The following is a 57671-nucleotide window of genomic DNA, read 5'->3' as shown; positions in this document are numbered from 1 at the left end:
CCCGCTGCGCGAGCGGCTGGACGCCCTGCCCGCGCTGACGGCGCATTTCATCCGCCTGGCCAACACGCGCCACGGCCGGCGGGTGCGCGGGCTGGACGACGCCGCAGTCCAGTACCTGCGCGGCTATGCCTTTCCGGGGAACGTCCGCGAGCTGGAGGGGATTGTCACGCACGGGGTGATCATGGCGGAGGGCGAACTGATCCGGCCCGGGGACCTGCCCGATGCGGTGCGCCAGGCGCCCCCGGGCCGGCTGGCCCTGGGCTATGAGGCGCCCGCCGCCGCCGGACTCAGTCTGGCGGACATGGAGGCGCGGCACATCCGCGGGACCCTCGTGGAATGCCTGGGCAACCAGACGGTGGCGGCGAGGCGGCTGGGCATCTCCCGCTCCACCCTCTGGCGGAAAATGCGGGAGTACGGCCTCTCGCAAGCTGCGGGGGACGCCTGACCGCCGAGTTTTCGGACAAAGCGACCAACGGGATCAGGCACGCCGTGTCCGCGCGCGATGGATGCGCGCCGTCATGGATGTAACGTCGGCCCCCCTTCGGGGGAGAGGGTCATGCCAAATAAAGAGGGCGCAGCAGGCGGCGCCCCTACCTGCGCTGACCTGGGTCACATGTCCGTAGGGGCGCTGCTTGCCGCGCCCTACCTGCGCTGACCTGGGTCACACGTCCGTAGGGGCGCTGCTCGCCGCGCCCTACCTGCGCTGACTTGGGTCACATGTCCGTAGGGGCGCTGCTTGCCGCGCCCTACCTGCGCGGACCTGCGGCACATGTCCGTAGGGGCGCTGCTTGCCGCGCCCTGGGGCGGATACGGGGGCTTTGTCCATCCGGCTGTTAGAACGCTCCGGGGCTACTTCGTTAGCAGCACGCCCCGCGCTTCCAGACAGGCGATGACTTGGGCCACACTCTCTTCCAGCGACAGTTTCGCGGTGTCCACTGTGAGCTCCGGGTTCTCCGGGGCCTCGTAGGGGGCGCTGATGCCCGTGAACTCCGGGATGACGCCCGCGCGGGCCTTCTGGTACAGGCCCTTCGGGTCGCGGGCCTCGCAGGCCTCCAGCGAGGCATTCACATACACCTCGATGAAGGCGTCGCCGCTGATGGCCCGCGCCCTGTCGCGGTCCGCGCGGTAGGGCGAGATGAACGCTGTCATGGCGATGAACCCCGCCTCCTGGAAAAGCTTGGCCACCTCGCCGATCCGGCGGATGTTCTCCTCCCGGTCCGCGGGCGAGAAACCCAGGTCCTTGTTCAGCCCGTGGCGCACATTGTCGCCGTCGAGGACATAGGCCTGGCAGCCGCGTTCAAAGAGCACGCACTGCACCGCCTGCGCCAGCGTGGACTTGCCCGACGCCGACAGGCCGGTGAACCACAGCACCGCCCCCTTGTGGCCGTTTTTCTTCTCGCGGTCCTCCAGCGTGACCAGGTTGTGGTGCCACGTGATATTCGTTGCTTTCACATTGTCCGCCATGGGATGCCAGGCTCCTTTCAGGTGTTTGGGGGAATCAAAGGCGCAATCATAGCAGGAAACCGGGACACCGTGACGCCTGCGCTGTGGCGGGATGCTCAGGCGCTTTCGTCGGTCTGCGGGGCGGGGACCACGCAGCGGAAGCCGATGGTGCGGGCCTGGGTCTCGGGGAAGACGCCGCGGCGGGCCGCGGTGGTGAGTTCTTCGGGGGGGGACTGGAAGCAGCCGCCGCGGACGGCCCGGCGGGGAATCTGCGCGGCCTCTTCGGGGCGGTTGCGGATCGTGCCGTAGGGGGCGAAGGGGTCAAGGGTCCACTCGAAGACATTCCCCGCCAGGTCGTGGATGCCGTCGGGGGTGCAGCCGTCGTCGTAGAGGGTGACCATGGTGGTGCCGCCGATGTGCTCGCCGAAGTTGCAGCGGGTGGCGTCGGGCGGCAGGGCGCCCCAGGGGTAGGGGCGGTTTTCGCGGCCCCGCGCGGCGAACTCCCACTGGGCCTCCGTGGGCAGGGTCTTGCCCGCCCAGGCGGCGTAGGCCAGGGCCTCCTGCCAGGACACGCCGACGACGGGCTGCTCGTCGCCGCGGCAGTCGGGGTCGTTCCAGTAGCGCGGCGATGGCGCGCCGGTTTCCCCGAGATAGCGGCGGTACTCGGCCACCGTGACGGGGTGCGCGTCCATCCAGAAGGGGGCCACGGCGACCTCGGCCTCGGGGGAGGACTCGCGCAGGGCGTTGGACCCCATGAGGAAGCGTCCGCCGGGAAACCACACCATGCCCTCCGTGGAGGCGGGCCCGGCGGCGCCGGTTGCGGGCACGGCCGCCGCCGGGGGGCGGTAGGAGGTCTCATAGGCGGCCTCAAGGGCGGCGCGGAATGCGCGGGCGTCGGGCCAGCGGTGGTCGCGGTCCTCCTCCAGCGCCTTCTCCAGCACGCGCGCGAGGGAGGGGGACACGTCCCGGCGGACCTGGTCCAGCGGGCGGGGCGGGTCCAGGGGTGTGCGCAGGGTGAGGAGCTCCTGAAGGACCAGCCCGACGGCGTAGAGGTCGGCGCGGGGGTCGAGGGGCTGGAACTTCACCTGTTCCGGGGCGGCGTAGCCCATGGTGCCGACAAGGCGTTTCTTTTTCTTCGGCCCGTCGGTTTCCAGGGCAAGCTCCTCCTCCACGGCGCGGGCGAGGCCGAAGTCCAGCAGCTTGACCCGCTCGTTGGCGAGGAGGATGACGTTTTCGGGCTTGATGTCCCGGTGGATGACGAAGCGGTGGGCGTATTCCAGTCCGGCGAGCATCTGGGACACGACGGAGACGGCGAAGCGGACCTCCACCAGCCGCCGTTCGGCGCGCTGCCGCCGCAGAAAGCCCCGGAGCGGCTCACCGGCGGCCAGCTCCATGCTGATATACAGGATGCCCTCGGGCGTGGCGCTCACATCATGCACGGCCACGATGTTCTCATGCCGCAGCTTGCGGGTCACCTGCGCCTCCTGCAGGAACATGCGCCGGGCTTTCTCCGTGCGCAGCAGCCCGGGCAGCAGGCATTTCAGGGCGACATCCTCGCCCAGCAGGGTGTCGCGGGCGGCGTAGACCGCCCCCATGCCGCCCCGGCCGATGAGGCTGCGGATGACATAGCGGTCCGCCAGCCGGTCCCCGGGCTGAAAAACAAGGTCCTTCCGGCCCCCGTTGGCGGCGGGCGGGGGGGCCGGCGCGGCCTTGTCCGGCGGCGCCGGAACGGTGAGCGCCTGGCCGCAGTTGAAACAAACCCCGGTCCTCCCCTGTACTTTGGTTGGAACAAGGATTTGGAGGCCGCAGGCCGGACAGGTGACGGGAATCATGGGCAAGAGCGTAGCGCGGGCGCGGGCCGGGAAACAACCCGCTTGATTCCCGCGCGGCGCGCCGATATAGTGGCGCGGGGCATTGCGCCCGCAACCCACGGAGGACACGGATGATCACGCAGGGAAAGGGTTGGGCGGCCGCCGCGCTGGCGGTGTTGGCGGCGGTTTTTGGGGCCTTCTCCGCGGAGGCCCAGGTGGTTCTGCGGCTGCCCGCGAACCTGGATGCCAACGTGGGGGACCTCGTCGAGGTTGGCGTGGACCTGGAATACGGCGACACGGCGCCGGCGACCGTGGTGTTTTTTGTCGCTTATGACATGGCCCGGCTGGCGCCGGCGGAGGCGTGCTTCGAGGTAATTCAGCGCGGGGCGGACGGCGAGCCCGTCCGCGACGAGAAGGGGGAGGTCATTGCGGCGTCTTCCAGCGCGCTCCCGGCGGAGGCCGTGCTCGCGGCGGGGAAGGTGGTGGAGGTGGAGCATTTTCCGGAGTTGTCGGACGCCCCCGGCCTGGCCGCCGCGGGCGTTGTCGTCACCGGCCTTAATGACGCGCCGCTCCCGGAGGGGCGGGTGTTCACCCTGGGCTTCCGCGTGCTGGAGGCCAATTTCCTGAACGACACGATTGCCCTGCGCGCCCTGGACGCGGCGGACCCGCTGCCCCACTCGGGGCGCCTGCTCCGGTCCTCCGCCTCCTCGGCCGACGGGACGGCGCTGGACACCGACGCCGCCGGAGGGGTTATTGCCCTGGGCTGTGCGCGGGGCGCCGCCCCGGAGGGCCTGACGGCGAGCAGCGACCGGGAGGACGAGGTTGAGCTTTCCTGGACGGGCGTGTCCGGCATGGAGTACCGCGTGCTGCGGGCCGATCCGGCCGCGCCGGACACGATGACCGCCCTGGGCGGGGGGTGGACGGAGGCCGCGTTGTTTGTGGACATCACCGCCCCCGCCCCGGAGGTGACCCGGGGGCCGATTCTTTTCTGCAACGGGCGGTTTGTCCCCGGAACGAGGGTGTACCGGGTGAAGGCCCGGCCGGTCGGGGGCGGCTGTGAAAGCGAGCTTTCCCCCGGCGTGGAAGGCTACCGCGCCTCCCGGCGTTCCGTGGCGGAGGCCGCCAAGGCGCTGCTCGGACTCTTCGGAGTTCCGACGACGGCGGGGGAGTAACCCCGCATGCGCCCCGTGCTGTTTCATATTGGCGGCATGTCTTTTCACTCCTACACGGTCATGATGTCGCTGGCCTTTCTGGTCGGCACGATTCTGGCGGTGCGGGCGAATCTCCGCCGCGAGCGCCCCTTTCCCATCACGACCCTGGCGGGCGTGTGGGCCTTTGTCGGCGGGATTCTCGGCGCGAAGACATGGTGGTGGGCGCAGTACGGCGAATGGGCCGACCTGAAGTGGGGCTGGTTTCTGGTTGAGGGCGGGCTGGTGTTCTTCGGCGGGCTGGTCGGCGGCGTGGCGGCGGTGGTGCTGTACCTGCGGCGCGCCGGCGCGCCCGTGATCCCCGTGAGCGACCTCGCGCTGCCCTATGTGGCCCTGGCCCACGGCATCGCGCGGATAGGCTGTTTTCTCAACGGCTGCTGCTATGGACGCCACACGACCCTGCCGTGCGCAGTCTATTACCCGAAAAGCCTGCCGGCATCCTCCCTGCCCGTTCATCCGGTGCAGTTGTACGAGACCCTCGGCCTGCTCGTGGTCTTCGCCGTGCTGCGCCTGGTCTATCGCCGCGGCCCCCGCACGGGCACGGTGGTGCTGGGCTATCTGGCGGGATACGGCGCGCTCCGGTTTGTGACGGAGTTCTTCCGGGGCGACAGCGGGCACCCCCTGCTGGGGCTGACTGCCTCGCAGGCTGTGGCGGCCGCGATGCTGGCGGTTGGTCTGGCGGGGCTGCTGCGGCTGCGCGTCGCGCCGCGGCCGGATACCGCGAATACTGCGGAACCCCGCGCGCCGCTGGAAACGGCGGCGCCCGGTGAATCAGGAGCGAAGCAATGAGCGCCAAGCAGCTCAATCCCCGCGTTTTTCAGGGGGTTCTGGCGGCCTCCGCGCCGCGAAAAAGGGCGGGGGAAATGTCTTGACATGGAGGGGGTGGACAGGTATAATGAACCCATACGCCGTACTCTGAAGACGATGTTTTTTCCGGTGGTCGCGGCAGTGGGCGTATCCCAGTGCCGCCGCCGGGAAGTGGACGGTTTGGTTTTTCTGGACAGGAACGGAGAGGCTTTCGGCAGGAAATAAGCCTTGGTGTAAAACACTTGGGCAGAGGCAGTATCTTGTTGCCGAGCAACACACGAAGAAAAGGAGAATGCACATGGGGACCGCGAAAAAACTGACGTTGACGGCTGGCGTCGCCGTGCTGGTCGCGTTCGCGTTCATGGTCGGGTTTGTGCCCGCGCATGACGCGGCCACTTCCCGCGCCGCGGACAGCGAGGGGAGGGTGGACATGGCCGGACTGCTCGACATGATTGTCGGCGGCGAGAAGGCCATCACGACGATCACGCCGCAGTCCGATCTGGATGGGGTTCAAATCGTCACGACCACCACGAATGCGGTGCCCCCGCAGATCCCGGTGGCCAATATTTCCGCCTTGGCTCCCGGCGGTACCGTTGAGGACAACGTCTTCTACGTCCTGGATGGAGCCTTCGGGGAGTGCGATCCAAGCGCCCCTTCGGACGATGTTCCGGACATCACGACAGTCTATCCTTTCTGGACAGGTCCTCTCGCGGATGTCCTGGGGGTAAGGCTGCTTTCGGGCGGTGATCCTGAGATCACGGATCCTGACGGTCCGGCACCGGTGGACGGCTACAACCGTTACCCTCAAGGGGCGTCGGTGCTTGCCCCCCCCGCATACAACGAGTCCCTTGACCTCTACGCGCGGGTTGAGAATCCTGCGGTTGCGGCGACCGCTGTCTACACACTGAACGCCTTGGCGGTGTCCGAGAGCATCTACGGCCTGTACGCTGATGCGGCCCCCCAGTACCCGGTGCAGCCCTTTGATTCCCGCTATCCGGACTTGGTCATCGGCGGCGTGCCGGGTTCTGAGGACGCGCATCTCTTTTTCGACGCACGCAGTGAAGAGGCGGATGCGCTCGAACTGACCATTGACGTCCGCGACGACGCCGACGCCGACTTTAACGCCATCCCCGACGATCTGGGCATCGTTGGCAGCCGCACCCTGTGGCTGGCCAACAACAGCACGGGCATTGGCGGCGGCGTCCGCGACGTGCTGGTTGCCAGCCTGGACCTGGCCGATGCGGCCAAGGGTCTTTCCGACACAGTGGTCCTGAATCCCGGGGGCGGCGTGGTCGTCACCCTGCCGACCACAGACGCCCTGAAGACTGCCGGCGTGGTGGATCCCGGGGCCGTCCAGGTGCTGGCGATGGTGTCGGTGGCCGACAGCCTTGCCGCCGTCGTGGACAGCGTGGACGGTGATGACAGCGAGGCGGCGCGGACGGCGTGGGCCGAGCTTGCGGCCAAGGGCGACCCCGAAGACGCCCCCGTGGTGGACATCGTCCTGCTGGTCGACAACGGCGTCGTGCCGGTTAAGGCCGGCGAGAACTACAGTCTCCTTACGAACATCGCGCCGCTGGCGGCCACCATCTCGGTCATGACGGGCGACATCAGCCCTTCGGCAGTTCCGAATCTTATTGTTGCGGGCGTGCCCACGGTGCTCGCCGGCGGCGTGCTGACCAATGGCGACCCGGCCGACTGGCATGTGGCCGATGCGGCCCCGGTGGTGGACACCGGCGCGGCCATGTATACCGCCACCGTAAACCAGTTCTCCGCGTTTGTTCTGCTGACCCCGCGCTATCAGCTGGCCACCTCGGTGGTGGGGGACGGCTCGATTGCCCCGACTCCGGATCCGCTGGGGTATCTGGCGGGCACGACCGTGGAACTGACCGCCACGCCTGGCGTCGGCAGCAAGTTTGACTTCTGGTCCGGCGCCGCGTCGGGCACGGTCAATCCGGTCAATGTCGTGATGGACGCCGACAAGGCGGTCGTCGCCAACTTCAGCCCGATCTCGGTCGTGAACTACACCGTCACCGTGAATCCGTCCATCGGCGGCACCGTCGCCCTGGACCCGAACCTCGCGCAGTATCCCGAGGGCACCACGGTCACCGTGACGGCCACCCCGGATGCGGACTATGACTTTGTCGGCTGGACCGGCGACCTGGCCGGCGTGACTGACAATCCGGCCTCCCTGCTTGTGGATGCCAACAAGTCCATCGGCGCGGTCTTCGCACCGGTGGTGAGGTATACCGTGGCGGTTGACCCGCTGGTCAACGGCGCGATTGCCCTTGATCCGGTGCAGCCTGCGGGCGGCTACGTTGAGAACACGACCGTCACCGTCACCGCGACGGGGAATGCGGGTTTCCGGTTTGACGAATGGACCGGCGCCCTGGCGGGCCAGCCGAACCCGGCCGCCCTCGTGATGGACGGCAACAAGACCATCGGCGCGGCCTTCCTGCGCAACACGGTCCTGACCGAGAGCGACCCCACAGAGATCCCGTCGAACTCCCCGGTGCCGATGATCCTCAAGGGCGTGTTCCCGACCGGCAAGTCCGGCCTCGTGGGCGCGTACCAAGGTCTGACCAGGGTTGAGGCCGAGGCCCGCTATGAGGTCTACATCAACAACACGCTGGCGAATTTCCGCGAGGTGGCGGTTGACTACGGCTTCGGAACCGGCGACTTCTCCGTGACCGCGATTGACGACAACGATCCTGCGCAGACCAACGAGATGTACATCACCTCGCCGGTCTTCGAAATCGCGGACAAGGCCCCGGTCACGGTTGAGATCAGGGACCTCACCGACCCGAGCAACACACAGACCTTCACCAACATCGTGACGGCGGTTCAGTACGGCGTGGTCACCCTGACCTACTCCGGCTCGGGCACGGGCACGACGACCCTTGTGCCGGCCTCCACCACGCTCATCATCGGCGGTAACCCCTTCGTGCTGCCTGCGGGCACCTTTGCCCCCGGCACGCTGGTGACCGCCCTTGTGGCGCCGGACGCCGGGTCCGTGTTCGCCTCCCTGACCTACGCGGGCAACCCCGTCAGCGGCAGCACCTTCACCGTCCAGGGCGGCCCCGCCGACCTCGACACGAAGTATGACGACGCCAACCAGCAGTACACGCTGACCCTGGTTCCGCCGTCCAACGGCACGCTGGCCGCCGCGCCGGTGCAGGCCACCTACACGGTCAATTCCGTGGTGAGCCTCACCGCCGCGCCGGACGCCGGCTATGCGATCTCCGGCTGGACCGGCAACACGCAGGCCCCGGACTTCGTGGTGGACGCCGCCGCGTTCCTGGCCGCGACCATCAAGATGACGTCGGACAAGACCATCGGCGTCACCTTCCAGGCCGTGGGCGGCGGCGAGATCCGCCACTCTCTGCGCCTGCTGACGGTGGTCGGCGGCACGCTCTCCGTTGACTTGGTCGCCCCGGCCGACGGCTACCTGCCCGGCACGGTGGTGAACGTCACCGCGACGGCCAACACCGGCTACGTGTTCACCGGATGGACCGAGGACCTCGCCGGGACGGCGAACCCCGCCGCCCTCACGATGGACGCCGACAAGGTCGTTGGTGCCGTGTTCACGCCCATCGCGGTGGTGCCGCTGACGCTGTCCGGCATCTCCGCCTCCGAGGCGTGGATTTTCGGCGGCGTGACGGCCAAGCTCACCGGTTCCGGCCTGACGCTGGGCACCCAGGTCACCGTCGGCGGCAAGCCCGCCGTGACCTGGAATGCGGCTGCGGACGGCACCTCGGTGGACGTGCTCATTCCGGCGTCCGATGACAACAGCACCGCCGCCCTCGTGCCGGTGCAGGTTGTGGCCGTGAAGGGCGCCGAGACGGCCGCCCTGCCGTTCACCTACAAGCGCTACGTCACGGACGCCGAGGGCCGTAATCTGACGGCCTTCATCCTGAACAACCCGGCTGCGGGCAACACCGTCGGACTGACCGTCGGTGTGGACAACCTGACGCAGGCCGAGCTGACCATCCCGCCGCTGGACGCCCAGGGCCGGGTGTACGGCATCGTGCTCAACCAGCGCCTGGAGCTGGCGGCGGCCAAGGCCACCACGGCCGCAGTCCCGGCGGGTTCGCTGGCCGGCGCCCTGATTGACGCCCCCGGCGACAGCGAGGGCACGATCGGCGGCGGTTACGACTTCAGCGTCCACCTGTACACCGACCCGGCCGGCAAGGCCACCACGCCGCCGGTGGAGGCGCAGGTCCCCTGGCTGCAGGACGCCAACGCCCTGATCGCCTTCGGCCCGGCCGTGAATCCGGACGGCGTTCCGACGACGTCAGGCATGCTGCTCACGTTCCCGCTGCCGCTGGCGCAGCTCAACTACGGCGATGTCCGCACAGGCCTCAAGTGGTTCGGCGTCGAAAGCCAGTTCAACTACGTCAGCAACGACGAGTCCTACACCGACCCGCTGGTCGTGGCCTATCAGTCCGAGGTCCTCGCCAATGAGGTGGACGCGGCCATGACGCCCGACACCGCCGATGTGGCGCGGCCGGACCAGGTGCTGAAGAACCGCCTGTACAGCCTCAACGGCTTCAGCCTGCGCAAGGGCGCGCTGCTTCCGGACGAGGTTGCCGCGCAGATCCGCCTGGCGAAGGTGGACGGCAAGGCGGTCAACGGCACCGGCAAGGGCACCCGCAAGGGCGGCACCCAGCTCACGCTGGTGTCTCCGGGCGGCGGTCTGGGCTATGTGGACCGCGTCGTGCTGAAGCCGTCGGCCAAGTGCTTCAACAGGACCGTCGGCGGCACCGCCACCGAGGAACTGTTCATCAGCAAGCAGGGCGACAGCGAGTACGTCTTCGACTTCAAGACGCCCAAGAGCAAGAAGACCGGCGTCGTGGACATGGTGATCTACCTGAAGGCGGACCCGACCACGCCGGCGGCCACCCTGGAAGACGTCTTCGAGTACGAGAAGCCGAAGACCAACTGGCTGCTGATCATCCTGATCATCCTCGGCGTTGCCGCGGCGGCCGGCGGGGTCATCGCAGCGACCGCATGATGAGGGCCTGACAGCCCCCCACGAACCAAGTTCGCGGGCGGGAGGCAAACGCCTCCCGCCCGCGTTGTTGTTTGGCACGCTGGGACCGCCCAGTGCCGGGGGGCTCGGTGATGAATAGGGGCGATGCCGCGCCCGCCTAAAGGGCGCACAGGAGTGTCCGCCTCACGCCAGGCGGGGCATGCATACCCGTTTGCTCTCCGTGCCGTTGGCCTCGTCTTTGGGCGGTGGTCCCCGTCCGGCCGCCCCTCGGGGCAGGCGGGGGCTTGGTTTGGCGGCCCAGGACCGGCCGGGCCTGCACCCGGCGCGACCGCCCTGCGGGGCGCGTACGGGCGGCAATATGCTACACTGCCGTGGCACCGTATGAGGCGGCTTGGAACCGTTCCGTCCCCGCACGGTATACATATTGCGGGCCATGGCGGCGGGCGGCTGTCCTTCACAGGCACTTTTTGCAGGAGAGCGGAATGATGAAAAAACCATTTCGGGCGCTGGCCGTTGCTGTGGTCGCCGCGATGATCGTGGCGGTTGCGGCCCTTCCCCCCGCAAAGACACAGGCCGGCCCCGCCGCGGACCAGGCCCCCCCGACGGACCCGTTCGCCGCAGTCCTTGACGCGTTGGTCCCCCGGGACAAGGCCCTGACGGAGGTCTCCCCCGTTTCCCCCATGGCGGAGGGCGTCTTCACGTTGAAAACCCCTGTGGACAGCGTCGCTTCGGCGCTGCCGGTTCCGTTCCGTGCGTCCACTGCCGGGATTCCCCTTAACGACCACCTGTTCCATGTGGCCTATCCCCTCTCCGGCGGGTCTCCCTACCGTTTTGATGAGACCAGCACGCCCTACTGGGAGGGCGCGCTTGAGCGGGTCGCCGGGGTGCTCCTCGACGACGACGGCCTTCCGGTGTACGAGGATCCCGACGGGGCGGGGCCCCGCCAGCCCCAGGGTGTCTCCTTCCTCCTTCCGCCGGACTACTGCGCCTTTCTTGACTTGCGGGGTTTTGTGAACACAGCCGCCGAGGGGGTGACGAATTGGGCGCTGGACACGCTCGCCGTGTCCCGGAGTGTCTACGGACTGGCTGAGACAGCGGGCGGCGTGAACGTGTTCTACGACCTGAAGAACACCCTGGAAACGCAGCTCTTCTTCACCGTGTCCGTGCAGGGCGGAACGGTGGACGCGGATGACAACGCCCTCCCGGATGATCTCTATGACGCGGTCGGCCCGGGGGAACTGTGGCATTCCGGCAGCGAAACCGGCATGCAGGACACAGAGGGGTTCGCCCTGCTGCGGGATGCGGCCGTGGTCCGTTTGGACCTCACGGACCCCGACACCGCAGGCAGCACCTTCCTGGTGGCGCCGCGTCCGGACCTTCTGGTGGAGCTGCCCACCGCGGCGCGGCTGGCTGCCGCGGATGTGGTGGAGGAGGGGGAGGAGGTGCTTGCGGTGGTGGCGGCTTGTGATGATCCCGCCGGCCTGCTGGATGAGGCCGGGGGCGACGCCGGCGCCGACGCCCGCATCGCCTGGGCGGAGGCGCAGCTCGCCGTGCTGGGCGGCGCGCCGCTTTCCTTCCCGGCGGTCGGCATCACCCTTCTGGCCCGGTCCGGCGCGGAGATCCGCGTGCTCGACGACATCTCGCCCCTGGCTGTGACCGTAACCTGGCTCGCCGGGGAGTATCCGGAGGAGTTGGACCTGGACGCGTTGCGCATCGGCGAACTTTCTGTTTCGCTCGCGAACGGGCGTTTTCAGGACGTGGCGGAGTCGGATCCCGCCATGGCGCCCGGCACGCCCACCGTGGACGGTGCCACGGGCGCCCTGCGGGCTGACCTGAGCCGCTTCTCGGTGTTTGTGCCCGTCGAGGCGCCGCGCTATGTGTTGACTGTTTCCCCCGCCTCCGGCGGGCGCGTGTCGGCGCTTCCCGAGGCCCCGGAGGGGGGCCATGTCCACGGCACGGAGGTCACGCTGGCCGCCACGGCCGACACAGGGTTTCAGTTTGCCGGATGGACCGGCGACCTGGACGGCGTGCAGGACAACCCCGCCACGCTCCTGATGGATGGCGACAAGACGGTGGGGGCGCTCTTCGAAGACGTGCGCACGCTGGACATCGTCTCCATCACCCCGTCCGAAGCCTGGCTGTTCGGTGGAGTGACCGCCCGGATTGAGGGCGTCAAGTTCACCCCCACCACCACCTTCAGCATCGGAGGCCAGGCGGTGCGCGCGGTGAACCTTTCCCCCGACGGCACCTCGGTCGAAGTGCTGGTGCCGCCGTCCGCCGACCGTTCGGCCAACGCGGCGGTGACTGCGGCGGTCACGGCGCGGGACGGGGCGGTTTCCGCGCCGACGCCGGTGTCCTTCCTGTACAGGCGCCATGTGACCGACGCGTCGGGGCGCAATCTCACCGCCTTCATCCTCTCGGACCCGGCGGCGGAGAACACGGTGAAACTGACGGCGGGCGGCGGCAGCCTCGAGAAGGTGGTGCTCACGCTGCCCCCCCTTGCGGCGCCGAAAGCCCCCCTCTACGGGCTCGGCCTGACCCGAAAGATTGCGGCCGCCGCCAAAGCGGCCGACCCCTCTATTCCGGCGGGGCAGCTGGCCTCGGCCCTCATCGGCGGGGTTGCCGCGGGCGTGGCGGTCGGGGGGTCCCATGACTTCAGCGTCCATCTCTACGCCGACCCGGACGCCTCGGCCACCATACCCCCGCCCGGCGCGGGCGGCAATTACTACACCGAGGTCACCGGCAGCCTGCTGCGGTTCCCCCGCGCCACCGACGCAGCAGGGGTCCCCGCCGGAACATCGCTCCGTGCGGCCCTGTCCCTTGCCGACACCGGCATCACCTACGCCGACGTGCGGTCCGGGCTGGCCCTCTGGGGGATTTCCAGCACCCTGAACTACGTCACCGGCGCCGAGACCAGCGCCCAGCCCCTCGACGTTGCTTTTCAGTCACAGCTGCTTGCGGCGGAGGTGACTCCTGCGCTCAGCCCGGCCACGGCGGACACGCAGGCCCCCGAAAGCGCCGCGGCGCGGCTCTACGGCGGCAACGCCTTCAGTCTGCGCAGGGGCGCGGCACTGCCCGCGGAGGCCGCCGCCGCCGTCTCCCTGGTCCGTGTGGACGGCGCGTCCGCCGTCACGGGAAAGGGCTCCCGGAAAGGGGGAAACGTCCTGACCCTGCATTCGCCGCAGGGCGGGCTGGGCTATGTGGACCGCGTGGAGCTGCGCGACAGCGGGGCCGACGAAGACGGCGCGGGCGGCACCGCCGACGCCTCCCTGTTCATCGGGGAGCCCGGCGACCGCGAGCACTATTTCGAGTTCCGGACGCCCAAGAGCAAGAAGACGGGCATCGTGGATGTGGTGGTGTACCTCAAGTCCAATCCCACCGTGCCGGCCGCGGTGGTCCCCCGGGCCTTTGAGTACCGCGCCACCACCGTGGACGCCACCTTCGCGGTCCTGGCCCTTCTGGGGATGGCCGTGGCGGTGGTCGGCATCTCGGCGGGCACCGACGCGGGCGGCTGGGGCCTGGGCGGCCCCTGCTTCATCGCCACGGCGGCCTACGGCACCCCCATGGCGGCCCAGGTGGACACCCTGCGCACGGTGCGTGACGTGTACCTGCTTGACAACCCCGTGGGCACCGCTTTCGTGGACCTCTACTACCACACGAGTCCCGCAGTGGCGGACATGGTGGCGGCGCACCCCGCCCTGGCGGCGTGTGTGCGGCTGGCGCTGGCCCCCGTGATTGTCGCGGGACGGCTGCTGCTGGCGTTCCACGTCCCCTCCGCCGCGGTGCTGGGGGCGGTCCTGCTGGCGCTGGCGGTGCTGTGGCGCCGCAGGCGCGCGGGGGTCCGTTCGCGGGCGGCGCGTTCCTGACCTCCGGTCTATAAGAAGAAAGTGGACGGGGTGGACGCTGTGGACTTGGTGGACCCGGCCAACCAGTGCGGGGCTTCGGGGCCTACCGCCACCACTGGATGGCTAGGGGGGCCGTGCCTGAGCGCTCCAGGTCCAGGGAGAACCCGAAGGGGCCCGGGACCTTGGCGCACTTCACCAGCAGGGTGTTCTTGCCCTGGCGCACCCGCACCTCCACCGTCTCGGTGTCCGTCTCTCCGCCGGGAACCTGCCGGTCCGTTTCGAAGACCAGCTCCCCGTTGAGCCACACCTTCATGGCGTTCCGGATGCCCAGCACCATGCGCGCGCCCTGGCGGCGCTCGCCAACGAACTCCGCGAAGGCGTAGCCGACGGCCCGGTCGTCCTTGGGGGACCGGGAGAAGACCGGCGAGAACGCGGTCTGGAAATCCACCAGATGGCCCGCAGTGGCGGAGGAGTGCCACCGCGCCCAGCGGACGGCCCGGTACCAGCCGGGGTAGACAGCGTCGAAGTCCTGCGCCGTTTCGGGGGGATAGGCGGTGTGAAGGCCCGCGTTCCGGTTCCAGTTGGGGAATTCGCCGATGACCATCCAGCGCCGCAGCGTGTTCAGGCGCTCCCGGCGCATCCACTCCACCAGCCGCTGCTCCGGGGGAAGCGGCTGCTGCGGCGGCACGGACCGCCGCGTGAAATGGGCGATCAGGTTCGAGAAGAGGCGGTCCGCCGCCGGGTCCGCCCCCAGATGCTCCAGCACCCGGAGATGGGTGAAAACCAGGCGCCCCGCGCCGTAGCGCCGCACGAGGATGCCGGTGCCCCACCACGCGTCCCCGGCGGGCCGGGTGTTGAAGCTGCCGCAGATGTCCTCCTCCCCGGCCTCGGCGAAGGTCTTCTGGGGGACAAGGTTCCGGTAGGGCTGGCGCAGGAGCCCGCGCGAGGGGAGCTTGTCAAAGGCGGGGTGCACCTTGGCGTAATGGACGGCGGGGAAGGCCCCCCCCGTGGCGTCCCCGGGCGTGGCCGTCAGGTCCGCGCCGCCGGGAATTTGGGCGGCCAGGTCGTTCCAGTCGTCCGGCGGGCCAAAGAAGACGGCCACGGCGCCGCCGCGCACCTGCGCGAGCACCTGGGCCAGGTCGTTGTCCGGGTAGGCCCGGATCGTGTTCGCCAGCGGGGGGACGATGTGGACGGGGGCCAGCAGGTTGCCCTCGGCGGCCAGTCCGGAAAAGCGGCCGGTCCACTCGTCGTGCGGGTCGAGCAGGTGGATGGTCTGTTCGCGCGGCGGGGCGGGTTCCACGACGTAGAGGTCCGCGTCCGCCGACGCGGCGATCTGGCCGTTGCGCAGCAGGCGCACGGTGAACCGGTGCGGGCCGGGGGAGCCCGACGCCGAGATGGCCCCCTCCCAGAGGTCGCGCCCGTGCTTCGGGATTTTCGGCAGGGTGCGCCGCTTCTTCCAGAGCATCTGCCCGGTCGGACCGGTGAGCTGGAGCGAAAGCTCCCCGGGACCCTCGACGCGGTCCTCGTTCGCCAGCAGCACCGTCACCGGCACCTCCTGGCGGGGGGACAGGTTGGTCTCGGGAATCTGGATGATCGGGCGGAGCGGCTGCTGCGCCTCCGCCAGCGCGCGCAGCGCCGGCTTCTCCCGCCGCCAGCGGTCCGCGATGCCCGCGCAGAATCCGTCACCCCCGTCGGCAAGCCGCTCAAAGCAGTAGCCCGCGACCTTCGGGTTGGCGCGCAGGGCGTCCAGCTGCAGCCGCGCCGCATCGCACTGAAGCTCCTGCATCGCCCGGGCGAGGCCGGAGAAATCCCCGAAAAGATGGTCCAGCCCGCGCTCGTTGAACCCCGGGGTGACGGCCTCCAGCACTTCGGTGAGGAGGCGGGCGTCGTGAAAGTACCCGGGGTGCTCCCCATACTGGCGGAGCGTGTCGGGAAGGTCCTCGCACCCGCCAAAGCCGAACTCTGACACGAAAACCGGCAGGGCCGGGTCGCCGATGTGGCGAAAATAGTTCTCAATGTCCAGGTCCACGGGGCCGCGCTGGGAAATGCGGGGGGCGTCCACCTCCTGAAAGTCCCCCGACCGGGGCCGCAGTATCCGCGCCGCGCCCGCTCCCGACAGGATCAGGCGCGTCGGGTCCAGCTCCCGTGCCAGCAGGCACAGGTCGTCCCCGTCCTCCGCGCCGCTGGAAACGCCCCAGACGACGACCGACGGGTGGTTGCGGTCGCGCAGGACCGTTCCGCGCACCGTCTCCGCGCCCAGGGGGATGTCCTCGCAAATAAGGATGCCCATCTCGTCCGCCATCTCCAGCAGCACCGTCGGCGCGGGCCATTGGCGCAGGCGCAGCAGGTTGAACCCCGCCTCCTTCGCCAGGTGGATGTCCCGGCGGGCGCGTTCCCGGCCCTCCGGCCCCGCGGGCAGCCGCAGGGAGTCAGGCTGATGCAGCACGGCCTTGACATGGACCGGGCGGTTGTTCAGGAAGAAGCGGTTTTCCTTCACCGTGAAGTCGCGCATGCCGAAGCGCACGGTTTTCGCATGGACCGGGCCGTCCGGCCCCAGCAGCTCCGCGCGCAGGCGGTGCAGCCGCGGATGCTCCGGCGACCAGGGTTTGAAATCCGGGAAGTCCAGCCGCATCGTGCCGGGCCTGCCCACGGCGGCGCCGGGCGTGCCCTCGATGGACAGCCGCACCTCCATGCCGGGCTCCGCCACGGCCTCCGTCAGCACATGGACACACCCGCGCTGCGGGTCCGGCAGGACGAACACATCGGAGAGACACGCATGCGCGGTGCCCTCCAGCGCCACCCCGCCCCAGAGCCCCCCGGCGCGCCCCGCGCCCGCCGCAACCCGCACCGCCACCCGGTTTTCCCCGGGGAGGACCTGGCCCGTGACGTCCAAGAAGAAGGGGGAGAAAGCGCATTCATGGTCCCCCGCGTGCGCGCTGTTCACCCACACCCCCGCCGCGGCGTCCACCGCCTCAAAACGCAGGGAGACACGCCGCCCCGTCCAGGTGTCGTCAAGGGAAAAGGACGTGAAATACCACGCAACCCCGCCGTAATCCGGCAGCCACCGGTCCCACACCGACGGGACCTCCGCCTCCATCGCGCCGTCCGGCGGCCCTTCCTGAAACCACCGGTCCCGGACGCCCCGGTCATCGGGGTCCGCGGCCAGCATCCATTTGCCGTTAAGCGACAGCGCGATATTCAACTTGTTCATGGGGGAGGGGTTCCCTGGTTGGGCGGGGCCGGCTCCGGCCCCCAAATGCACCGGACAAGAGTGTAATATGCCCCCGGTTCACGATGCAAGAAACGGGGACGCGGAGGCAGGGGCCGGGGGGCGGGCGCGGCCTGTCTGCGCCCCTTTCTTTGTCTTCCCCACCGGTGTTCATCCCCGTTCATCGGTGGTTCCTTCTCCGGAATAGCAACCACCGATGAACGGGGATGAACACCGATAGGGGAGAGGGCGGTTGAATCTTGGCCGCAGGATCGCGTCCTCCGGCGAAACCCTGTGTCGCGGTGGGGGAGTCTGCTACACTGAAAACAGGATCCGCAGCCTCAGTCCCGGAAGGCTCGGGATGGGGCGAGGCCGGTCCCGCCACAGGAGGGAGGCACATGACAAGGCTTCTGGCGATCGTTGGAGTGTGCGTTGCCTGGGGCCTTGCCGTCGTGGCGCAGCCCGTTGTTTCCGATCCCGGAGGGGCGGTGGGGCGCATTGAAGGCACGATCACCCTGGAGGGCCGTCCTTTTGCCGGGGGCAAGATGGGTCTTAACGGGTTTGGAAGGGGATTGTTCGAGCGTGAGGTGGTCACGGACGCCGACGGACGCTTCCTGTTTTCGGACCTTCCCCCGGGCAAGTACCGGCTGGGCCGTGTGCTGCGTCCGCCGCGCCGCGGCGTGGAATGCGGAAAGGTCGGCCCCGTCACGGCTCCGATGGCATTCGTTGAGCTTCGGGAAGGGGAGACCGCCACGGTCACCTTGGGAGGCGGTGCTGTGGTCAGGGGCCGCATCGTGGTTCCTGAGTGTTGTCCTCCGGCCTGGCATGCCGCGGAGTTCGACCTTGATTCCATCGGCGGCGGAGCTCAGCGGGGGTGTTATCTGGTTCCTTTCGAAAAGGACCGAACATTCCGAATACCCGACGTGCTTCCCGGAGAATATTCCGCCCATATTGACCTTTACGTCGGCACCTCAGACTCGAGGTATGGCGCGGGACAGATGTTGTTCAAGGTTTCTGTTCCGGAGGGGGCGTCTGGGGAGACGATTGATTTGGGGGACATCCTGCCCCATCGGGCGACATTCTCCAGGAAGTTTTCCGCAGGCGGTTTTTCCTTTTCAACGCTGGAAGGGGGTGTCTTCCGGCTCTCCCGGCACAGGGGACAATGGGTGGTGCTGCATTTCTGGTCCGCGTCGTGCCCGGCGTCCTTTGGGGAGATGTGCGCCCTCAAGGAGTGGATCACCGGCGCTCCGGAGGGCGGGACGCCTCAAGTCATCTCGGTAAACCTGGGGGATACGGCGGAGGAGATCAGCGCCTTCATGGGGGGGGAGGACTTTCCGTGGCCCGTGGTCCTGGCGGAGAAACCGGACTCCCAGTTTGCGAAAAATCTCTACCACATAAACACGCTTCCCTCCACCACGGTGGTTCGTCCTGATGGAAACATTCAGACACGGAACCTAAGGGGGGCCGGGCTGGTGGATGACTGCCGGGCGGCGATCGCCGAGGGGGATGCGGAGAGCGCCCCGTGGGAGAGCGGCCACACGCCGCCGGGGGAGATCATCTCGCTGCCCATGGACACCTCCATTGGCCTGCTGGAAGCCTGGACACCCGGCCGAAATGCCCTTGACTGGGGACTGCCGTATCGCGAGCCCAGCAGGTTGGGCGTGGCGAAAGGGGAGATTGAAATCCCCCCGGATATCGAACTGGTGCTTCAGCCGGCCCTTCATCCGGTTTATGACCCGGAAGACCCCGGCGTCCGGCGGCTCTTTTCCAGAATAGACAGACTGGAGCACCGCGTGGGAAGCAGCGGCGATCCTGACAGCTGGTCGGCGGAGACGGTGGCCATGGCACAACGAATGCCGAATCTGAGGGCGGTGCACACCGCATTCCTCCGGCAGACCCTGGCGCAGGGGCTCAGCGGCCTGAAGACACTGCGAGAGCTGTATGTTGACTGGCGCGTGTCCGAAGAGGAACTGTCCCTTTGCTCCTGGCCGCCCTCGCTGGAATTCGTTTCCCTCAACTCTCCTCCGAACAACCTTGCTTCCCTGCCCGGCATTCCCGGATTGAAGGAGGTGGAGATTGTCATGAGCGACCGCAGGTATCAAGAGGGGAAGGTGGAGATGCTGGCCCCCTTTCTGGACCGCCCGGACATAACCCTCCGCATCATGTTTCTCCGCGAAAGCTTCACGCGCGACGATGTCGAATATCTCGCGCGGTTTCCCCAGATCGTCTCTTTGGCATTCTCCTTTGCCAGCTTCAATGCCAGCCCCTCTGCAGACTTGGACAGGCTTATTCCGTTGCTGGCCCGCCTCCAGCGCATGCGCCGCCTTTCCTTCGGTTATGGCCGGCTTTCAAATGCGGGAATTGAGGCGCTGGCCAAGTTTCCACAACTGGAGATTCTCAGGATACACAATCTCAGGCCTGTCACGGACGAGGAGTTGAAACTGCTTGCCACGCTTCCAAAGCTGAAGTTCCTGTCCGTGCGCGCCGGGAAACTGACAGACAGCGCCGTGCCCCTCTTTTTTGCCATGCCCGCCCTGGAGAAGCTGTACTTTCTCGAAAGTCCGGCCATCAGCCCGGAAGGGCTCGCGCGCTTGCGGGAGAAAGTGGTGCTTGTTGACAGCCAATTCTAGCGGGTCGGAAACGAAAGGAGTGACGCTTCGAAATAACGGTTTGGCCTGTCGGGGTCCGATCCGCCCCCATCGGTGTTCATCCCCGTTCATCGGTGGTTCCTTTTCCGGAATAGCAACCACCGATGAACAGAAATGAGCACCGATAAGAAGAGGCTATTCCCGTGGGGCGTTGATTTTCGCCTCGGCCGTTGTTTAGTCTCATGGGCGTGGTTCCGTAGTGCGGGGCAAGGTTGTCACGTCCCGCAGCGGCGAAAGGAACTGGATACGGCCATGAGGCGAGAAGAGACATTGGAATTGCTTTCCCGCAGCAAGCCCGCGCTTGCGGCCCGTTTTGGTGTCATCCGGCTGGCCCTGTTCGGCTCCACGGTGCGGGATTCGGCGGGTCCCGGGAGTGATGTGGATGTTCTGGTGGCCTTTGACGGCCCCGCCACGTCCGGCCGGTATTTCGGGGTCCAGTTCTATCTCGAGGATCTGCTGGGGTGTTCGGTGGACCTGGTCACAGAGAAGGCCCTCCGGTCTGAGTTGCGCCCCCACATCGAACGGGAGATGGTTTCCGTTTGAACTCTCTGCGCGGCAGCCGTGCCTGAGCCTTGGAATGGCCTCATGCTATCGGTGTTCATCCCTGTTCATCGGTGGTTCCCATTTCGGAGAGGCAACCACCGATGAACAGGGATGAACACCGATGAGAGAAGGCTTTTTCCGTGGGGGGCGCTTGATGGGTGTCAAGGCGGGGGTCAGTCGTGGCCGCCGGCCTTTCTGGCCTTCAGGATGAGTTCGGCGCGGCAGATGGCGTCCTCGTCGAGGAGTTCGCAGCCGCGCTCTTTGAGGGCCTCGCGGAGGCGCTCGCGGGTGTAGCGGGTGACGTGCTCGTGGGCGTAGGCGCCGGGGGCGGCCTTCCCGTAGAACCACTCGATGAGGGGCCACTGCCATCCGCCGTAGTCGGGGGTGCCGAGGACGAGGATGCCGCCGGGCCGCAGCACGCGCAGGAGCTCGTCAATGTGGCGTCCGCCCTCGTCGGGGATGTGCTCGATGATTTCGGAGGAGATGACGCCGTCGAGGGAGGCACCGGCGAAGGGCAGGCGCATGCCGTCGCCCTGGACCAGGGGGCCGTGGACGCGTCGCATGAAGCGGAGCTTGTCGCGGCGGAGGTCCACGCCTATGGCGTGGGGGAGGTCGGCGAGGATGCGGCTGCTGCCGCAGCCGATGTCGGCGACGCGGCCCTCTTTTGGCGCGAAGCGCAGGATGATTTCGTGGCGTTTGCGCTGCCAGTAGCGCTGGAACCAGATGCGGCTGTCGTGGGCGCGCCAGTCGTAGTCGGGGAAGTCAATGCTGTTGCGGAGCCGCCACATGCGGCGGAAGAGGCGCAGGTACTCCAGGCCGAAGGCGAACACGCGGGCGTGGGACTGCCCCTGCACGCGCGGCTCGTAGTGGAAGGGGATCTCGGCCGCGCTTCCGCCGCCCGCGAGGATTTTGAGCAGGATCTCCATGAGCACGGCGAAGTTCGCGTGCTCCACCGCCATGCCGCGCAGGACGGCCCTGCGGTAGATGCGGAAGCCGCTGGAGAGGTCCCGGGCGGGCAGGGAGAGTCCCCTCCCGAAGAAGGCGTTGATCACGCGGCTGAGGAAGAGGCGGAACGCGGGCTGGTCCGCGCCGCCGCCGGGGACATAGCGCGACGCGATGACCAGGTCGGCGGTGTCGCGGGCGGCCCAGAGGTCCGAGATGAACCGCGCGGGGTGGGAGAGGTCCGCGTCCATGGTGAGCACATGGAGGCCCCCGGCCTCGTGAAAGCCGCGCATGATGGCCGCGCCGTAGCCTTTGGTTTCCTCGCGGACATACCGGACGCCCTCCGCGCGCGCGACTTCGGGTGTGTCGTCGGCGGAGTCGCCGTCCACCACGAGGATTTCCCAGGACACGCCGAGACTGTCGAGCGCGCGGCGCAGGTCCGGCAGGAGGACGCGCAGGTTTTCGGCCTCGTTGAGGCAGGGGAGGACCACGCTCAGGTCCAGCGTTTCGGGGGCGAGCGAGACGATCATGTCCTGTGCGGCTTTCCTGGTGTCCGGCGGGGTCAGGTTGTGCCGGTCCCCAGATTCTGGCATAATGGCGCACTCAGCGCAACTCCGGCGCGCGCGGGGCGTTTTCCGGCCTTTTACAGGGAGAGACGGATGCAATTTGTACACCTCCACTGGATAGACTTCACCATCATCGCCGTGTACATGGTGGGCTGCTTCGTCATCGGCCTGTACACCACCAAGTACATTGACAACGCCGGGGACTTCTTCCTCGCGGGGAAGGCGCTTCCCTTCTGGGCCATCGGCTTCTCCATCGTGGTGAGCGACATCGGGGCGACGGACTTCGTGGGGGTGGCGGGCAACGCGTACACCTACGGCATTTCGGCGGCCAATTTCGACTGGCTGGGCTCCATGCCCGCGATGGTCTTCGCCGCGTTCATCTTCGTGCCCTATTTCTGGCGCTCCGGCGTGTTCACAATCCCGGAGTTCCTGGGGCGGCGCTACAACGCGGGCGTGCAGCTCATCAACGCGGGCATCTGGATCATGGTCATGCTGATCTCGCTGGTCATGATGCTGTGGACCACGGCGGACGACTTGGTGCGGACTGTGCTGGGCTACGACCCGATGGTGACCGTGTGGGCCATGGCCCTCATCACGGGCTTCTACACCTTCTCCGGCGGCCTGTCGGCGGTGGTGATGACCGACGTGGTGCAGCTGGTGGTCATGTATGTGGGCGGCCTGTCGCTGCTGGCCCTGAGCCTGTGGGAGGTCGGCGGCTGGGGCAGCCTGCGCGAGGGCGTCGCGGCCATGGGCGACCAGTTCGCCAACCACTTCACCATCCTGCTTCCCAACGACCACTCGGCCTTCCCCTGGTCCGGCATCGTGTTCGGGCTGGGCGTGGTGATGGCCGTCGCCTACATGAGCGGAAACCAGGCCATCGTCCACCGCACGCTCGGCGCGCGGACCGAGTGGGACGCCAAGGCCGGCATGCTGCTGGGCGGCTTCCTGAAGTCCTTCATCCCCCTGATGGTGGCGCTGCCGGGGCTGTGCGCCCTGATTTACCTGCCCAACGTGATCAAGGCCGACCCGTCGGTGGTGCCCGCCGAGATGGTGGAGCACATTGAGACGGCGGCGGGCGTGATGCCCATGCTGAAGGAGCAGGACAAGGTGGTGCCGACGATGATGCGGCTCATGCTGCCGCCGGGCCTTCAGGGCCTGATGTTCGCGGGGCTCTTCGCGGCGCTCATGTCCAGCATCTCGGGCACCCTGAGCTCCGCGTCCACCATCTTTGTGACGGACATCTTCAACCGGTCCAAGGTGCTGCTGGGCGGCAAGCCGCTCAACGAGCGGCAGGCGCTCAACTGGGGCCGCGGCTTCACCGCGTTCCTCATCATCGCGAGCGCGGTGCTCGCCCCGCAGTTCGCCCGCGTGGGCGGCCTCTACAACTTCATCCAGACCATCCTGTCGCTGTTCCAGGGGCCGACCCTGGCCATCCTGCTGCTCGGCATCCTGTGGAAGCGGGCAAACCGCTGGGGGGCGCTCACGGGCCTCATCACCGGCGTGTTCTTCTGCTTCATTCTCTGGTGCGTTCCGGGGCTCTTCCCCTCGGAGGACCCCTTCCTGTACGTCGCCATGTTCTCCTTCGTTTTTGCCATGGTGGTCACGGTGGTGGTCAGCCTGCTGACGCCTCCGGAGCCTGAGGACAAGATACGCGGGCTGGTGTGGGGTTCCGTCCTGAAGGACACGGAAACCCAGGCCGCGCTGGAAGAAAGGGTGTCGCAATGACCACACTGGACGTGACAGCGGTCCTCTCATCGGTGGCGGCCCAGGCCAAGGGCGACACATCGGTGCTGACGGAGGCGGCGGAGAAGGGCGGATTCTTAGGGACAGTGGTCGCCGTGTCCAACGCCATCGTGGAGGGCTGGCTGGCCTTTCTGGACTGGTTCGGGGGCGTTTTCGAGCCCGTGGTCAAGCCGGTGTTCCTGCCGGTCAACCGGTTTCTCGCCACGGTTTACCAGCCGTGGGCGCAGATTTTCGCCCTGGCGCTGTTTGTCGGCACCATGGTGTGGGTGTGCTTCCTCATCAAGCCGGAGATGCTCAACAGCGGCCGCGAGAACAAGGCCCTCTGGACCGATCTCCGGCTGTGGACCATCGCCTCCATGCTGCCCCACCTGTTCGTGTACATTTACTTCATGTGAAACCGTCCTGACCGCGCATGGCGCGCCCCGCGGACGCCTTCGGGAGTTTTCGAGACATGAGCGACGAAAAACACGGTGACATGCACCGGATTGACAGCACCAAGAACACGGGCGACAACCTCAAGCGCCGGGACGCGGAGCTGTACGTCCTGCTGGGGGCATTCCTGGTGCTCCTCGGCCTGCCGGTCATCTTCGGCACCTGGTATGCCGTCCACGGGGGACTCATGCGCGCGGCGCTGGTGAACATGATCGCGGGGCTGAGCCTAGTCGGCATGGGGGCGGGCTCCATCTTCTACGGGCTGGCCATCCAGAAGGGGCTGCTGAAACGCCCGTGACCGGCTTCCACCTACCGCCGCGGTATTTCCGGGAAGACGCCGTCCGCCATTTCACCCGGCCCCGGTGGTACCGTCTGTTCGGCCTGCTGGGCCGCGCCAAGCCCCCCGCGGCCTCGCCCGTTCCCGGCACCAGAACCCTTCCCCGCCTCGAATGCCTGTGGATGCCCTGCTGGATGGTGGAGTTTGTCACCGAACTGCGCGGGGAAACCGGCATGGTGGGGGTGTGCGTGGACGCGTGGACCGGGTTTCTCGTTCTCAGCGAGCGCAAGGAGGCCCTGCGGGCGGAGGCCCCCCCGGGCGACAGCTTTCCCCCCCTGATTATGGAGGAGCAGGCGGAGGAGCTTGCCCGCAAGGGGCTTTTCCAGATGATCATGCGCCGGCGCGGCCAGCTGGCGAAGCCGCACATCCGCGAAACGTCGCAGGTGCTTCTCTTCCATGCGCCGTACTGGGTCTACTACCACCGGGCTTCCGGCGGCCGGGTGGGCGTCAAACTGATGGACGCCTACACGGGGAACCCCTGCGGGGGCCAGGTCAGGCAGTCGGTGCTGAACGCGCTGGTGGACCGCCGCCGGCGGTTGCAGGAAGGCGCCGGTCCGGGCGGGTAGGGGGGTAGGGGAAAGGAAAACTGGCGGAGAGGGTGGGATTTGAACCCACGGTACCCTTTTGGGGTACAACGCCTTAGCAGGGCGCCACCTTCGGCCACTCGGTCACCTCTCCGCAGTGCGCTGGGCGCGTCAGCATAGTAGCATGGCCGCCCGGCGGCGCGCAAGCGCCGTGCGGGGTTTCGTTGCGCTTGAAGACGGTCTTCCCCCCGCAAAGAGGGGCGGGAACGGTCCCGGGGAACGTTCCCGCCCAAGGCAAGGGGGAAGGAAGACTCAGATGTCGGAATAGAGGTGGAACTCGTAGGGGTGCGGCCTCAGGTTGACCGCCTCGACCTCGTTCACCCGCTTGTAGCTGATCCACGTGTCCAGCGAGTCGGCGGTGAAGACATCGCCCTTGAGGAGGAACTCGTGGTCCTTTTCCAGGGCGATGAGGGCGTCGCCCAGACTGCCGGGCACCTGCGGGATCAGGGCCTTCTCCTCCGGCGGCAGGTCGTAGAGGTCCTTGTCCATCGGCTCGCCCGGGTCAATGCGGTTCTGGATGCCGTCGAGGCCCGCCATGAGGAGGGCGGAGAAGGCCATGTAGGGGTTGCAGGAGGGGTCGGGCACGCGGAACTCGACGCGCTTGGCCTTGGGGCTGGGCGAATACATGGGGATGCGGGCGCAGGCGCTGCGGTTGCGGGCCGAGTAGGCGATGTTCACCGGGGCCTCGTAGCCCGGCACCAGGCGGCGGAAGCTGTTGGTGGTGGGGTTGGTGATGGCCACGAGCGCCTCGCAGTGCTTGAGCAGGCCGCCGATGAACCACAGGGCCTCCTGGCTGAGCCCGGCGTACTTGTTGCCCGCGAAGAGGGGCACGCCCTCCTTCCACAGGGAAAGGTGGCAGTGCATGCCGGAGCCGTTGTCGCCGAACATGGGCTTGGGCATGAAGGTCACGACCTTGTTGTTCCGCCGGGCCACGTTCTTGATGATGTACTTGAAGAGGGTGAGCTGGTCGGCCATGTTGGTGAGGGGGGAGAAGCGCAGGTCAATCTCGGCCTGGCCGGCGGTGGCCACCTCGTGGTGGTGGCACTCGACGCCGAGCCCCGCCTCGAGCATGACGGCGGACATCTCCTGGCGCAGGTTGTGCTGGCTGTCCGACGGGGGCAGGGGGAAGTACCCCTCCTTGTGGCGCAGCTTGTAGCCGAGGTTTGGCTTCTCCTCGCGGCCGCTGTTCCAGATGGCCTCGGCGCTGTCAATGTAGTAGAACCCGCTCTGCGGGCCCTGGCCGTAGCGGAGGTCGTCGAAGATGAAGAACTCGGCCTCGGGGCCGACGAAGCAGGTGTCCGCGATGCCCGTGGAAAGCAGGTAGTTCTCCGCCTTCATGGCGATGTTGCGCGGGTCGCGCGTGTAGCGCTCCTTGGTGATCGGGTCCAGGATGTTGCAGTAGAGGATCAGCGTCGGCAGGGTGGAGAAGGGGTCCATGGTCGCCGTCCGCGGGTCCGGCAGCACCAGCATGTCGCTCTCGTTGATGGCCTGCCATCCGCGGATGCTGGACCCGTCGAAGCCCAGGCCCTCCTCGAAGAGCTCCTCCTTGAACACGGAGACCGGAAAGGTCATGTGCTGCTGCAGGCCGGGGAAGTCCATGAACCGCAGGTCAATGAACTGGATGCCCTTCTGCTTGATCAGGTCCATCACGTCTTTTGGGGTGTAGTCTTTGTGCATGGTCTTTTCCTTTGCTTCCTTGACAGAAAAACGCCCTATCGGTGGGGCGCGGAACTGCCGCGCCGCCCCGCTCTTGCCCTACTTCAGCACAACGTCGCCCGTCTCCCCGGTGCGGATGCGGATGGCGTTCTCCACCGGGGCCACGAAGATTTTCCCGTCGCCGATGCGGCCGGTGGACGCGGATTCCAGGATGGCCTTGACCACCCCCTCCACCTGGTCGTCCGCGGCGACCACCTCCAGCTTCACCTTCGGGAGGAACTCCACCACGTACTCCGCGCCGCGGTAGAGCTCCTTGTGGCCCTTCTGGCGCCCGAAGCCCTTGACTTCGGAAACCGTGAGTCCCTGGATGCCCACGCGGGCCAGAGCCTCCTTGACCTCCTCCAGTTTGAACGGCTTGATGATCGCTTCGACTTTCTTCATGTTGCTGCGCTCCTTTTCATGGATACGGTCATGCACTGGGGACTTTCCCCGGCCCCACTCTACCAAAGACGTGCCGGGGAGGGGCGGCAAGCCGTTCCCCCTCCGGGGAGCAGATTCCGTGCCAGAAGCCGACTGCGGGAGGTGCGCCGCCCGCAGTGCCGCCTCCCCCAAAAGAGGGGCAGCACAACCCCCTGCAAAACATGGGGATGGAGGAGGGTGGGGCGGGGGAGGGAAGAGGGGGCTCCCGAAAAGCCGGAAGAAGTGCCGGATGCCGGTTCCTACAAAATGGTGGGATTCTCAGCGGAACCTTACCGGTTCGCAGGACGTTCCGTGGTGCCCCCCCCCGCCGCCGGGTCAAACTCCCCCCGGTGCAGCCGCCGGAGCAGGTTCTGTGCGGGGCCCTCCCGGCCAGGCCGGGGAAACAGCACCAGACCCGGGGTTTCGGGCAATACGTCCAGAGGCTGGCAGGCGATTCGCGCGCCGTCCCAGTCCACTTTCAGAGCGCCCTCCAGGGTGTTCACAACGCCCTTGGCGCGCAGCAGGGTGGGGCCCGCCGTCTCCAGCGCGGACAGCAGGGCGTGGGCGTCCACCGTTCCCGTCCGCTCCAGGCAGACCACGGAGACCCCCGCATCAGCGGCGGCGGCCCAGGCGCCCGGGGCGCCGCGGCCTCCGCGCACCGGCACCAGGGGGTCCAAGTCCGCGGCGGCGCGCGCGGTGAGATGGACGGGGCGGCCGGGGGCGAGGCGGGCGATCAGCGCGCGGGCGCGCGCAATCTGCTCTTCCGAGGCCGTGTCACATTTGTTCAGCACGATGTGGTCGCTGGCGGCGATCTGCAGGGCGGCGGCCTCAAGCGCCTTGCAGACTTGGGGAAGCGCGGCCGCGTCGGCGATGGTGGTGAGGGAGCTGACGGCCAGCCGGTCCCCCAGGCCGAACTCGTCCAGCATGGTGTCCACGGGGCCGGGGCGGGTGAGCCCGCTGGTCTCCACCACAATGCCATCGAGGGCACCCTCCGCCGCGCGGTCGGCCAGATCGCCCATGACCCGCCGGAAGGTGGAGGCCAGGCAGGCGCAGAAGAGGCTGCCCCCCGGCGCGGGGGTGACCTCCAGCCCCTCGCCCCGCAGCCACGGTCCGTCCACGTCGAGTCGGGAGAACTCGTTCACGACCCAGGCGATGCGGCGGCCGCGGTGGCGGCGCGCGAGGTGCAGGAGGAAGGTTGACTTGCCGGCGCCGAGGAATCCGGTGACGACGGCGACGGGCACGCGCTGGGGACGGGTTTCAGGCATGGACGGCCGCTCCGGTGGACGCCCCCATTATGCCATGCGGCGGGGGCGGGGCGGTTTATCCTCCGGTGCCGGGCCGGGCGCGCAGGGTGATGAGGGTTGCCTCGGGCGGGCAGCGGAAGCGCACGGGCATGTCCGTGGTGCCGAGCCCGGGGCTGGTGTGGCCGCACATGTCCCCCTCGCTCCAGACGCCGAGGGCCTGCCGCCGGCCCTCGCGCACGTTGATGTGGACCCCGCCGAGGAACGGCAGGCGGATCTGCCCGCCGTGGGTGTGGCCGCAGAGGTAGAGGTCCACCCCGGCGCGGGCGGCCCCGGCCACGCATTCCGGCGAATGGGCGAGGAGGATGGTGAACAGGCCCGGGGGCCGCCCCTCCAGCGCTGCGGTCAGATCTGCGGCCCGGTGGAGGTGGGGGTCGTCCACGCCGGCGAGCCAGACGGATTCTCCCCGCATTTCCACACGGGCACCCTCGTTCATCAGGACGCGGATTCCCCGCGCCTCAAGCATTTCCCCAATGATGAGTGTGTCGTGGTTTCCGAGGACGGCATGGAAGCCGGCCGCCGCGCACACGCCGGACAGGACCCGGCAGACGTCCTCCGCCGCGCGGTCCGAAGGCCCGAAGTGCCCGTAGCGGAAATCCCCCGTGAGGAGGCATAGGTCCGTCTCCACGCCGCCCAGCAGGCGCCGGGCGTTTTCGGCGAAACCGGGCAGCGACCGGCCGAGGTGGAGGTCCGACACGTGCAGGACGCGCAGCCCGTCGAGGGCGGTGGGCAGGCGCGGCGGCGCCAGGTCCATTTCGGCGAGCCGCATGTCGAGGGCGTTCCGCCGGCCGCGGTGGTAGAGCCCCGCCGCCCGGAGGGCGGCCTCGAGCCCCCACATCTGCAGGGCGCGGAACCAGGAGCTGTGGCTGAGCTCGTTGTCCGCCCCCGGCATCCGCCAGCGGGCCTCCATCCTGCGGCGGCGGCGGGCGGTTTCCGGCCGTCGCGCCGACAGCGGGGGCAGGGGGACGGGGGAGTTCTTCCCGGGGTCACTCGTACTGCTGGAGCTCATCGTGCATGTATTCGAGCTGGACGCCGGCCACGCGGAACATCTCCTCCGACTCGGCCCCGGCGTGGTACCGGCGCTCGCAGACCACGCGCTTGATCCCGCAGTTGATGATGAGCATGGCGCAGACGCGGCAGGGGGTCATGCGGCAGTAGAGGGTGGCGCCCTCGATGCCGATGCCGAGGCGGGCGGCCTGGCAAATGGCGTTCTGCTCGGCGTGGACCGTGCGCACGCAGTGCTCGGTGACCGCCCCGTCCTCGTGGACCACCTGCTTCATCTGGTGGCCCACGTCGTCGCAGTGGGGGAATCCCTTGGGAGAGCCGACATAGCCCGTGACGAGCAGCGTGCGGTCGCGCGCGATGACGCAGCCACTGCGCCCCCGGTTGCAGGTCGCACGCTTGGCGATGGCGTTCGCGACCTCCATAAAATACTCGTCCCAGGTGGGCCGGCGGTAGGGCTGTTCCATGGGGTCGGTGGGCTCCTTCTAGAACGGCTCGTGCAGCGGTGTCACGGGCCCGCAGGTGAGGAGGACGGCGTTCTGGGGGTGCCTGCGCACCACCAGCTCGTCGTCCGCGTTGAGTGAAACGTATTCCGGGGCGTTGTCAAAGGCGAGCAGGGCGGGCCCCCGCGTGATGACGAAGCGGGCCGTCACGTCCTCGGGCACCACCAGGTGGCTTGTCCGGTGCGACGTCGCCTTGAAGGCGATCCCGATCCCCCGGCTGAAGACGCCCTTGGTGATGGCGTTGAAATAGGCCGTGCTTCCGAAGGGGGTGCAGGCGACGAAGCCGTCGCCGATGATCTCCGCGCCCCCGTCGAAGGGGTGGCCGTCCAGCCACAGCCGGAACCGGACCGCGCTGTTGATGCGGCCCATGTGCGCGTTGACCTCGTTGAGGCAGGTCAGGGTGAAGTCCGATCCGGGCCGCCCCGGCTCCGGCGGGTTGACCTCGCACTCCAGCTTGGTGTACTCGCAGCGGGTGAGGGTGCCCGCGGCGAGCGCGCCGATGACCTCCGGGGCGGGGTGGGGGATGCACCGGTGGCCGAGGCGGCTGTTGAGCACGGGCACCTTGGGCAGCCCCGGCCAGCGCAGCTCCGCGGCCAGCAGCGTGCCGTCGCCGCCGTAGGAGACCACCACGTCGGGCGCGTGGTCCACCAGGCGCAGCTGCGGATGGGGTTCGAAGACGGGGCGCAGTTCCCTGGACTCGGCCCCGAAAAGCACCACCCTCAGCGGACGGTTGTCTGTCTTGCCGGCGTCTTGCGTCATTTCGCGTCCAAATCGTTTGCCGTCGCGCGCCCCTCCCTTTCCGGGGCCCCTGCCGGGCTAGTATACCATGACCCCGCCGGCGCCCCGCCCAGTGCGCGGTGCCCGATTTTTCCCCGGGCGGCGGCGTGTGCTACAGTCTCCCCCGTGTTGCCCAAGCCAACCTGTGAAGGAGCCCTCCCATGAAGAACATGTGGATTCTCGCACTCGCCGCCGCAGTGCTCGCCTTTTCCGCGCGCGCCGACCTGAACGGAAAGAACATTGTGGTCAAGGCTGGCGGCGCGGACCGCGTTGCGGTCCCGGTCTCCCTCGACTGCCCGGACGCGGCAGCCGGGCCGGTCACCGTGCTGGACAGTGACAGCGGCGCGCCCCTGCCCGCGACCCTGGCGGACGGGAAGCTGGCCTTTGTGGTGGACCGGCTGGCGGCGGGGGAGGAGAAGGTGTACACGGTGAAGACGGACGCCGCGGCCGCGGCGCCGCGCGTGGCGGTGGAGAAGGCCGGGGCCGAGGAGATCGTGGACGTGGTGGTGGACGGGAAGCTGTTCACGCGCTACCATTACGGCGCGCAGTGGAAGAAGCCCTTCCTGTGGCCCGTGAACACCGAGGGCGGCGTCACGGTGACGCGCGACTACCCGATGGACCCCGAGGGCGCGCCGAAACTCGCCCAGGACCACCTGCACCACAAGTCCCTGTGGACGGCCTACGGCGAGGTGCGGCTGGTGGACGGGCCGCCCGAAACGACGCATGACCTGTGGGCCGAGGGCGACGGCTCGGGCAACCAGCGCGCGAAAGACGTGACCTGGGGCTCCGGCGACGCCTACGGCTGGATCAAATCGGACAACGTGTGGGAGACCGCCGCGGGCGCCCCGCTCATCCGCGAGACGCGCGAGTACCGCTTCTACGCCGTGCCCGAAAAGGGCCGGCTCATTGACGTGAAGGTGACCTTCACCGCCGAGTTCGGGGACGCGGAGTTCAAGGACACGAAGGAGGGCGGCATTGTGGCGGTGCGCATGCGCCCGGACATCTGCAACGCGAAGGCGGTCATCACCAACGCCGACGGCGACGAGGGGGAGAAGACGGCGTGGGGCAAGCCGTCGCGCTGGTGCGACTTCTCGGGCGACAGCCCGGAGGCCGGCTGGCTCGGCCTGGCGGTCTTCGACCACCCGGGCAACCTGCGCCACCCGTCGAGCTGGCACGTGCGCAACTACGGCCTCATGGGCGCCAACGCCTTCGGCTACAGCCACTTCATCAAGGAGGAGCACAACAAGGGGCTGATTCCGGAGAACGGCGACCTGCTCATCAAGAAGGACGCGCCCGTCACCTTCAACTACCGCGTCTACGTGCACAAAGGGAACGTGAAGGAGGCCGCGGTCGCCGGCCGCTACGCCGACTACGCCACCCCGCCCGAGGCCTCGTGGAAGTGACCGCGGCCGGCCGGAGCGGCGCATGAACACGCGCATCCCCCGGGTGCTCACCGTCGCCGGCAGCGACAGCGGCGGCGGCGCGGGCATTGAGGCGGACATCAAGACCGTCACCGTGCTCGGCGGCTACGCCGCGGCGGCGGTCACCTCCGTCACGGCGCAGAACACGCTGGGCGTCACCGGCATCTACGACATGGCGCCGGAGGCGGTGGCCGCGCAGATGGACGCCGTGCTCGGCGACATCGGCGCCGACGCCGTCAAGACGGGCATGCTCTCCAACGCGGGCATCATCGGGGCCGTGGCGTCCTCCCTGCGGCGCTTTGGGCCGCCGTCCCTGGTGGTGGACCCCGTGATGGTGGCCAAGAGCGGCGACGCGCTCCTGCGCGAGGACGCCCGGCGCGCGCTGACGGAGCTGCTGCTGCCCCTGGCGCTGGTGGTCACGCCGAACATTCCCGAGGCGGAGGCGCTGACAGGGCTCACCGCCGACCCCGCCGACCTCCTGCCCCTGTTGCGGGCGCTGCACGCCCTCGGCCCGCGCTGGGTGCTGCTGAAGGGGGGGCACCTGCCGGGGGACGAGGCCCGCGACTGCCTGTACGACGGGGAGCGTGCCCACCACTACGTGACCCGGCGCATTCCCACGAAGAACACCCACGGCACGGGGTGCACCTATTCGGCGGCCCTGGCCGTGTTTCTCGCCCGGGGGCTTGCGGTTCCCGAGGCGGTCCGCCTGGCCAAAGACTATCTCACCGGCGCCATTCTCCACAGCGACCGCCTGGGCGTCGGCGGGGGCTGCGGCCCCCTGCACCACGGCTGGCAGCTGGAGGAATGCCTCCAGTGGCACGGCGGCGGAAAATAATGTAGACTGACTGCGCCGCGCACAGGACGCGGCGGACTGTTGTACGGGGACGGCCATGTACGACGAAAGCAGGCTAGAGGCCTTTCGGGGCGATTCGGGGCTGGAACGCTACCGGCTGCCGGTGCGGTTCCCCCCGCTTTCCAAGTTCCGCGTGGTCACCAGCGACATGCCCCTGTTCGTGGTGCACAAGGCCGCGATTCAGGCGGAGCAGTGGGGACGGCTGTGGGAGCACCGCAGCGAGCTCAAGCGGCGCCGGCTGGGCCTGGAGATGAACGCCAAGCGCAAGGACCTCAGCGTCAAGCAGAAGCGCAAGATCGCCGAGGGGCGCACCCAGCTCGCCCAGGAGGAGATGGCGGGCGTCACCGGCGTCTTTCCGCAGGCCCTCCAGAACCCCCTGCGGGTGGACTGGGAGGCCCTCAAGAAGTACCCCGACTATATTCTGCCGCCGCCGGAGGCCCCGCAGTGGCCCGAGCGCCCCGTCCTGCCCGCCCTGCCCCGGGAGCCCCAGGTCACCGACGAGGCCTATCTTCCCGCGCTGGAGCCCATGGACAAGCTCGTCAAGGCGCGCCGCGAGGAGAAAGAGCAGTCCGCGCGGGCGCGCTACACCTTTGCCCACACCAAATGGCGCGAAATCAGCGACCGCATCGCCGGCGTGCACCGGGAACAGCTCCGCAGGTGGTCTGCGGCCGTCCAGGAGATGAAAACCGTCTACGAGGCCGCCGTCGCCCGGTGGGAGGAGGCCCGCGACCGCTACCGGGCCGAGCGCCAGCAGTGCCTGCCCCTCATAGACGCCAAATACCAGGCCTACCTTCTGGGCGAGCCCTACGCCGTCCTCGACTACTGCGAGTACGCGCTGTCCATCTCGCCCTATCCCGACTTTTTCCCCCAGGCCTTCGACATGGACTACTACCCCCAGGCCCGGGGGCTGTCGGTGGACTATCTCGTGCCGCCGCTGCGGGTGCTGCCCTGGCTGAAGTCCGTTTCCTACGACGAGCGGAGCGACACCTTCCACGACACCCTGTACACGGAGGAGGAGCGGACCGCCGCCTACGCGGGCCTCCTCTACGCCCTTCCCCTGCGCACGCTTCACGAGCTGTTTTCCACGGACATCGCCGGCGCCCTCGATGTGGTCCGGTTTGTCGGCTACGTCTTTCTGGACGAGCACCCCGCGCCCGGCGTGCCGCCGGTGTGCCTGCTTTCCATCGAGACAACCAAGGCGGCCTTTCAGGCCCTCTCCCTGGAAAAAATGGACCTGGTGGAGTGCTTCGAGAGCCTCGGGGGCGTTTTCCACGGGGCCTAGGAGCGCCGGCGCCGCGCGTCAGAAAAGACGAAGAACCGCTTCCGGAACGCCGCCCTTTGCGGGGAGGGCGTTGCCGGGGCGGGTGTGTCTTGTTTGCCCGAAGCGGGATTTTGCCCCGCAGAGGGGAAAACAGTTGACAAAATAGAGGCTAAATCCAAGTGTGGCATTATCGGTTCGCACTATTTACATTGACAATTCGCGCGCGCTCTGGTACAGTAATGGTATCCTTGGACACGAAGGCGATTTTGGATGCAGACGACCTATAATTTCTTCGGTCAGCGGCTCGTTGAGCGGGGCATCATCACCCAGGAACAGCTGGATGAGGCCATCCGCCGCCAGCAGACGACCATGGGCACGCGCAAGCTGGGAGAGATCCTGGTGCGGCTCGGCTACATCAGCAAGAGCCACATCACGGAGGGGCTTGCGGACCAGCTCGGCATCCCGATCATCAAGCTGTCCGAGCGCGACATTTCGCAGAAGGTGCGCTCGACGGTGCCCGGCGAAATCGCCACGGTGTACCGGGTGGTTCCCATCGAGGAGCGGGGCGCCGTGCTGGTGGTGGCAACGGCGGACCCGACGAACATCAACGCCCTGGACAACCTGGCGCGCCTGCTGGACCGTCCGGTGGAGCCGGCGCTCAGCACGCCGGAGGAGATCACCGAGGCGCTGAACCGCTACTACGGCCACCGCCAGGAGTCGGTGGAAAGCATGCTGTCCTCCGCGAGCAGCGCGAGCAGCATGAGCACCCTCAGCACCATGTCCAACCTGAGCGGCGGCTCGCTGGCCAGCCTGGGGTCCCTCAGCGGCGACTCCATGAGCATGGAAAGCATCAGCATGGACGCCGCCACGGCGGCGCGCGAGGTGAGCAGCGCGGCGGGGGCTTCGGGCTCGGAGGACGAGGGCGACGACAACAGCCCGGTGGTGAAGTACGTCCACCAGATGATCATGGAGGCGTTCCGCCTGCGGGCGAGCGACATCCACGTGGAGCCCGCCAAGACCTCCATCATCATCCGCTACCGCATAGACGGCGAGATGCGGGAGATGCCGCCGCCGCCCAAGCGGGCGCAGGCGGCCATCATCTCCCGCCTGAAGATCATGTCGGGCATGGACATCACCGAGCGGCGGGTGCCGCAGGACGGGCGCATCAAGATCACCCTGGGCGGCAAGATGGTGGACCTGCGCGTGAGCGCGCTGCCCGCCGTCTACGGCGAGAGCGTGGTCATGCGCATCCTGGACAAGAGCGGGCTCATGCTCGGCCTGGGCCAGCTGGGCTTCTGCGCCCAGCACCAGAAGGACTGGGAGACCCTGCTGCACAACGCGACGGGCGTGGTGCTGGTGACGGGCCCCACGGGCTCGGGCAAGACCACGACGCTCTACGCGTCGCTGCACAACCTGAACACGGTGGAGCGCAAGATCATCACGGTGGAGGACCCGGTGGAGTACCAGCTCGCCGGGATCAACCAGGTGCAGATCAACCACGACATCGGGTGGAACTTCGCCCGGGCGCTGCGCGCCATTTTCCGCCAGGACCCGGACATCGTGATGGTGGGCGAGATCCGCGACCAGGAGACCGCCGAGATCGCCATCAAGGCGGCGCTCACGGGCCACCTGGTCTTCTCCACCCTGCACACCAACGACACCTCCAGCACCTTCAGCCGCCTCATAGACATCGGCATCAAGCCCTTCCTGGTCGCCTCGGGCGTGCGCGCCATCCTGGCGCAGCGCCTCGTGCGCACCATCTGCACCTCCTGCAAGGCCCCCCACGACCCGCCGGAGGACGAGAAGGAGCGCCTGGGCCTCCATGTGGACTGGTCGCAGGTGCGCCTGGTGCACGGGGCCGGCTGCGACAACTGCAACAAGACGGGGTACCAGGGCCGCCTCGGGGCCTACGAGCTCCTGCTGAACAACGACGAGATCCGCCGCCTGGTCATGGGCGGCGGCAGCGCCACGGCCATCCGCCGCGCCGCCCGCCTGAGCGGCATGATCACGATGCGCGACGACGCCTGGCAGAAGGCTCTCAAGGGCGTGACCACACTCGAGGAAGTCAACCGCCGGACCCGGGTGGACGAGCCGCTGCGCGCGGACGAGGCCCCCGCGGCCGCGGAAAAATAGCGGACAAGGAGCGTTTTCATGGCGTATGAGATGGTGAGCCTGCTGCGGATGCTGATTGACCGCGACGGGTCGGACCTGCACCTCACGGTGGACAACCCGCCCGTCGGCCGGGTCCACGGCCACCTGCAGTATTTCGGCGACAACCCGCTTACGGCGGAGGACACCGAGCGGCTCATGAAGAGCATCGCGTCGGTGGACAACCAGCAGGAGCTCCAGGAGGTCGGCGGGGCCGACTTCGGGTTCGCCTTCGAGGACGTGGCCCGGTTCCGTGTGTCCATCTTCAAGCAGCGCGGCTATGTGGGGCTGGTGCTCCGCCTGATCCCCCGCAAAATCTTCTCCTTCGACGAGCTGGGCCTGCCCCCCGTGGTGAAGAAGGTGATCCAGCAGCCCCGCGGGCTGGTGCTCGTGACGGGCCCCACGGGCTCCGGCAAGTCCACCTCCCTGGCCACCATGATTGACTGGATCAACGACAACTTAGACCACCACATCATCACCATCGAGGACCCCATCGAGTACTACCACAACCACAAGAAGAGCCTGATCATGCAGCGCGAGGTGGGCGTGGACGTGCCCACCTTCGCCGAGGCCCTGCGCCGCGCCCTGCGGCAGGACCCCGACGTGATCCTCGTCGGCGAGATGCGCGACCTCGAGACCATCGAGGCCGCCGTGACCGCCGCCGAGACCGGCCACCTCGTGTTCGGAACCCTGCACACCACCGGCGCCGTGCGCACGATTGACCGCATCGTGGACGCCTTCCCCACGAACCAGCAGGAGCAGATCCGCACGCAGCTCGCCGGCAACCTCAAGAGCGTGATCTCCCAGGCCCTCGTGCCCCGCAAGAGCGGCTTCGGCCGCATCGCGGCCTACGAGGTCATGATCTGCACCTCGGCCATCCAGAACCTCATCCGCGAGAACAAGTCGTACCGCATCTCCTCCTCCATCCAGACCGGGCACAAGTACGGCATGAACCTCCTTGACGAGCACCTGCTCGCGCTCTACCGCAAGGGCATCTGCTCCTTCAAGGACTGCCTGTCCCGCGCCCAGGTCGGCGACGAGTTCATCGCCGCGGCCAAGGCCCTGGGCATCGAGGAGATCACCACGACCAGCGCGGGCGACTTCTAGCCGGACACACGGGAACAACGGAATGCCATTGGCGACGCACAGAAAGAGGCGGCTCGGCGACATCCTGGTGGAGCAGGGAATCATCACGCCCATCCAGCTCGACGAGGCCCTGCAGCGCCAGCGCCTGACGGGCGAGATGCTGGGCCGCACCCTGGTCTCCCTCGGCTACGGCGAGGAGCAGGACATCATTGACGCCCTCGGCATGCAGCTCGGCATGGAGAAGGTGGACCTCTCCAAGTTCGCCGTCGCCGACGACATCCTGCGCGTGGTCACCGGCGACGTGGCACGGTTCTACAACGTCATCCCCATGCGCGTCACCGACGGCGCCCTCCTCGTCGCCATGGCCGACCCGCTCAACCTCCAGACCCTTGACGACCTCCAGTCCATCACGGGCATGGAGGTGCGCGGCGCCATCAGCAACCCGGAGGACGTGGCCGCCGCGTGGAAGAAGAACTACGCGTTCGAGGCCGAGTCCATCCACAAGATGCTCGAGGAGATCAAGGACCGCGTCGGCGAGCTTGAGCTCTCGCTGGAGGAGCTGGGGGTCCAGGAGGTCGTCGCCGACCCCGACAACCTCATCGAGCTCGCGCAGCAGCCCGAGGTCATCAAGATCGTCAACCTGATCTTCCTCACCGCCGTCCAGCGCCGCGCCTCCGACATCCACTTCGAGGTCTACGAGGACGACTTCCGCGTCCGCATCCGCGTGGACGGCGTCCTCCACGAGATCGTGCAGCCGCCCAAGGCCGCCTGCATCGCCGTCACCTCGCGCATCAAGGTCATCTGCAACATGGACATCGGCGAGCGCCGCCTCCCGCAGGACGCCCGCATCGAGCTCAAGATCGGCGACAGCATCATTGACATCCGCGTGGCCACCCTGCCCACGCTCTACGGCGAGTGCATCGTCATGCGCATCCTCGACCGCACCGCGGTCCGCATAGACCTCAACCTGCTCGGGCTCAGCCCCGCCGTGCTCAAGCAGGTCCACAACGTCATCAAGAAGCCCAACGGCATCATCCTGGTCACCGGCCCCACCGGCTCCGGCAAGACCACCACCCTCTACGCCTGCCTCAACGTGCTCAACAACCCCGAGTCCAAGATCATCACCACCGAGGACCCCGTCGAGCTCCAGATTCCCGGTCTCATCCAGTGCCAGGTGCAGGAGGAGATCGGGCTCACCTTCGCCGCCTGCCTGCGCTCCATCCTGCGCCAGGACCCCGACATCGTGATGGTCGGCGAGATCCGCGACCTTGAGACCGCCACGATCGCCGTCGAGGCCTCCCTCACGGGCCACCTCGTGCTCAGCACCCTGCACACCAACAGCGCCCCCGAGACCATCACCCGCCTGCTCGACATGGACGTCGAGCCCTTCCTCATCACCGCCGCCCTCGAGGCCGTGCTGGCCCAGCGCCTCGTGCGCACCCTGTGCCGCCACTGCCGCGAGCGCTACCGGCCCGACGAGGAGGAGATGGAGCTGCTCGGGCTCCCGGCCAGCTGGCGGTCCGACCCCAAGCTCGGCTTTTTCCGGGCCAAGGGCTGCGCCGCCTGCGACTACGTCGGCTACATGGGCCGCATCGGCCTCTACGAGTTCATGCAGGTGGACGAGACCATCCGCGAGCTGATCCTCGACCGCGCCATGGCCATTGACCTGCGCAGGCACTCCCGGAGGCACCAGGGCATGATGACCCTGCGCGAGGACGGCATTCTCAAGTGCGCCAAGGGGATCACGGGCGTGCCCGAGGTGGCCGACCACACCGACAAATACGACGACTAGGGAAAGGAGCGGGACACCATGCAAAAATACGCCTACTACGCCCTGAACCGGGAGGGCAAGCAGATTTTCGGCGTCATCGCCGCCGACAACCAGGCCCTCGCCCTCAACGACATCCGCTCCCTGGGCCTCTTCCCCACCAACGTGCGCGAGGCCACCAAGGGCGACGAGCGCCGCGCCGCCCGCAAGAAGAAGGGCCTCGACGAGCTCTACTTCGGCGGCGTCAAGACCAAGGAGCTGGTCGTCATGACCCGCCAGCTCTCCACCCTGATTGACGCCGGCCTCCCCCTCCTGCGCAGCGTCAACGTGCTCATCGCCCAGCTCAAGCCCTGCAAGCTCCGCGACATCCTCCGCGAGGTCGCCTCCGACGTCCAGTCCGGCTCCACCTTCGCCGAGGCCCTCGCCAAGCACCCCAAGCAGTTCGACCGCCTCTACGTCAACATGGTCCGCGCCGGCGAGGTCGGCGGCCTTCTCGAGACCGTCCTCCAGCGCCTGGCCATCTTCATGGAGCGCCGCGAGGCCCTCAAGCGCCGCGTCAAGGGCGCCCTCATCTACCCCATCGCCGTCATCCTCATCGCCGGCGGCATTGTCAGCTTCCTCCTCCTCAAGGTCGTCCCCGTCTTCGCCGACATCTTCACCGAGTTCGGCGGCGACCTCCCCGCGCCCACCAAGGTGCTCATCGCCGCCGGGGACTTCATGATCTACAAGTGGTGGATCCTCCTCACCGCCATCTGCTGGACCATCATCGGCCTCAAGCTCGCCATGCGGTCCAAGCAGGTCAAGCGCGTCTTCGACCGCATCATCCTCAAGGTCCCCCTCATCGGCGACCTCGTCACCAAGGTCGCCGTCGCCCGCTTCGCCCGCACCCTCGGCACCCTCATCACCTCCGGCGTGCCCATCCTCCAGGCCCTCAAGATCACCCGCGAGACCATCGGCAACGAGGTCATCCAGAACGCCGTGGACACGGTCCACGAGAGCGTCAAGGAGGGCGACACCATCGCCGCCCCCCTCGACAAGAGCAAGGTCTTCCCCCCCATGGTCGTCAACATGATTGACGTCGGCGAGGAGACCGGCTCCCTCGACGCCATGCTCGTCAAGGTCGCCGACATCTACGACGCCGAGGTCGAAAACGCCGTGGACGCCATGCTCTCCCTCCTCGAGCCCCTCATCATCATCGTCCTCGGCGGAATCATCGGATTCATCGTCGTCGCGCTCTACCTCCCCATTTTCACCCTGGGCGACCAGATCAACAACCAGTAGGAACCCCCAAACCACAAGGAACCGGGTATTATGAAAGCAGGAGCTTCATCCGCAGCAGCCAAGGAATACAACCGCCCCGCAGGGGCGCAAGGAGGACCCGCAATGAAAAGAAAGCAAGGTTTCACCCTCGTCGAGCTCCTCGTGGTCATGGCCATCATCGCCATCCTCGCGGCCATCGTCGTCCCCAACGTCCAGCGATACATCGTCCGCGCCCGCGTCACCAGGGCCATCGCCGAAATCAACGGCGTCGAGCTCGCCCTCACCGCCATGCTCACGGACGCCGGCAAGGGAAACCTCAACCAGCTCTTCACCCCCGGCGCCGTGCCCCGCTTTGCGGGATGGGATGGAAGCCCTGCCACCTGGGAAGGGTGGATCGTTGGCAATTTCCCTGCCGTGGTGGAGATGTACAGCAATCTGGTCTACGATTTGCTCCGTTACGGGCGCAACGTGTTGCTTCCGGAAACCGGGTCCGCGCTTGGGACTTTGGGCAACAACTTGATCAAGAAGGACATCATTGCCAAGCTTGGGACCAACTACATGGACCTCGGACTTGACCCCTGGGGCAACCAGTACAAGATATTCCCGGGTCCGTGGAAGTTCGCGAAACTCCCCGGAACGACAGTGAACGCGCCCATCCCGTTCCGCAAGTTCAGCGTTGAATCCGGATCAAGCGCCGGGAACGCGGCCGCCCGGCGCGACAATTTCATCCTCCGCAACATACTTGACGACGGCACCGGCTTGGACCTTCTTATAAACATGACGGATGTCATCCCGGATCTTGACACCTGGCCCACCCGCGTCGGTTACCCGGCCGATCCGGGCAAGTCGGCCTACGTGTGGTCCTACGGCGAGAACATGAACAGCGGCCAGATGATCTATCAGGTTGCCTACCAGGCCGATGATGTGTATTCCTGGTTCAACATCCAGGACTCCGGGGACATCGGCGGCGGCGACGACATCAACAACTGGGATCCGGCGGCCACCTGGCAGCGGTTCTACAACTGATTTTGTGTGATTTCCGGGGCGGGGGGTTTTCCTCCCGCCCCGGCGGCGAAAATTCCGGGGGGCGGGACGGCGGCGTGCCGGCCCGCCCCTGCGGGGAAACGGGGCGCGGAGCCCCTTTCCGGGAGCGGCCATGCGGCGGGAAGCGCGACATAGCGGCGGCGGCGCGGCGGGGTTCAGCCTCGTCGAGCTGATCGTCGTGCTGGCGGTCATCGGCATCCTCACGGCGATTTCCATCCCCGTGGTGCGGATGTTCTCGCAGAACGACCTCCAGCGCGGCGTGCGGCCCCTCACCTCCATGCTGCGCGCGGCGCGGGTCTATGCCGCCACGTACAATGTGAACACGGCGGTCATCTACGAGATCGCGCCCTTCCCGGTGGACGACACCATCCTCGGCCAGACCGTGCGGGTCCTCTCCGGGGCCATGGTCGTCTACCAGCTCCCGAAGGACGCCGGAACCTCCTACGCGGGCCTCTACGTGCCCACGCCGCAGCACGGCGCCGACTTCCAGCCCTTCATTTCCGGCTACTGCGTTCTCCTCCAGAAGCCGCCCGACAGCTACGACCAGCCCCCCAGCGGACTGAAGTACAACGTCACGGGCGATCCGCCGCCAGACGGGCCGGATTATAAGCCGTTCTTTTTTCAGGCGGCCGATGCGGGCACCAAGGAATTGGGCATGGCGCCGGTGCGCGTCTACCGGAGCTACATAGACCCCCAGCTTGCGGTGCGAGAGGCGGAGTTTGCCGCCGCCGATGTGGAGATATATCTGGGCCATATCTTCGACGGAAAGGGTTCACTGCTTTCCGATGAGGACAAGCAGCGTTTCCGCATCCTCTTCGCGCCCATGCCCGACGAGCCGCGCGAGGAGCGGATGTGGACCTCCAAGACCTTTGACGATCTGGACCTGAACCTATGGAAAAGCGGGACCGAGCAGGGCACGATGGGGTACCAGGGTCAGGAGGTGACCATTTACCGGTCCACGGGCCGCATCAAGACGGGGAGCCTGCAAGCGCCATGAGACACACCCGCCCCGACAACGCCGGCTTCACGCTTCTCGAGGTGGTGATCGCCCTGACGATCCTGGCCGTGGGGATCATGGCGGTCATGTCGCTGTTTCCGGCGTCTTTGGCGCAGCAGCGCGTGGCGTCGGAGCGGACGGTCATCGCGGCGCTGGCGCGCACCCAGCTCAGCGAGGTGCGCACGGGCGGCGCGGGCGCCTCCCTGTCCAGCTGGGTGAACAACAACACCTACCACGTCGTGGAGGCGTCGGCCCGCGCCTACACCCTCTACGACTCCTGGCGCGCCACGGCCACCCGCGTCGGCGGCCCCGGCGACGACCTCTACCGTGTGGTCTTCTCGGTGCGGCTCAACAGCGGCAGGGAGGAGGAGTTTGTCACCTATGTCACCGAGCGCTGACCAGCGCGCCCCGGCGGACGGGCACAAACAGGCGCGGACCGGCACGGCGGGCTTCACGCTCGTGGAGATGCTCGTGTCCATGGCCATTTTCCTGGTCATCATGGGCAGCATCGCCCTGCTGATCTCCGGCACCACGCGGACCGTGCGCCAGGGCTACGCCATGCTCAACAACATGGAGCGCGCGCGCAACGCCCTGGCCGTGCTCGAGCAGGACATCAAGGTGGCGTTCACGACGGACGACACGCGGGGCCTCACCCGCTTCTACGGCGAGCCCAACGGCTTCATGTACCTCGGCGCGCTCGAGGACGGCGCCTTCGGCCGCGTGGCCTACGTCATCCGCCCCGGGGCGGAGACCTTCCTCGTCGAGATGCCCCTCAAGTGGAGCGAGGTCCGCGAGCTGTTCCTGCGCCAGGCCCCCACCGAGGAGGCCCTGTTCCTGAGCGTCTATCCGCCCGTCATGGGCGCCGACAGCTTCTACGACTTCAACGTGCAGATACGCCTCGGCTCCCTGCTCCGCTACGAGGACCACACCGGTGCCACCAGCCTCAACGCCTTCGGCCAGGAACTCCCCGTGGACGGCTCGGGCTACGTCTCCGACTTCGCCAAGCTCGTCGCCCCCCTGCGCAACGCGACCTTTTTCCTCGAGGCGCTCAACAACCGCGACATGATGCACCGCATGACCGGCGGCATGCCCCTGTACGGGTTCCCCAGGATCGCCTACCACACCCTGGCCCCCGTGGATTTCTGGGCCGAGGACTGCGTGGCGCTGTGCGGCGGAGACTCTGACTGTGTTGGGGAATGCCAGGCCAACCACCCCAGCTGGCCCGACTACGAGGTGGTGGAGAACCTGATCATCGAGGCCGTGCTGTGCGACGGGGGCAATCCCGTCTACCGGCCCGACCCGGTCTCGGGCCAGCTCCGGCCCGTGAACGCCCTCGACCTCTCCTCCTTCTTCTTCTACGGCATGGAGGACGGCACCAGCGGCCCCGTGTTCAACACGCTGTACAACAATCCCGCGTCGCGGGCGCTCCTGCTCGGCATGGCGGTCAATCCCGGCCCCGACGAGATGCAGGACCTGGCGGCCGATTTCCAGGCGGCGGGCGACCTTTCAGACCCCGAGCAGACGGCCGGCGACCCCGTGGTGTCGCGGCTGCCCGCGTGGCTGGCGCCGGGCTTCTGGCTCTACGCCGCCCCGGCCAGATCGGATTTGCCGCCCATGACCCAGTGGTACCAGCAGAAAGTGGACCTGCCCGCAGCCTACATGCGCGGCTCCAGGTGACACCGGCCCGCGGCCCGCGCCGCGGCCCACACGACAGGATGTAACGCATGCGCAGACTGCACCGGAACCCGGGCGGGGCCCACGCCGTCGCCTGGGGCAAGACAAGGCCGGCGGGACGCCGGCGGTACGGAAGACTGCACCGGAACCCGGGCGGGGCCCCCGCCGCCGCCTGGGGCAAGACAGGGCCGGCGGGACCCCGGCGGCACGGCAAACTGCACCGGAACTCGGGCGCGGCCCTCATCGTCGCCCTTTCGATCATGGCCGTGCTGCTCGCCATCGGCCTCACCTTCTTCGCCGTCACCCGCATCGAGTCCACCACCGCCGTCAATGTCGTCCACACCGTCCGCGCCCAGTACCTCGTGGACGCCGGCTTCGCCGTCGCGCAGTACACCCTCAACCGCGACCTCCAGGTCAACCCCAACGCCACCTCCACCGACCACGCCTGGCGCACCCTGTTCAACGGCGCCGCCTTCGCGGGCAAGGAATGGACCTGGGTGGACGGCATCGCCCCCTGGGACGGCGGCCGCACCGCCTTCACCCTCGAGCCCGTCGAGCGCGCCCTGCGCGAAGCCGGCCTCCTCTCCGGCGGCATCCTCTACGCCCAGTTCTACCGGGGCGACGGCGACGCCGCCGACCCCGCCGACACCACCCCCGACGGCGTCCGCGAGCCCCTCTTCCGCGGCCCGCGCACCGCCCCCTGGCTCGCCGTGCCCCGATGGAGCGGCCAGACCATCCTCCTCTTCGCCTCCGAAAAGGACATGCGCCTGGTGGACGCCGCGGGCGTCCGGCTCACCCTCACGGACGTCAACAACGCCCTCACGGCCGCGGGCCTCTCCCAGCGCTTCGACCGCTTCACCATGACCGCCGAAATGGACCGCAGGTTCCCCTTCGTCACCCCCGACTTCGCCGGCCAGGTCATCGTCGAGCGGAATGACGGCTCCACCTTCCTCCCCTTCGCGCCGTCCGGCACCGACGGGTATTTCCCCGCCAATTTCGTGGACCTCTGGGCCGACTTCGACAGCGACGGCGACGGCCTGCGCGACAGCGCCTGGATTCCCCTCCCCAAGGACGCGGACCTCTCCGGCGACGGCGTGGACAACGACCTCGACGGCTACCCCGACAGCAAGTTCTACGACCCCACCGTCGCCTCCGAGGGGCTCGACGCCACCGACGAGGGCGAAATCCGCCGCAACTTCGAACTCGGCGCCTTCGTCTACGCCGTGGACGGCTCCGGCGCCGTCATCCGCGAACAGGACCCGGACTATCCCACCCCCGTCGCCGCCTACCGCCTCACCCTGCCCCTGCCCGGCCTCTCCGTGCCCGTGGACATGGACAACGACGGCGAGATCACGCCCGCCGACCGCCGCCCCAACGCGGCAAACGGCAACGCGCTGGAATACGTCTACCTCACCCTGCCCGACCAAATCCGCGCGCCCCGCGTGGACCTGGACGGCCTGCCCGCCGCGCCGGCCATCCTGAACATCGGCAACGTGGACACGGTGGACAACGACTACGACCTCCACGTCAACGGGTTCACCGCCTACGCCGCCCCCGGGCCGGAATTTGTCACCCTGAAAGACGACGGCACCTACGACTGCCCCCCCATCTCCGTGCCCGTCCTCACCGACAAGGGCTTCCGCCCCCTGAACCTCGACGTCGTGGCCGCGGCCTTCTCCCTGTCACACACCGCCTTTTCCACCTACCACGAGATCCCCGTGCGCCGCCCCGACGGCACCCCCACCGGGGCCACCTGCACCTGCCCCGCCTACGTCCTCGGCGTCAGCGCCGAGTCCGTCTGCGAGGTCGTCGGCCGCATGGCCGTCCACGTCGCCGACGAGTCCGGAAAGGCCAACCTCAACGCAGGCGGCCTCCACACCTACGGACACCAAGACACCCTCGCACTGGCCAACCCAGCCACCCGCGTGGTCCGCGGCATGAGCCAGGCCCTCACCCCCGCCGAATACGAGACACGCATCCTCCCCGCAATGGGCGTCCAGCGCGCCGCCGAGACATGGAACATGCTCATGGGCGCGGGCGTCAGGGTCGGCCTCCCTGAAAGAAACCTGTGGGACTTTGAGGCGCCCGTCAACCCCGCCGGAAGCCTCACGGCCCAGCCCTACGACTACGACGTCACCGCCCCCGGCCTCGGCCGCGCCGATGACAACGTCAACAGCTTCCTCCTCGCCTTCTCCCGGCGCGACGAAAACGCCTCCGGCCTCCCCGACTCCGGCCTCTACCTGCCCCGGCTCAGCGAGTGGTCAAAGCTGCAGCTCTCCGGCACCCCGCCCGCCTCCGCGCCCGTTCTGTGGACCGACGACGTTCTCAACAGCAGCACCGCCGCCTACTACCGCGCCCTGGGCATGCTTGAGGGCATAGACGACCCCGCCGAGTTCCTCCAGCGCGCCCCCCTGCGCAACCCCTTCGCCGAATCTGACAACGACGACAACAACAACAACGGCGCCACGGACGAGGTCGGCGAACTGGGCGACCGCACCCTCGCCGTCCACTATGAACTCCAGAAGATGGCCGACGCGGGCGCCTCCCCGGCCTTCCAGCCCAAGGAGTGGGCCGACATCAACCGCTTCATCACGGCCCACAGCGAGGCGCGCAACGTCGCCTACATTTCCACCCCCTACGGCGACCGCGCGGTCAACAAGCTCGACCCCAACTTCGCCGACGCGCCCCAGCTTGCCGCCGCGCTGCTCCTGCGCGGCCAGTTCCCCAACGCCGCCCGCGCCGCGGACGGGGCCGGCATGGACGCCACCGTCCGCAGCTTCGCCTTCGGCCTGCGCCAGTCCAACAAGACCCTGCGCGGCGCCCTCCTCGGCGGCAACAACGCCGCCCCGGGCCTCTTCCCCGCCGACGCGCAGCTCCAGGCCCTCCAGACCGCCGTCAACGTCGCCGACCACCGCGACCGCGACGCCGTCCGCTCCCTCCTCGTCATGGAAAAGCGCGGCTCCGCCAATCTCGACAACGAGCCCGCCGAGCCCCTCAACGAGCGCGAGCGCGTCCGCCGGCAGGACCTCTTCCCCGCGGGCTCCATCCAGGAATACTTCTCCGACTCCTTCGGCATCACCCCCGAGTTCAACGACATCTCCGCCGTGGACCCCTGGTGGGCCGCCATCACCGACTCCAACCCCGATCCGGACATTTTCGAGGGGCAAAACCGCCTCCTCTCCTACGCCGCCGCAGGCGCCGAGGCCATCCGCATCACCGAAATCATGCCCCGCCCCGTCCGCCGCGTCGAGGCCGAAATCCTCCCCCTCGCCGGCCAGGCCGCCTACCAGATTGACCTGCTCATGCAAAGGCCCTCCGCCGACACCGTCAACTGGACCGCCGCCAACATCCCGTTCTTCAACCTCAACCCCGCCCCCTACGCCGAAATGCCCGCCTTTGACATGGACCGGATGACGGCCATGGCCGCGCCCGAGTGGAAACTGCGGACTTACTATCAGGAGGTGGATGGCACCGGCGCGATTGTCTCGGAGCAGCCCATCCTCGGCTCGCAGACGGGCTACCGCTACACCGTGCCTGCGGGAACCGTCTGGACGCCCCTGGAGAACGACCCGGCCAATGTCAATCCCGACGTGATGGAGTTCCGTTTCCGCGCCACCGACGGCCTGCCCGCCGGCCGCTACTATCTGACCCTCAACGTGACGGACCCCGTCACCGGCGCCGTGACGGTGGACAACACCAACCAGCTTGAGTACTCCATCCGGTACACCACGATGGCTTCCGGGACCGAGAGCGTCGCCTCCAACATTGCGCGCATCGTCAACATCCCCGACGCCTACGACGTGGACGGCGACGGCCTCAACGACGACCTGACCGTCGAGCGCGCGCAACTGCTGGCCGACTACTGCGCGAAGTATTTCCAGACAGTGGACGAGCCGGAGTTTCTCGCCACGGGGGCGGGCACCCCGCCCGGATGGGTTTTCCTCCCCTCGCGGGCGCTGGAGGACCCGGCCCCCCTGAATCCGTCGGACTACGCGGCCATTGAGCAGTATTTCCTGATTCTCTACGGGTCCGACCCCACGGTCCCCACGCTGACCGATCTCCTCGGCGACCAGCACAACGGGGCCTTCCTGGACACCGTCGTCGCGACCGACACCCCCTCCACCCGCACGCTCACGGTCATCGTGCCGCCTGCCGGGGCGGCCTACGACACCCTGTGCGTCGCCGTCCGTCTCAAGCCCATCGAGGCGAATCTTTACCTGCTCGACCCTGCGACGGGCCTGCCCCTTATGGACCCGGTCAGCGGCCAGCCGATCCCCCGCCATCTCTCCGTCAACTTCTTCGACTTCTCGCAGGAGCCGGACCACGAGTATGTGGAGATTGCGAACACGACGGACCAGGAGCTGGACCTTTCCGGGTGGACGCTGGAGGTGGGGATTCCCAACCCGGCGGGCCTCGACACGAACCCCGAAATGCGCGATCCCTTCAAGAGTGTGTGGGAGGTGCCCGCCCAGACCCGCATCGCCGCCAAGGGCCGCCTGCTCCTCACCTTCACAGACCAGCAGGGCGCAACCAAGGCCCCCCCCCTCGACACCTACCGCGACACCATTCCCCCCGACCCCGATTTTGCCACCCCCGGCGCCAATGGCATCGGCATGGCTCGATATGACATTGAGGGGGTCCCTGCGACCATGACGGCGACAGACAATCCAATCGCCTATGTGACCGTGCCTCCTATTGGCGACACCAGCCCCGACATCAATTACGGGGCGCTTTCTGATTCCAGCGTGCAAGGGATAAGCGGCAGTTTTCCGGGCGGCCTTGTTGAAGGGACAGGCTCCGTCTTCTCTCGACGGGCACCTGCGTATGACGGAAGCACAGATCCGCCGACGCCTGTTCCGCCCACGGACTACGTGGACAACGACGGCGACGGCGTGTCGTCGCAGCGGCGGTACTTCCCCCCCGTGCCGCCCCCTCCCTCGACACCGAATGACATTCTCGACACGGACGGCGCGCTGGAGGAAATCCGGACGCATGGGAACGCCGCGGGCGTGGTGCCCGCGTTTGCCCGCATTGTGCCGATGGTCAACCGGCGGCTGTGGGAGGACGCCCCCTACACCGACGCGGCCAAGCCCGTGCCCCTGACGGAAATCAATTCCGTCAAGCGGGTGGCGCAGTTGGTCCTGCGCGGCGGTGTGCTGCCCAACTACCCCGAGCGCGACGGCTACGACAACGACGGCGACGGCGGCTACATCGCCAAGGACAGCACGGGGCTTGACCTGACGCCGGACGGCGCCATCCTGCGCCGCTACATTCGCGGCACCCTCGACAAGGACATGGTGGACAACGACTTCAACGGGTATGTGGACGAGAACGGCGCGGACTACGAAGATGCCGACCCCGCCGTCACCCTGTGGTACCACGCCAACGCCTTCCTCAGCGAGGGCGTGGACGAGGGCAACGCGCCCCTCACCTACCTCGGGCAGCGCCCCCGCGTGTACGGCCCCGGCTCGTTCGAGGCGGGCACCTTCGGCATCGGCTACACGCCGGCTGTGAGTTCATACATCAACGACTGGTTGAACGGCTCCGCCTATGCCGGGAGTGAAGTGGTCAGACAGGGGTATGACTTCAGCTTGGGGGGAGCCTACGACAATTACGCACTTCCCGGCGTCACCCCCTTCGGCGTTACCCCCGGCGACTCCCCCGAGTGGGCGGCCTTTGTGGAGCGGCGGTGGAACCCCGGCGACAACGTGATCGTGACGCTGTACGTGGGCGATTCGGCCTTTGGCCGCGTGGCCGACCAGGCCACCTACCGCGAGTACGACGTCATCAACCGCACGGTGGACGACATCGTGGAGTCGCCCTACTATGTGGACGGCTACAACAACTACGACACCGCAGGGGCCTGGCAGGGGGCCGGCGGCACCGCCCTTGAGAACCGCGTCGCCCTGGACCTTACCCGGCTGAGCTACTGGCCTCCGGACCAGATGGGGCTGGACTTCTACCGGGCGCTGGAGCGGAAACACCCGCTCTATGCGGGCGACCGCTTCGGCACGAGCAATCGCTGGGAGCCGACGGACGGCGCCTATGACGACTGGGCCGACAGCCCGGCGTGGTACGAGCAGGCCTATACCAGCAGCGGCGGGGGGAGCATTGAGCCCCGTTTCGGCCTGGATGTGGTCTACACCGCCACGCCGAAGGAGCATGTGGCGCGGCTGTTCGGCCATGCCATGGCCGGGTCGCCCCTGCGCATGAACCTGACCGAGCGCCTGTGGGAGAACCCGGCCGACCTCGCCGCCGGCTTCTTTGGCGGGGCGGGGCCGGAGGACACGGCGCCCATGCTGGCCATGCGCACCTGGGACGCCACGGTCAAGAACACCCCCGGCAAACTACGCCAGTTCCTGGAGAACGACGAGGTGGTCTTCCCCGGCGACGACGGGGTCTATGTGAACCACGCCCACGCGTTCCGCCGGTCCGGCACGGGCAATGTGCCCTATGCCACCCTCGCCGACCTCATGCGCGTGCCCATGCCCCTCTTCGAGCACAGCCTGGACACGGATTTCCGCATCCCCTCGGCCTATGTCAACACGCGCTACCAGCCCAATGATTTCAGCCCCTACGAGGCGGCCCTCCAGAACCGGCCCCCCGGCAACACGGCCGGCATCGTCTGGCGGCAGGACCTCTCCGTGCGCGCGGCCGTCCTGGCCAACGCCGCCCCCCTGAACCCCCACCGGGCCCAGCCCATGCGCACCCGCATGGCCGGCCTCGGCGACCTCACCGAGCTCTCCGCCCTCGACCCCGTCGTCCTCACCGTCGGCCAGGCCGGCTTCGCCCCCCTCTGGCCCAACCCCGCCCGAAGTGACATAGACGAGCGCGCTGAGTCGTACGATGATTTCTTCCAGCGTTTTGTCCAGTGGACCGACCCCGATAATAGTCCGGCCACGCCCGACGTGCCGCCCTTCTACTGGAGTCCCGTCTACCTCTTCGCCGACGGCAACGCCGTGGCGGAGCCCTACGCCCCCTTCCCCGTGTTCGGCGAGCTGAACGGCGGCGCCACCCGGTACACCGGCCCGCCGGAGCGGATCACACTGCCCTCGACCGCCGTGTGGAACTGGCCCGTCGTGCTCAACCAGGACTTCCTCCTCGACACCGCCCGCCCCGCGCCCGTCTTCGGCGCCATGCTCCCGGCCGAGGCGGGGCGGCGCTGGCCTGTGGCGCGCCGCGCCGTCATGTTTGTCAGCAAACACGACACGGCGGCGGGCGAGGCCAACCGTCCCGAGGCCGTCTTCACCTGGGACGCCGAGGACGGCCTCGTCAACGGCACCTACATCGCCTACGTCGGCACCTTCGTGCCCGGCATGGCCGACCAGTTGGACCATCTCCAGAAAGTCGTCACCGGCCTCTCCGACGACGGTGCCGCCGCCCTCGGACTGGCCGACCGCCTGGACGAGCCGCCCCTGCCGCTCGACAGCACCGGCTCTGTGCTGGAGCCCCGGCTGGCCGGGCTCATGCAGTTGGAGAAGAACCGGGACGCGGGCACGGCGGACCGCTTTGACCCGCTGCTCGCCCTGGAATTCGTCACCGACCGCACCACGGCCTCCCGCGTGGCCCCGCGCCTGGACACCCTGCCTGCGGCCGTCACCCCCGAGGCGCGCGCGGCCCTCCAGGCGCGCGCCCTGGCCCATCCCGCCGACTGGTACCCCCCCGACGACGACCCCGCCCTCGGCGGCGTGCCCTCCGGCGTGGCCTACCGCGCCGATGGCGACGGCATGATCCTCTACAGCCACGATGCGTCCATGGCCTGGCGGCCCCGCCTCGTCCGCGTCACCGACAACTTCCTCGCCCTGCGCGTGCGCAACCTCGGCCGCCCCGACCAGGTGGCCTGCGTCACCTGCGTTGTCCTCACCCCCGCCCCGCGCACCGTCGGCCGCCTCAACCTCAACACCGCCGAAACGGGCCAGTACCGGGTGGAGAGCAGCACCGGTGGTCCCCCCACCGACTATTTGTTCAACCCGCTCCTGGGCCTCCCCGGCATCGTCAAGGCCTACGACAGCCTGGCGGGCGTGATTCAGGCAAAAAGGCAACGGTTAGCCCCCAGGAGGGAGGACAGCCTCGGCATGCCCTCGCTGCCCGAATTTCTTGCGGTCGGGCCGCCCCTGGGCTTCACGCCCAACCCGGTGCTGGGCAATCCGCTCCAGGACCAGCTCTACCCCAGTGACACCTACCCGTTGATTCCCTCGCTAACAAATCCCAAAGCTTGGGATAAGGACTACGAGGGCCTGGCCTCGCTGCGGCTGATGTCCATGCTCGTGTCCCAGCGGCCGCACCACCCCGACGGCCGCTATTTCACCCTGCTCGCATCCGTCGCCGCAGGTGCGGGGGAGGATGGTATACTTGGTAATGAAGACGGCGTGCTTCCTCCGGTGCGGCCGCTGAGCAATTACCGGCACGCGGAAGAGCGCTACAACGAGGTATACCAACGGTTTGCGGGACTGGCGAATCTGGTGGAGACCCGGTCGGACATGTTCGAGATTCTCGTGACCGTGCAGGAGGGAAATCTTTCCGACCTGGACGGAGACGGCAGACTGGACTACCGGGGCCGGATGAATTCCGAGGAGTTTGTGAAAACTGCGGAATCCGCCGGTCGCGCCATCTACGAGCGCCGCGCCCGCAAAGATGCGTCGGAAGAAGCGAGGGGGGTTCGCTGATCCGCGCGGGTACGGGACACTAGGAGGATGGACGGATGATGCGGAGGTCGTGTGTCTTTTTTGCCGCCTTTGCGGCGGCGGTGATGATCGCGGCGGGCGCCCCCGCCGCAACGATTACGGTCAGCGAGGGCGAGGACCTGGCCCAGGCCATCGCGGATGCCGCCGAGGGCGACACCATCCAGTTGGAGAACACCTCGGGCAGCGAGGCCGTCTGGCCGCTTGACGCGCCCGTGACGGTCACCAAAGACCTGGAAATCCTGGGCGACCCGGGCCTGCTGCCGACGGAAAGCGTCATCGAGGGCAACGGCGTTGGCGGCCCCTGCCCCGGCAATGTCGTGGACAACGGCGATTTTGAGGCCGGCCAGACCTCGCTCTGGATACCCAACCCGCCGTCCCCGCCGGTCATCGTGAAGGATCCGGCCCGGGCCGCCTCCGGCGAGTGGCTGGCCCAGTTCACGCTGGACCCCTGCGCCACGCCGACGCCGGGCCTCACGCCCGACCAGGTGGAATTGCGCTATGGCGTCGCCACGCCCGTGCCCAACCTCCCCCCCGGGGGCCCCGCGCGTCTGGAATGGATGACCCTGCCGCTGCCCTTCACCGTGGTTCCCGGCGCCACGCTCACCGTCTGGGTCAAGGCGCATGCGCCCATTGCCGGCAACCGGCTGGTCGTCACGGTGACCGACTCCGGCGGCAACACGGGAACCGCCTTCATCCAGGACACGGACCTGGCCGCCGCCGCCGACTGGACCCCCGTGGCCCTGCCCCTGGACACGTTCACCCCCGCGCCGGCGCTGGCGGCGATAATCCAGTCCCTCGCCATTGAGTCCCAGTTCGCCGTTGGCGCCCCGGAGGACCCGCCCTGCGCGCTCATCGGCGGCGCGGAGTTCGGCGTCGGCGCGCTGGCGCTTCCCACGGCCGCCGCGCTCAATCTGGGCTTCGCCCTGCTCAGCCCCGGCGCGTCCCTCGTGGAACTGGTTGCCCCCTTCGCGGGCGCCGCGCAGGTGCTGAGCCTGGGGGGGCTTGTGCCGCCCGCCCTGCGTTTCAGCGTGCGCGCCGACACCCCGCGGCCCGGCGACAAGATTGAGCTGCTGCCGCGTCCGGGCGAGGCTGCTGTCTGGAGCGCCGCGGCCGAATCCCTCGCCGGGGCCAACTGCCAGTCCGTCTCGGTGCCGCTGATCCCGCCGTCATCGGTCATGCCCGTCTTCCGCGCCACCGTCCAGCCGCCGGCCGCGGTCTCCGGACCGGTCACCCGGTTCGTACTGGACGACCTCAGCCTCTCCAACCTGGGCGGATGGCTGTCCGCGCTGGTGAAAAGCGGCGACAAGATTCTTTACGGCGACATGGAGAACGCCGGCCTGGCGGCCGGCCAATGGTCCGCCGCCACGCCCTGCGACATTCTCGGCCCGCCGCTCCCCGCAAGCTACTTCACCGGGCCCGGCTGCAACGCGTCGGCCCGCGCGCTCCTGCTCACCCGTGAAGTGGGCGCCCCGTCGGCGGTGGACCTCCGGCAGAGCGTCACCTTCCCGTCGTCCGGCAGCGAAATCCGGTTCAACCTCCGGGTCGGCCAGCCCGGCGGCGCCGACAGCACCTTCAAGGTGGAGGTGGACGCGACGGTGCTCCTGGAACAGCACGCGGCCGACGCCTCCCTCGCTTCCTACCGCATGTTCATCCTGCCCTATCCCGCCGCCTGGCGGGACACCACCAAGACCCTGCGCTTCCGCGCGGAAATCGCCGGCGGGGCGGCGCCGCCGAGCTTCCTCATAGACGACGTGTGCATCGGCCTGCCCCCCGCAGACCCCGTGCTCAGCGTCAGCAACGCGCACCTGCGGCTGGAGAACCTGACCGTGTCCACGGGCAGCGCGGGGGTGCAGGCCACCGATGACACGGCGGTCCTGGAGTTCATCCGCTGCGCCACGAAGAACATCAGCGGCCCCGGCCTGCGCTTCTCGGGAAAGGCCGCGGGCACGGCGTCCAATTCCGTGTTCACCGGCTGCTCCGGCCCGGCGGTCCTCTCGGACAGCACGGGCCTCGTGACGGTGTACCAGTGCACCGCCAAGGGCAACGGCGACGGGATACGCGCCACCAGCGGCCCCATCAACCTCGCCGCCAGCATCATCGAGGACGGCAATGTGACGGGGGAGGTGAACACCTGGCTCAACGTTATTCGCGGCAGTTTCCCCCCCGCCCCCTACGAGAAGGCCGGCTTTGAGAATCTAAATCCGGCCCCGACGGTGGATTATTCCGACAGCCCGTGGACCGGGAAGCTCCAGACGGGCAGCCCGGTCCTTTCCGGCCACTTTGTCGAGGTGGACGACCCGGTGACCGGCCTCGTGGCGAGCGCGGACCGCGCCTTTGACTTTGAGGGTGACGCGCGCGGCGCCGTGCTGAACGAGGAGCTTCAGGTGGGCGCGGACCAGGAGGGCGGCGGCCTTAGCGGCACGCCCATCTGGATTTCGTGCTCCGTGGACCCCCCCGTGGTGGGCCGGGGCGAGCCCGTCACCATCACCGTAGTCACCCAGGGGATAAACCTCAACGATGCCAAACTGCGCATGGTGCCCGAGGAGCCCCTGCCGGGGATGACCGTGGCGGCGGACCCCACCATCCTCAGGCAATGCTACGAGGTTGACCTGGTGCCGACCGGTGAGAACACCGCCACCGCCACGGTCACTTTCAGCGAGCCGTGCAACTTCCGTTCCGCCGATGACACGGCGCTGTGCACCGAGGGGATCAACCTCGTCTATCTGAACGATTACACAGGCGCCGAGCCCAATCCCACACTCTACGGCCACGGGTTCGGGATCACGGACACCGCCGGCGACTGCTCCTTCCTCGTGGACACCACGCCGCCGACCCTGCTGTTTTCCGCGTCCGCCGACGGCGATGCGGCGACGGCCCAGCCCCGCGCCTACGGCAACGACAGCCTTGTGGGCACCGGCGTGCCCGGCCCGCAGGGAGCCCACGCCATCCCCGTGTCCGGCGGCACCATCGTGGACCGCGCGCTCCACTTCCTGTTCAACCCCGGCGGAAACGGGACCTGCGCGGACACGGCGGCGGGCGACACGCTCAGTTTCGGCATTGAGGCCGTGTTCGAGGACCGGCCGCCCGCGCCCCTGACCCACGTCACCACGAGCGGCTTTGAGTCCGACACCGGCACCGACTTCACGGAGCAGGGCGACGGCCGGGCCTGGCTGGAGGGGCCCCTCGGCCCGACGGACAGCGGCACAACAACGGTGACCCTTTCCACCGATCCGGCGGCCGCCGTGAAGCGGCTCACGGCGCGCTTTGAAGCCGTGACATCGCAGTCCGTTCCCGACCCGTGGCGTTTCGAGGGGAAACCTGCGGCGCGCGACCGCGCGGGCAATGAGATCACCGCGCCGAACCCGCTGGTGCTCTGGTGGATGTGGCGCGCCCAGGCCGAGATCACCAACGGCCCGCGCGACACCCAGACCCTGAGCCCGCGCTTCGACTGGAAACTCCGCCGAAACATCAAGGGGCCCGATGCCGCCGACGTCGCGCCCATCGTTCCCTATGTGAAGGCCAAACTGTGGCGGGGCGCCGACGCCGCGGCGGACCGCGAAATCAGCACCATGCAGTGGGTGCCCGTCACCGGCTGGAGCGGCTGGATTTCCGGCCCCATCACCCCCGAGACCGACATGGGCGGGTCCCCCCTGTCCGTCCTGCTCCAGGCGAACCAGAACGACCCCGATCCCACTGTGAGCCGCACGCTCATGCTGACGGTGGTCGGCGCGGATGAGGCGGGGAACATCCAGCCCGCCGGGCTTGCGGACAGCGCCGCGGTCACGGTGGCCGACCTGACCGCGAGCTGCATTTCGTACACGTGGTGGTACAACGGCCAGAGCCAGGAAAACGTGTCCGTGGACACGGAGGCGCGGGTCACGCTTTCCGAATGGCGGCGGAACACGGCGAACAACACCGACTCCGAGACCCGCCCCTACGGCAGTGTGACGCGCGTTCCCCTTCCCCCGAAGGGGGTGCCACCCCTCTATGATTACCTGAAACTCCGGGCCGCTCTGACCGCGCGCCTGCCCGAGACCATCCGCCGCGCCGTGATCAACGGGGAAACCAATGTTGCCCAGGCGTGGATCAAGTGGACGCTCTACGAGGACGGGAACCCCGTGGCGAACAACACCGCCGTGGTGGGCCCGGGCGTGGACTTCGTTGACATCATCCTCCCCGTGAGCCCGGCGACCCCCACCGGCCTCGTTTTCGGTGACATGAAGGACCGCAAGCGCGAGAAACGCTACGTCCTCACGGCCCAAACCGTGCTCAAGACCTATTCCTACAGCCCCGACGGGACCGCCTTCCCGGCCCGCGTCATCAGCGACCCGACCCCCGCGTCCGTCTCCTTCACCGTATACCCGAAAGAGGTGGACGACAACCTCCGCGACGAGCGCCCCACCCGGATATATGAGAGGGAGTAGGGGAGAGGGGATAGGGTTTAGGGTATAGGGTTTAGGGTTTAGGCGGGCAGTCGGACTGGTCGGACAAGTCTGACTGGTCCGACTGGTCTGACTGGTCTGACTGGTCCGACTGGTCTGACTGGTCTGACTGGTCTGACTGGTCTGACTGGTCTGACTGGTCTGACTGGTCTGACTGGTCTGACTGGTCTGACTGGTCTGACTGGTCTGACTGGTCTGACTGGTCTGACTGGGCTGGTTGGGCTGACT

Annotated in this window: 34 protein-coding genes, 1 tRNA gene and 1 pseudogene (1 of these 36 running past the window's edge); 25 read left to right on the top strand and 11 right to left on the bottom strand. The window is 68.0% G+C overall.

Annotated elements, in window-relative coordinates; genetic code table 11:
• Window positions 1-445 carry the final stretch of a sigma-54-dependent Fis family transcriptional regulator gene (locus GXY15_02975; protein ID NLV40176.1) on the top strand. It extends 941 nt beyond the left edge of the window, so 445 of the gene's 1386 nt are visible here — the last part of the coding sequence; its start codon lies off the left edge, out of view; the stop codon is at window positions 443-445.
• Between the two features lie 404 nt (window positions 446-849).
• Here GXY15_02975 and cysC read toward each other — a convergent pair whose 3' ends face one another.
• Both cysC and GXY15_02965 read right to left on the bottom strand, forming a co-directional pair.
• Window positions 850-1464, bottom strand: a complete 615-nt coding sequence (gene cysC / locus GXY15_02970) for an adenylyl-sulfate kinase (GenBank protein NLV40175.1) — start codon at window positions 1462-1464, stop codon at window positions 850-852.
• Window positions 1465-1559: 95 nt separating this feature from the next.
• On the bottom strand, window positions 1560-3275 hold the full coding sequence (locus GXY15_02965) for an SUMF1/EgtB/PvdO family nonheme iron enzyme (protein NLV40174.1): 1716 nt from the start codon (window positions 3273-3275) through the stop codon (window positions 1560-1562).
• A 110-nt stretch (window positions 3276-3385) separates the two neighbouring features.
• Here GXY15_02965 and GXY15_02960 point away from each other — a divergent pair, with 110 nt between their 5' ends.
• The 4 genes from GXY15_02960 to GXY15_02945 all read left to right on the top strand — a co-directional run bounded on the left by GXY15_02960 (window position 3386) and on the right by GXY15_02945 (window position 14125).
• Window positions 3386-4426, top strand: a complete 1041-nt coding sequence (locus GXY15_02960; protein ID NLV40173.1) for a hypothetical protein — start codon at window positions 3386-3388, stop codon at window positions 4424-4426.
• A 6-nt stretch (window positions 4427-4432) separates the two neighbouring features.
• The gene (locus tag GXY15_02955; protein NLV40172.1) at window positions 4433-5251 is read left to right on the top strand and encodes a prolipoprotein diacylglyceryl transferase; all 819 of its coding nucleotides are present in this window, start codon (window positions 4433-4435) and stop codon (window positions 5249-5251) included.
• 316 nt (window positions 5252-5567) lie between these two features.
• Window positions 5568-10280 carry a hypothetical protein gene (locus tag GXY15_02950; protein ID NLV40171.1) on the top strand — a complete coding sequence of 1571 codons (4713 nt, stop codon included), beginning with the start codon at window positions 5568-5570 and terminating at the stop codon, window positions 10278-10280.
• 461 nt (window positions 10281-10741) lie between these two features.
• Window positions 10742-14125, top strand: coding sequence for a hypothetical protein (locus GXY15_02945; GenBank protein ID NLV40170.1), 3384 nt, complete (start codon window positions 10742-10744; stop codon window positions 14123-14125).
• A gap of 82 nt (window positions 14126-14207) precedes the next feature.
• On the opposite strand, the gene GXY15_02940 is transcribed toward GXY15_02945, so the two are convergent.
• The gene (locus GXY15_02940) at window positions 14208-17315 is read right to left on the bottom strand and encodes a hypothetical protein (protein ID NLV40169.1); all 3108 of its coding nucleotides are present in this window, start codon (window positions 17313-17315) and stop codon (window positions 14208-14210) included.
• Between the two features lie 542 nt (window positions 17316-17857).
• On the opposite strand from GXY15_02940, the gene GXY15_02935 reads away from it, so the two are divergent.
• On the top strand, window positions 17858-19942 hold the full coding sequence (locus GXY15_02935) for a redoxin domain-containing protein (protein NLV40168.1): 2085 nt from the start codon (window positions 17858-17860) through the stop codon (window positions 19940-19942).
• Window positions 19943-20212: 270 nt separating this feature from the next.
• Complete coding sequence (locus GXY15_02930; protein NLV40167.1) at window positions 20213-20503, top strand: nucleotidyltransferase family protein; 291 nt, start codon at window positions 20213-20215, stop codon at window positions 20501-20503.
• Between the two features lie 173 nt (window positions 20504-20676).
• Here GXY15_02930 and GXY15_02925 read toward each other — a convergent pair whose 3' ends face one another.
• On the bottom strand, window positions 20677-21975 hold the full coding sequence (locus GXY15_02925; GenBank protein NLV40166.1) for a glycosyltransferase: 1299 nt from the start codon (window positions 21973-21975) through the stop codon (window positions 20677-20679).
• Between the two features lie 129 nt (window positions 21976-22104).
• Here GXY15_02925 and GXY15_02920 point away from each other — a divergent pair, with 129 nt between their 5' ends.
• Genes GXY15_02920 through GXY15_02905 form a run of 4 tightly spaced genes read left to right on the top strand, consistent with a single transcriptional unit; the run spans window position 22105 to window position 25089 of the window.
• On the top strand, window positions 22105-23736 hold the full coding sequence (locus GXY15_02920; protein NLV40165.1) for a sodium/solute symporter: 1632 nt from the start codon (window positions 22105-22107) through the stop codon (window positions 23734-23736).
• Window positions 23733-24149, top strand: a complete 417-nt coding sequence (locus GXY15_02915; protein NLV40164.1) for a hypothetical protein — start codon at window positions 23733-23735, stop codon at window positions 24147-24149. The genes GXY15_02920 and GXY15_02915 overlap by 4 nt, the downstream gene beginning before the upstream one ends.
• 56 nt (window positions 24150-24205) lie before the next feature.
• Window positions 24206-24484 carry a hypothetical protein gene (locus GXY15_02910; protein ID NLV40163.1) on the top strand — a complete coding sequence of 93 codons (279 nt, stop codon included), beginning with the start codon at window positions 24206-24208 and terminating at the stop codon, window positions 24482-24484.
• A complete protein-coding gene (locus GXY15_02905; GenBank protein NLV40162.1) occupies window positions 24481-25089 on the top strand; it encodes a hypothetical protein in 609 nt (202 codons plus the stop codon). The genes GXY15_02910 and GXY15_02905 overlap by 4 nt, the downstream gene beginning before the upstream one ends.
• 21 nt (window positions 25090-25110) lie before the next feature.
• Here GXY15_02905 and GXY15_02900 read toward each other — a convergent pair.
• The 7 genes from GXY15_02900 to GXY15_02870 all read right to left on the bottom strand — a co-directional run bounded on the left by GXY15_02900 (window position 25111) and on the right by GXY15_02870 (window position 30787).
• Window positions 25111-25201, bottom strand: a tRNA-Ser gene (locus GXY15_02900).
• A gap of 158 nt (window positions 25202-25359) precedes the next feature.
• On the bottom strand, window positions 25360-26784 hold the full coding sequence (gene glnA, locus GXY15_02895; GenBank protein ID NLV40161.1) for a type I glutamate--ammonia ligase: 1425 nt from the start codon (window positions 26782-26784) through the stop codon (window positions 25360-25362).
• Between the two features lie 78 nt (window positions 26785-26862).
• The gene (locus GXY15_02890; GenBank protein ID NLV40160.1) at window positions 26863-27204 is read right to left on the bottom strand and encodes a P-II family nitrogen regulator; all 342 of its coding nucleotides are present in this window, start codon (window positions 27202-27204) and stop codon (window positions 26863-26865) included.
• Window positions 27205-27512: 308 nt separating this feature from the next.
• A complete protein-coding gene (locus tag GXY15_02885; protein NLV40159.1) occupies window positions 27513-28487 on the bottom strand; it encodes a GTP-binding protein in 975 nt (324 codons plus the stop codon).
• A gap of 55 nt (window positions 28488-28542) precedes the next feature.
• Complete coding sequence (locus tag GXY15_02880; GenBank protein NLV40158.1) at window positions 28543-29532, bottom strand: metallophosphoesterase; 990 nt, start codon at window positions 29530-29532, stop codon at window positions 28543-28545.
• Window positions 29510-29992 (bottom strand): cell division protein DedD, encoded by a 483-nt coding sequence (locus GXY15_02875; protein ID NLV40157.1) that lies wholly within the window; start codon window positions 29990-29992, stop codon window positions 29510-29512. Before GXY15_02875 ends, GXY15_02880 begins: the two co-directional genes overlap by 23 nt.
• Window positions 29993-30010: 18 nt before the next feature.
• Window positions 30011-30787: a hypothetical protein gene (locus tag GXY15_02870; protein ID NLV40156.1), complete on the bottom strand. Its 777-nt coding sequence runs from the start codon at window positions 30785-30787 to the stop codon at window positions 30011-30013.
• 179 nt (window positions 30788-30966) lie between these two features.
• Between GXY15_02870 and GXY15_02865 the strand changes: the two genes are divergently transcribed.
• The 14 genes and pseudogenes from GXY15_02865 to GXY15_02800 all read left to right on the top strand — a co-directional run bounded on the left by GXY15_02865 (window position 30967) and on the right by GXY15_02800 (window position 57671).
• Window positions 30967-32208, top strand: a complete 1242-nt coding sequence (locus GXY15_02865) for a hypothetical protein (GenBank protein NLV40155.1) — start codon at window positions 30967-30969, stop codon at window positions 32206-32208.
• Between the two features lie 22 nt (window positions 32209-32230).
• Window positions 32231-33061 (top strand): bifunctional hydroxymethylpyrimidine kinase/phosphomethylpyrimidine kinase, encoded by an 831-nt coding sequence (gene thiD / locus GXY15_02860; protein NLV40154.1) that lies wholly within the window; start codon window positions 32231-32233, stop codon window positions 33059-33061.
• A 55-nt stretch (window positions 33062-33116) separates the two neighbouring features.
• Complete coding sequence (locus GXY15_02855; protein NLV40153.1) at window positions 33117-34361, top strand: hypothetical protein; 1245 nt, start codon at window positions 33117-33119, stop codon at window positions 34359-34361.
• 249 nt (window positions 34362-34610) lie between these two features.
• Window positions 34611-36473 (top strand): Flp pilus assembly complex ATPase component TadA, encoded by a 1863-nt coding sequence (tadA, locus tag GXY15_02850; protein ID NLV40152.1) that lies wholly within the window; start codon window positions 34611-34613, stop codon window positions 36471-36473.
• 18 nt (window positions 36474-36491) lie between these two features.
• Complete coding sequence (locus tag GXY15_02845; GenBank protein ID NLV40151.1) at window positions 36492-37595, top strand: type IV pilus twitching motility protein PilT; 1104 nt, start codon at window positions 36492-36494, stop codon at window positions 37593-37595.
• 28 nt (window positions 37596-37623) lie between these two features.
• A complete protein-coding gene (tadA, locus tag GXY15_02840) occupies window positions 37624-39366 on the top strand; it encodes a Flp pilus assembly complex ATPase component TadA (GenBank protein ID NLV40150.1) in 1743 nt (580 codons plus the stop codon).
• A gap of 18 nt (window positions 39367-39384) precedes the next feature.
• Window positions 39385-40623: a type II secretion system inner membrane protein GspF gene (gspF, locus tag GXY15_02835; protein ID NLV40149.1), complete on the top strand. Its 1239-nt coding sequence runs from the start codon at window positions 39385-39387 to the stop codon at window positions 40621-40623.
• 102 nt (window positions 40624-40725) lie between these two features.
• Window positions 40726-41628, top strand: a complete 903-nt coding sequence (locus tag GXY15_02830) for a prepilin-type N-terminal cleavage/methylation domain-containing protein (protein NLV40148.1) — start codon at window positions 40726-40728, stop codon at window positions 41626-41628.
• A gap of 130 nt (window positions 41629-41758) precedes the next feature.
• Window positions 41759-42643, top strand: coding sequence for a prepilin-type N-terminal cleavage/methylation domain-containing protein (locus tag GXY15_02825; GenBank protein ID NLV40147.1), 885 nt, complete (start codon window positions 41759-41761; stop codon window positions 42641-42643).
• Entirely contained in the window at window positions 42640-43041 is a 402-nt protein-coding gene (locus GXY15_02820; protein NLV40146.1) for a type II secretion system protein, read from the top strand. The genes GXY15_02825 and GXY15_02820 overlap by 4 nt, the downstream gene beginning before the upstream one ends.
• Window positions 43025-44320, top strand: coding sequence for a prepilin-type N-terminal cleavage/methylation domain-containing protein (locus GXY15_02815; protein NLV40145.1), 1296 nt, complete (start codon window positions 43025-43027; stop codon window positions 44318-44320). The genes GXY15_02820 and GXY15_02815 overlap by 17 nt, the downstream gene beginning before the upstream one ends.
• A 47-nt stretch (window positions 44321-44367) precedes the next feature.
• Window positions 44368-52983, top strand: coding sequence for a lamin tail domain-containing protein (locus GXY15_02810; GenBank protein ID NLV40144.1), 8616 nt, complete (start codon window positions 44368-44370; stop codon window positions 52981-52983).
• A gap of 35 nt (window positions 52984-53018) precedes the next feature.
• Window positions 53019-57425, top strand: coding sequence for a hypothetical protein (locus GXY15_02805; protein NLV40143.1), 4407 nt, complete (start codon window positions 53019-53021; stop codon window positions 57423-57425).
• Window positions 57426-57479: 54 nt separating this feature from the next.
• A pseudogene (locus tag GXY15_02800) lies at window positions 57480-57671 on the top strand (spore surface glycoprotein BclB).

The sequence above is a fragment of the Candidatus Hydrogenedentota bacterium genome, from assembly GCA_012730045.1.
Classification (GTDB): Bacteria; Hydrogenedentota; Hydrogenedentia; order Hydrogenedentales; family CAITNO01; genus JAAYBR01.
Note: the sequence above shows the minus strand (reverse complement) of the source record. Positions and strands in the feature narration are given on the sequence as shown.

Bases quoted from the DNA above. Each gene is read 5' to 3' on its own strand.
- cysC (NLV40175.1), bottom strand. From the start codon at position 1,464: ATGGCGGACAATGTGAAAGCAACGAATATCACGTGGCACCACAACCTG.
- GXY15_02965 (NLV40174.1), bottom strand. From the start codon at position 3,275: ATGATTCCCGTCACCTGTCCGGCCTGCGGCCTCCAAATCCTTGTTCCA.
- GXY15_02960 (NLV40173.1), top strand. From the start codon at position 3,386: ATGATCACGCAGGGAAAGGGTTGGGCGGCCGCCGCGCTGGCGGTGTTG.
- GXY15_02955 (NLV40172.1), top strand. From the start codon at position 4,433: ATGCGCCCCGTGCTGTTTCATATTGGCGGCATGTCTTTTCACTCCTAC.
- GXY15_02950 (NLV40171.1), top strand. From the start codon at position 5,568: ATGGGGACCGCGAAAAAACTGACGTTGACGGCTGGCGTCGCCGTGCTG.
- GXY15_02945 (NLV40170.1), top strand. From the start codon at position 10,742: ATGATGAAAAAACCATTTCGGGCGCTGGCCGTTGCTGTGGTCGCCGCG.
- GXY15_02940 (NLV40169.1), bottom strand. From the start codon at position 17,315: ATGAACAAGTTGAATATCGCGCTGTCGCTTAACGGCAAATGGATGCTG.
- GXY15_02935 (NLV40168.1), top strand. From the start codon at position 17,858: ATGGGTCTTAACGGGTTTGGAAGGGGATTGTTCGAGCGTGAGGTGGTC.
- GXY15_02930 (NLV40167.1), top strand. From the start codon at position 20,213: ATGAGGCGAGAAGAGACATTGGAATTGCTTTCCCGCAGCAAGCCCGCG.
- GXY15_02925 (NLV40166.1), bottom strand. From the start codon at position 21,975: ATGATCGTCTCGCTCGCCCCCGAAACGCTGGACCTGAGCGTGGTCCTC.
- GXY15_02920 (NLV40165.1), top strand. From the start codon at position 22,105: ATGCAATTTGTACACCTCCACTGGATAGACTTCACCATCATCGCCGTG.
- GXY15_02915 (NLV40164.1), top strand. From the start codon at position 23,733: ATGACCACACTGGACGTGACAGCGGTCCTCTCATCGGTGGCGGCCCAG.
- GXY15_02910 (NLV40163.1), top strand. From the start codon at position 24,206: ATGAGCGACGAAAAACACGGTGACATGCACCGGATTGACAGCACCAAG.
- glnA (NLV40161.1), bottom strand. From the start codon at position 26,784: ATGCACAAAGACTACACCCCAAAAGACGTGATGGACCTGATCAAGCAG.
- GXY15_02890 (NLV40160.1), bottom strand. From the start codon at position 27,204: ATGAAGAAAGTCGAAGCGATCATCAAGCCGTTCAAACTGGAGGAGGTC.
- GXY15_02885 (NLV40159.1), bottom strand. From the start codon at position 28,487: ATGCCTGAAACCCGTCCCCAGCGCGTGCCCGTCGCCGTCGTCACCGGA.
- GXY15_02880 (NLV40158.1), bottom strand. From the start codon at position 29,532: ATGAGCTCCAGCAGTACGAGTGACCCCGGGAAGAACTCCCCCGTCCCC.
- GXY15_02875 (NLV40157.1), bottom strand. From the start codon at position 29,992: ATGGAACAGCCCTACCGCCGGCCCACCTGGGACGAGTATTTTATGGAG.
- GXY15_02870 (NLV40156.1), bottom strand. From the start codon at position 30,787: ATGACGCAAGACGCCGGCAAGACAGACAACCGTCCGCTGAGGGTGGTG.
- GXY15_02865 (NLV40155.1), top strand. From the start codon at position 30,967: ATGAAGAACATGTGGATTCTCGCACTCGCCGCCGCAGTGCTCGCCTTT.
- thiD (NLV40154.1), top strand. From the start codon at position 32,231: ATGAACACGCGCATCCCCCGGGTGCTCACCGTCGCCGGCAGCGACAGC.
- GXY15_02855 (NLV40153.1), top strand. From the start codon at position 33,117: ATGTACGACGAAAGCAGGCTAGAGGCCTTTCGGGGCGATTCGGGGCTG.
- tadA (NLV40152.1), top strand. From the start codon at position 34,611: ATGCAGACGACCTATAATTTCTTCGGTCAGCGGCTCGTTGAGCGGGGC.
- GXY15_02845 (NLV40151.1), top strand. From the start codon at position 36,492: ATGGCGTATGAGATGGTGAGCCTGCTGCGGATGCTGATTGACCGCGAC.
- gspF (NLV40149.1), top strand. From the start codon at position 39,385: ATGCAAAAATACGCCTACTACGCCCTGAACCGGGAGGGCAAGCAGATT.
- GXY15_02830 (NLV40148.1), top strand. From the start codon at position 40,726: ATGAAAAGAAAGCAAGGTTTCACCCTCGTCGAGCTCCTCGTGGTCATG.
- GXY15_02825 (NLV40147.1), top strand. From the start codon at position 41,759: ATGCGGCGGGAAGCGCGACATAGCGGCGGCGGCGCGGCGGGGTTCAGC.
- GXY15_02820 (NLV40146.1), top strand. From the start codon at position 42,640: ATGAGACACACCCGCCCCGACAACGCCGGCTTCACGCTTCTCGAGGTG.
- GXY15_02815 (NLV40145.1), top strand. From the start codon at position 43,025: ATGTCACCGAGCGCTGACCAGCGCGCCCCGGCGGACGGGCACAAACAG.
- GXY15_02810 (NLV40144.1), top strand. From the start codon at position 44,368: ATGCGCAGACTGCACCGGAACCCGGGCGGGGCCCACGCCGTCGCCTGG.
- GXY15_02805 (NLV40143.1), top strand. From the start codon at position 53,019: ATGATGCGGAGGTCGTGTGTCTTTTTTGCCGCCTTTGCGGCGGCGGTG.